Raw genomic sequence first — 57,671 nt, forward strand, 5'->3', positions numbered from 1 at the left:
TTTTGGCACAGGGCCTATGGTCGCGCTTGGCTGTAAATTCCTGCGCATTTGCCACTTAAATAACTGCGCGACTGGCGTTGCCACACAAGACGCCACACTACGCCGTGACCATTTCAACGGCTTACCGGAAATGGTGATGAACTACTTTAAGTTCATCTCCCAGGAAGTACGCGAACTGCTGGCAGAGCTTGGCGTCAGCCAACTGACTGATTTGATTGGTCGTACTGATTTACTCAGTGTCAAGCCGGGCGAAACCACCCGGCAGGCCAAACTGGATTTAACGCCCATTCTGCAGGCCAGCGGCGTCAGCTCCGACAAACCACTCTATTGCGTGCAGAACAACGACCCGTTCGACAACGGCCCGCTAAACCAGTTATTGGTCGAGCGCTGCAGCGACATGGTTAAATATAAAACCGGTGGCCGGCTTAATCTGGCTATTCGCAACACCGACCGCTCCGTTGGTGCCAAGTTGTCTGGCCTGATCGCCCGCACGCACGGCAATCAGGGGATGGCAACTGAGCCAATTGAAGTGCAGTTCAGCGGCACTGCCGGCCAAAGCTTTGGCGTCTGGAACGCTGGTGGCTTGCACCTGTCCTTGCAAGGCGATGCTAACGACTATGTTGGCAAAGGCATGACCGGTGGCCAACTGGCGGTCTATCCGCCAAAAGGCTGTAGTTTTGCCAAAGACAACGCCACTATCGTCGGCAACACCTGTTTATATGGCGCTACCGGCGGCCGGCTCTATGCAGCAGGCCGCGCCGGCGAGCGTTTCGCCGTACGTAACTCCGGTGCAATTGCAGTGATTGAAGGCACTGGCGACAACTGCTGTGAATATATGACCGGCGGCGTAGTGGTGGTGTTAGGCCAAACCGGCGTTAACTTTGGCGCGGGTATGACCGGTGGTTTTGCTTATCTCTATGACGAGCAAAATGACCTGGACCTGCGCGTCAACGGTGAACTGGTGGAAACGCTGGAGATCAGCACACCTATTCTGCAGGAACATTTACGCAGCCTTATCCATCAACATTTTGAAGCCACTGGCTCCGAACGCGCGCATCAGATTTTGTCGTCGTTCCAGAGCTGTTTAAGTAAATTTAAGCTGGTAAAACCAAAAACCAGCGACGTTAACACCCTGCTGGGCCACCGTGCCCGCTCGTCCGCCGAGCTGCGGGTTCAGGCGATGTAAGGAGGACCTATGGCTCAGAACGTTTATCAGTTTATCGATGTAAAGCGGGTGGACCCACCGAAAAAATCGCTGGATGCCCGCACTATTGAGTTCGTTGAGATTTATCAGCCGATGACAGAGACCCAGGCGGCCGGTCAGGCCGACCGTTGTCTGGATTGCGGCAACCCGTATTGCGAATGGAAATGCCCGGTGCATAACTACATTCCGCAGTGGCTGAAGCTGGCCAATGACGGTCGTATTGTCGAAGCAGCTGAACTGTCGCACAAAACCAACTCACTGCCGGAAGTTTGTGGCCGGGTGTGCCCGCAAGACCGGCTCTGTGAAGGCGCCTGCACGCTGAACGAAGGTTTTGGCGCTGTCACTATCGGTTCTATCGAGAAGTACATCACCGACAAAGCCTTTGAGATGGGCTGGCGGCCGGATTTATCCGCTGTCGTCAAAACCGACAAGAAAGTTGCAGTCATTGGCGCAGGCCCGGCTGGTTTGGCTTGTGCCGACGTGTTAATCCGTAACGGCGTATCGCCGGTGGTGTTTGATAAATATCCGGAAATCGGCGGCCTGCTGACCTTTGGTATTCCGCCGTTTAAGCTGGAAAAAGATGTACTGAAGCTGCGCCGTGAAATTTTCACTGCGATGGGTATTGAGTTCCGCCTCAACACCACAGTCGGCGTGGATGTAAGCTTTGACAGCTTGCTGGAACAGTATGATGCAGTGTTCCTGGCACTTGGTACTTACACACCGATGCAAGGTGGCCTGGCCAATGAAAACGCGCCTGGCGTCTATGAAGCGCTGCCGTATTTAATCGGTAATGTGAATAACCTGCACGGCTGGACCACCGAGCATCCTTTTGTTGATTTAAAAGGCAAAAAAGTGGTAGTGCTCGGCGGTGGTGATACCGCGATGGACTGTGTACGTACCGCGATTCGTCAGGGTGCCAGCAAAGTGATTTGTGCTTATCGCCGGGATGAGGCCAACATGCCGGGCTCCCGCCGTGAAGTGCAAAACGCGCGCGAAGAAGGCGTCGAGTTTATGTTTAACCTGCAGCCGCTGGGCATTGAAGTTAATGCACTAGGTGAAGCTGTCGGTGTCAACGTGGTCACTACTGCTTTGGGTGCACCGGACGCCAAAGGTCGTCGTTCGCCGGAAGCAGTGGCAGGATCAGAGCAGCTGCTGGACGCAGATGCGGTGATTGTCGCCTTCGGTTTCCAGCCAAGCCCGCCAAAATGGCTGGCTGATCAAGGCGTTGCATTAGACAGCAAAGGCCGGGTTGTGGCAGCGGAAGATAGTCTGTTCCCGCTGCAAACCAGCCAGCAGAAAATCTTCGCCGGTGGCGACATGGTGCGCGGTTCTGACCTGGTGGTCACAGCTATTGCTCAGGGCCGCAAAGCCGCGGAAGGTATTCTGGATTATCTGGCGGTGTAAAAAACTGTCGTCTCTATATAAAAAAATACCCCGGCAAGCCGGGGTATTTTTTTAGCTATACAAATTAAGCACGTTTACGTAAACGCAGAGCCAGTAAACCTAAGCCCAGCAGTGCAGCAGAAGCTGGCGCCGGTACGCCTGGCGTTGGTGGCAGGCTGCCTTCGTCGATCAGTGCGTATTTCACCTGACCACCTGCAACCAGGTATTCACCGTAACCGTTACCCCAGAATTGCACTTTAGAGAATGAGCCACTGTCATCGAAAGCCGCGACAAAAATCTCGTGCACTAGGTTGCCGAATTTGTTTTTGAATTGGCCGTCTGCTTCTGTAGTGGCAGAAGCAACCAGAATCGGTGCGCCATTATCAAAAGAGATAAACAGATCTGTAGTTGGGTTGTGACAGCAAGTCGCCCAGTCACCCACTTCAAAACCAAAAGAGTTAATTGGGTTGTCAAAAGTAAAAGTGATACCACTGATTTTTGAACCTAAAGTATCACGTGATGGATCGTTTGGGCTGATATCAATAGTGTTACCAGACATAGTGCCGTAACCACCAACTGACATCCAATTGCCATTTGTGCGGGAGATTGAATAGTCGCCACGGTCGATAACTGTTCCACTCATCAGGTTAGTCCAGACGTCAGTTTTAACAGTACCGCCAGCGTTGATAACAGTGGTGTTGAATTTTGCTGAACCTGTAGGGATCCCTTCAAACACAGTTGCAATAGTGGCTTGAGCAGAAGAAGCGGCTAACAGCAATGCAGCTGCGAATAACTTAGTTTTCACGATTTAAGTTCCTTGTCATTAGTTGTTAAAGCGAGGCTGCATAAGCAGAAAGTATGCCAGCACGAATTAACCATAAAATTCAGATAGATAAGCAAATATCAGCTGAACCTGTTTTAGCAACTTGTAAAAAAATCAGACGAGAAAACATACTTTGTAAATGATAAAATGCTAATAAATGCGATTTGTTGCTCAAAGCAATAATTCTGAGGAAAAGAGCGAGTCATTATGCCCGGTACAATGTAATACTTTTGTGAATTAGCTAGCGCCGTGTTAGGGTAAAGATCTGCAACAGGAGAATGATATGTCTTTGATTCGTGTCCCATTGTTCGTATTGGCATTTGCCCCTGCCCTGGCTTTGGCCGCGCAAGATCCGGCGCTGGCACGGCTATCGTTAGCCCAGGCACAACAGCTGCAGCAACAAGGCAAGCTCAGCTCAGAAACACTGGCCGGCTATTATCTGGCGCAAATCACGGCACTGGATAAACAAGGCCCGGCGCTGCACGCTGTCACTGATATAAATCCTGCAGCCCTGACACAGGCCAAAGCACTGGATGCTGAGCGGCGCGCCGGTAAAATTCGCGGTCCATTACATGGCATCCCTGTAGTGCTCAAAGCCAATATCGCCACGGCCGACCAGATGCCAACCACAGCTGGCGCATTGGTGCTGAAAGATTTTAAAACCAGCGTCGACGCACAGCTGGTCAGCCAATTGCGCGCAGCGGGCGCTGTGATCTTAGGGAAAACTAACTTATCGGAATGGGCTAATTTTCGTGGTGAAGGCTCCGCCAGTGGCTGGTCCGCGTTAGGTGGTCAGACCAAAAACCCTTATGTGCTGAGCCAAAGCCCTTGTGGCTCCAGTTCCGGCTCCGGCGTCGCTGTTGCTGCTGATCTAACCTTGTTAGCTGTCGGTACAGAAACTGACGGTTCTATTACCTGTCCTGCGGCGATTAATAACGTTGTTGGCATCAAACCTACCCATGGCGCTGTGTCCGGTCATGGCATCATCCCTATCGCCAGCTCGCAGGATATCGCCGGCCCTATGACCCGCAATGTCGCAGATGCCGCGGCGCTGTTGCAGGTTATCGCAACCCCGGAGGCGCAACAACGTTATGGCGATCTCAATGCAGCGGTTGGCCGGCAGCCAGTCAAACAAGTGGTGCCAACAGTGGTGTTAGTGCGCCATTACGACAAAGACTTTCCTGCTATCGCAAAGATGCTGGACCAGCTGAAACAGCACCTCACAGCTCTAGGCGTCAGCGTGAAAGAACGTCAGTCCTGGCAGTTGCCAGATCAAGTATATCAGGACGAATTTAATGTCTTAGTCTATGAATACAAAAGAGATTTAAACCAATGGCTGCAGGATTTCAACGCACCACCGGCGGCAAAAGATATCAACAGCATCATCAAGTTTAACCGCCAGCAAGGCAAAACTGCTCTGGCATTTTTTGGTCAGCAATATCTGGAACAGGCGCAGGCTATAGATCTGGTAAAACAACAAGCCGACTACCAACAAGCACGCCAGCGCTCAGCGCAACAGGCTGCGGCCTTACTGGATGAGGATTTGGTCGATGGCGCTTTAGTCATTGTACCGGCGACTGGCCCGGCCTGGGCTATCGACCATATCAAAGGCGACCAATATAACTTTGGTTCAGCCAGTGCCGCAGCGATTTCCGGTTATCCGTCGTTAACGCTGCCGGCGGGCTTCGACGGTCATTTGCCACTGGGTGTCAGCATCATCGGCAAGCCGTGGCAGGAAGCGCGTATTATTGGCCTGGCGCATGCGCTGGAACAACAACGTGGTCCAGTTGCCGAACCGACCTACCGCAGCAGCTTATAGGCGCCAACCAGCGAGGCTGCGGTGCGGCCTCTGTTGTCACTGATTTAGTCCCAGTGAATGCTGTGCTGCGCTTTGACAGCAGCTTTGAGCATATCCAGCAGAGGCACTGCCCGCTGTTTCAGCCCCACAGCCGGCTCTTCGCCGGGCTGCGGCGGCAAAGACATATCCACCACATCAGCTAAAGCTTCCTGCAATTGCCACAACGCCTGCGGCACGTCGTCAGCATAAAATGCCCCAGGCACTTTAGGCTGAGCGCCCATCATTTGAATCAGCTGTAACGCCGGATCACCAAACATGGTGATCGGATAATGATCTTTGCTATGAAAAGTGACGAGCATGTGTGTGCACTCCTCTGATCCAGACAACGCAGCCAACGGGCTTTCACTATACTCCGCACAGCTCCAGCCACTCAAGCCGGATAGCAGACTAAAGCTCGATTTACAGCCCTTAAAGAACGGGGTATAACCATGTAATTGAGCATTCACTCTAAAATGAACTATGCCGCAGGCTCAGCATATTGCCGACATTATCATGCGTGGATTTCGCCGCCATTTCCGGTTATTCCAGCAAATTACCGCCAATGCACAGCAAAGATTTGCCAATGCAGACTGGAGTGGTTTTTTAACTGACAATGCAGAGCGCATCTCCTATTACGACACTCGTGTCAGTGAAACCATCGAGGTGCTGCAGCATGAATTACCGGTGCATTGTCTGGACGAGGCGTTGTGGCAGCAAGTCAAACAATATTATCTGGTCTATCTGCAATTCCATCCGCAGGCAGAGCTGGCAGAAACTTTCTATAACTCAGTGTTTTGTCAGCTGTTTGACCGGCAATATTTTCACAATCAGAATATTTTCGTCGAATCGACATTAAACAAACAACAATTGCCGGCGCCGGTTGCATCTGTCTACGACAGTTATTTTCCGGCACAGGATGGCTTGCGGCATTGCTTGCGCCGCATTTTGAGCGGCTTTAGTTTGGGCGTGGCTTTTGAAAATCTGGACCGCGATATCCGTTTAATCGTCAAAACTTTTGTCGCTCAGTCCAGCCATGGCCGCCATCCGGTACACCAAATCCGTTTTGATATCCTCAAATCGGTGTTTTACCGCAACAAAGCTGCATATGTGGTCGGCCGGGTGGTGAGCCCGGACGGGCAGCAGCCATTTATTATGCCGGTGTTGCATCAGCGCAGCCGTGGTTTGTTTGTTGATAGCCTGATCACCGACAGCCAGCAGATGACCATTATTTTTGGCTTCTCGCGTGCCTATTTTATGGTGGATTTGCCGGTGCCTTCGGCCTTAGTGCATTTTCTGCGCGAATTATTGCCGCACAAAACGCTGGCCGAACTTTATGCCTCTGTCGGGTTGCATAAACAAGGGAAAACCGAGTTTTACCGTGAGCTGTTACAGCATCTGGCGCAAAGCCGGGATGCTTTTGTTGCTGCGCCCGGCATTCGCGGTATGGTGATGATGGTGTTCACTCTGCCGTCATTTCCTTATGTATTTAAAGTAATTCGCGACAAATTCGCCGACACCAAACCCTTTGGCCGCGATACCGTTAAACGCCGTTATCATCTGGTGAAAACACATGATCGGGTTGGCCGGATGGCCGACACGCTGGAATATTCCGATGTGGCGTTACCGAAAAACCGTTTTTCGCCTGAACTTCTGGCCGAGCTGCAGCAAAGCATCGCCGGTTCTTTGCAGATTGAAGATGACTTAGTGGTGATTAAACATCTGTATATTGAACGGCGCATGTTGCCGCTGAATCTGGCATTAGAGCAAGCGAGTCCCATGGAAAAACGCCGGCTGATGCAGGATTATGGCCAGGCGCTGAAAGATATGATTGCCGCCAATATTTTCCCGGGCGACATGCTGCTGAAAAACTTTGGCGTGACCCGTCACGGTCGCGTGGTGTTTTATGATTACGACGAAGTGCAATATCTGCTGGATATGAATTTTCGCTTTATTCCGCCACCGGACAACTGGGACGACATGCTGAGCGCCGAGCCTTGGTACCCAATCCATCCTGGCGATGTGTTTCCGGAGCAAATCGCCACTTTTGTTACCGCGCAGCCGGAATTACGTCAGCTATTACAGGAACTGCATCCGGAACTACTAGATGCCGGCTTCTGGCAACAAAAACAGGCCCGGATTAAAAACGGCATTGTTGAAGATGTGTTCGCTTATCCGCAGCAGCAACGTTTTATCACTCTGTACCCGCAGGAGTTTGTCCCGACCAGCTAAAGCACACTTGCGCGCAGAACTGCGCTAAAATGCCGGCCTTTTCAGCTGTGCGGAAATCATTGTGGCCAATGTAGTGCTGGAGCTGCGCCAACGCGAGCTCGCCAAAACCACCAAACCTTTTAACGCCCGTGGCAGCAAGGTGATCCGTTGCGACGGTTGTCTGTTACCTAAAGCCGATTGCCTGTGCGCCAACATTCCCGCCCCGTCAGCCCGTAGTGCGGTTTTATTGCTGATGTATACCGGCGAATGCTACAAACCCAGCAATACCGGCCGGCTGATTGCCGATGTGGCGGCAGACAGTTATGCCTTTGTCTGGGACCGCACACAGCCGGATCCGGCACTGTTGCAATTACTGCAGCGCCAAGACTTGGCGCCAGTGGTGGTGTTTCCGCACGAATACGCCAGCGCAGCGCGTTGCATCAGCACCATTGCGCCAGAGCTTCAAAGCGGCAGCAAAAAACCTTTGTTTATCATGCTGGATGGCACCTGGCGTGAAGCGAAAAAAATGTTTAGTAAAAGCCCTTATCTAGACCAATTCCCGGTGCTTGGCATCAATCCAACCGTCGCTTCCGGTTACAAATTACGCGAAGCGGCGCATTTGCATCAGCTCTGTACCGCTGAGGTTGGTATTGAGGTGTTAAAACTGGCCGGGGATGAACAGGCTGCCGCGGACTTAAGCCAATACTTTCAGGTTTTCCGCCGCCAATATATGGCGGGTAAACCGCACCTGCAGTTTGATGAGTTCCAGCTTTAACCTTGCGCTAGTTTGCACTGGTATAAAACTGCTGTAGCTGGCTGAGCAGCCACTCGGGCGCGTCTATCACCAAATCATGACCGGCTGTTGGGTGTACTAGATGAGCGACCTGCCAGTACTCCGCCAGTCGCTGGCTGCAAATGGGGTCGACCAGTTGATCTGCCGCGCCGCTTAATAACAAGATCGGGCACTGTGGCGTTGCCGGCAGACGAAAGCGGCTGGCCGCCAGCAACTGCCGCAGTACATTAAGCCGCTGCACCGGCCTGTGCTTCGCAATGTCCACGGCGTGGTGCAATTGCGGTTGCTGCCAATAATGACTGGTTAGTTGCAAAATCAGCCGTTCACGCTGCCGTAACGGCGCAACAAAGGCACCGAGCACCTTCGGATACTGCTGCCAACGTAACCGTTGATAAAAAGGCGTTAAAGCGCCGGCACTGGTGTTGATGAGCACTAAAGACGCCACCTGTTGTGGCGCCAGCACCGCCAGCTGCACGGCCAGCATAGCGCCTAACGACATCGCCACCAGATGCCAGGGGCCAGGATGGCGCCGCCGCAGCCGGGGTAACAGCAGCTCGGCTAGCGCCAGCATTTCAGCCGGGCTTTGCTCACGATGATATTGGCCCGTACCGGGTAAATCCTGGCAAAACACTGGTCTTTGTGTCTGTCGGGCCAGCTCTGCCGGAAAATCGCCCCAATGCGCCTGCTCCCGCGCCAGTCCACGCAATAACACTATCGGTTGTACCATAAGTCATTGGCCTCCATGGCGTTTCGGCTGTCCACAGTCGGCAGCCAATGGGCGTGTGCAGCACTGGCCTGCAATAAAAACTCAAACAAAATAAGGTGACTGCGCAAGACTCTTTTTATCCGGTGTGGCTTTACCGGATGAAACAACCCGTGACTGTTAAACAGCTGAAACGGATTTTTCCGCACCCAGTTCCACGAGCCCATCTCCAAGGTCAACGGCAACATCAGATGCTGCGCCAGCAACGACTGATCAAACAAATAGTCCCATAAATCGCCATGACACAGATAATGCCGGCACTGCGGTTCAAAAATGTAATTCTGATGCGGATAGGTCTGAAACAATAATTCCCGCAGCCGGTGCATTTGTGCCAGGTGCGCAATGGGCTGTGTGCTGGATTTGGCATAAGGAAACCACAAACGGTCGGTTTGGCCAAAGCCGGAATGGCAATCCAGCACCAGCGAAAATGGCGCCTGAAACAAACGCTGTCGGACAAAATCACACAGCACCCGGCTTTCGGTTTCCAGCTGCTCCGGATGACCCCGATACCAGGGTAAAAATTTGCTATAACGCTGGCCACCGACCAGGAATGCGGCGCCTTCGGTACAATCCTGTGGCGCATTACGCATCAAATCAACATGCCGAGCATTCGAGCGCCAGCCCCGCAGCATACCACTGGGATTCAGCAGCGGCAGGATATACAGTTGAACACGCTCGAACAGCTCAGCAAACTGCAGATCCCAGCGTAAACGGCTGCACAGGCTTTCCAGATAAGCCAATAGTACCTGGGTGCCTATCCGCTCCAAGCCATGTATACCGCCGGTCAGCAGTAAGACAGGCTTGCCTGCAGCCGGCTTGCCGACGGCAATGGCATACAGCGGAAATTGTTGGTCACCGGCGCTGACCATCGCCAGAACTTCGGCACTGACTGGTGCCGGAGCATGGCGCAGCAACAGTTCGAGCTGATGCAGCTCTGGCAGTGAGTCTTGCAAAGCAGTTCCTGCGGTTGGCGGCAAAAACCCAGCATAGGGCACCGCAGTCATAGTTTTATGGCAGTTTGGTGAAATTTGACTGCGGACACCGACTGCAGTGGTCTTCAGTAGCAAACTCTAGCCCTGCTGTGGCATAGTACCTGAAGAAAAAGAGGAACGGATTGGACCATGTCGAACAAAACGCTGTTAATAATCAGCCTGTTACTGCCGCTGCTCTGCGCCTGTCAGAATCCGCAGCGCGGTAGTGAAGAATATTGGTTCAACAAAATGCGCGACGAACAGCGGGCGCAGTGCCGGCTGTTGCCGTCACCGCTGTCCGAGAGTTGTCTTAAAGATGTGTCATCAAAAAAATACGAAGATTTTCAGCGCCAGCGCACTAACGTAGAAGGCTAATCAGCTGCCGAAGGTTGAAAAGGCACCTTACGCCGCTCAGGCAAGCTCAAGCAAGCTCAAGCAAGCTCAAGCAAGCTCAAGCAGATAAAAATCCACAGTCTTATCCGAACCCGGTACTAATTTTTGTCCGGCCGGCCGCATGCCAGTTTTCTCCAGAATGCGCTTAGAAGCCAGGTTATCCGGCGCCACAATGCCACAGAGTTGCTTTAAACCCAGTTCAGTGCTGGCATAAGCAACCACCGCCAGCGCAGCCTCTGAAATATACCCCTGGCCGCTAAACTCACGGAACAAGGCATAACCGACATCCGGGTGCTGCAAATAGTCACGTTGTACCAAACCGCACAAGCCCAGCGTCACCCCATCAGCCAAACGCTCGACCAGATACAGACCAAAACCGTGTTGCTGATAACTGGCGATGGCGCCATTTTGCAGATACAACTCAGCCTGCTGCAAATTCCTGACTTGCTTGTCACCGATGTTTTGCAAAAACTCCGGCTCATTCACCAGCTGCAACATGGCTGGTGCATCGCGAAGCTCGGCATGGCGCAAACGCAGTCGTTCTGTGGTCAGAATTGTTGTCATCAACTTCCCTCCGCTTAGCACTGCTAAAAACAAAGCCAGTCATCGACTGGCTTTATTCATTTATGATTCGACCCGCTTGGTGTCTTGCTCTGCCAGATTAGTCAGGCTCGAACTTAACAGTTCTTCGTCGGTTTTGCCTTCCCAATAATGCGCATTTTTAATGCCGAGCTTTTCGGGATGGAACACCGGGTCTTTGCCTGCGGCTTTTTGTGCTTCATAGTCACGCAGACATTTAAAGGCGGTTTTATGCAGCAGAATAATAGCGATGATGTTCAGCCATGCCATCAAACCAACACCGATATCGCCTAAAGCCCAGGCCAGATCGGCCGTTTTTACTGTGCCATACACCACAGCCGCCATGATGCCGATTTTCAGCAGGAAACCCAGCCATGGCCGCGATACTGTGCGGTTGATATATGCAATGTTAGTTTCAGCGATGTAGTAATAAGCGACGATAGTGGTGAAAGCGAAAAACAGCAGGGCCACAGCGACAAAAATCGAACCAAAGCCTGGCATCACGTTTTCCAGCGCAGTTTGCACATAACCCGGGCCTGCAGCGACACCAGCAACACCGGTATAAATCGCCTGACCATCAGCGGCCTGCACATTGTACTGGCCGGTGATTAACAGCATAAACGCCGTAGCGGAACAAACAAACAGCGTATCAACATACACCGAAAAGCCCTGTACCAGACCTTGCTTCGCCGGATGCGATACGGCAGCAGCAGAAGATGCATGTGGACCTGTGCCCTGACCGGCTTCGTTTGAATAAACGCCACGTTTAACGCCCCATTCAATAGCCAGACCTAAAATGGCACCGTAAGCGGCTTCAGCACCAAAAGCACTTTTCACTATCAGTTTCAGTACAACCGGCAACTGCTCAATATTCAGTGCGATCACCACACAAGCGACAATAATGTAACCCAGCGCCATAAATGGCACCACGATTTCAGCAAAAGTTGCGATGCGTTTGACGCCGCCAAAAATGATAAATCCTAACACTACTGCCAACACACCGGCCGTTACATTCGGCGAAATACCCACAGCGGTTTCCAGACTGGAAGCAATAGAATTCGCCTGTACGCCGGGTAACAGCAAGCCTGTGGCAAAAATAGTCGCGATAGCAAAAATCCAGGCATACCATTTCATGCCAAGACCTTTTTCAATGTAAAACGCCGGGCCACCGCGGTATTGGCCATTGATTTTTTCTTTATAAACCTGGCCTAAAGTTGATTCAACGAACGCTGAGCTGGCGCCTAAAAACGCCACCATCCACATCCAGAACACTGCGCCTGGGCCACCAAAAGTGATTGCAGTCGCGACACCGGCGATATTACCGGTGCCAACGCGGCCAGCCAGCGTCATGGTTAACGCCTGGAAGGATGACACACCGCTGTCTGAGCTTTTGCCATCAAACATCAGCCGGATCATTTCGCGCACATGACGTAATTGCAGGAAACGCGAGCGTATGGAGAAATACAGGCCCACCCCGAGACAAAGGGCGATCAACGCCTTGCTCCAGATGATGCCGTTCACCACAGCAACAAATTCATTCATCAGTAGATTCCTCGGATATTGTTATCGTGCGGTGCTATCGCTGCACCGTTGTCTGACAAGAGTCTGGCAAGGTTAGTAAGATGTCCCAAAGCCCACGGCAGATCAGCGTCATAAGATAACGACTAAAGTCGGATGCGCCCAGTATTATTTCGCTAATGTACGGCAGTTCTGCCGGGAAAAGCGGCAAAATGAGCAGAGGTAGGAGCTGTTTCAGTGCAGTTGACGCTGCAGGGGCCCCAGCTGCTGCATTTGTTTTAAGATCCATTGCTGGCGTTTGCGCACATAAGGCGACGGCGCCTGGACTAAAAATCGGTGTGGATTGGGTAACACGGCCGCCAGTAACGCTGCTTGCTGGCGGCTTAAACGTTGTGCCGGAATGCCAAAAAACCGCTGTGCCGCCGCTTCAGCGCCATAAATGCCGGGGCCAAATTCAACACTGTTCAGATACACTTCCAGGATGCGTTGTTTGCCCCAGGCCCCTTCAATCAACAGGGTAATGCCAGTTTCCAGCCCCTTTCGTAACCAGCTACGGCCGGTCCATAAAAACACATTTTTTGCCGTTTGCTGACTGAGAGTAGAAGCTCCGCGCACCTTACGGCCTTTACTGTTATAAACCAGCGCTTTTTCAATCGCCTGTAAATCAAAACCACTATGCTGCAGAAATTTCTGATCTTCGGCTGCTACCACTGCTTGTAACAAATGCGGGGAAATTTGTGGCAATGGCTGCCATTGGTGTCGTGCCTGATAACGAGCTTTACCTTCCAGCCAGGCATCGAGCTGACGTTCCAGCATCACGCCGGTATAAGGCACCGGCAAATAGGCAAAAAGCAACACCAGTGTTAACAGGCCAAGCACACAGTAACGCAGCACAGAGAGCAGCCTGCGCAATAAAGAAAACCAGAATGATTTCAGCACAAGATAACAAGCGTTAAATGAAAACCGGAGACCAGTCTAACGCGGTGCTCCGGCCTTGAACAGCAAGAAAAATTGCGGCTAACTGCGCTCATCCGCAGCTTTTTGCAGCAAACGCCGGCTTTCCTGCAGAAACTGGCTGGCCAGCGGGCCAAAAAACGCCTGACCTTTGGCAAATTCGGCCATTAGCCCGGCTTTGTCACGCGCCGCTAATAAATGCGACAGCTGGTTAAAGCGGTGCTGATAACGTTGCAGCAAACCGGTCACTGCAACTGAACTTAACATAATGTCGGCATAAAGCTCAGCATTTTGCGCAAACAGGCGCCCCACCATCGCCAATTCCAGCCGGTAAATCGGCGAGCTCAGCTCGAGCAACTGCGGTAAATCCGCATGCTCTTCCGCCAGATGCACACCGTACACCAGTGAGCTGAAATGGCGCATCGCCTGAATGAGCTGCATCAGTTCATCATGCTGTTGTGCGTCTTTTTCGGTGAGTACCGCGCCCCAGACTTTAAACTGCTGCAACAACCATTGATACTGCTGTGGTGCACGGCCATGGCACACCACCACTACTTGTTTGACAATGTTACTGATATCCGGACCAAACATCGGATGCAGCCCCAGCACAGGCCCGCGATGTTGTTGTAGCATTGCCGCAAGTGGTGCCGCTTTGATACTGGTGATATCCGCCAGCACACAGTCAGCTGGTAACGCTGGCAACATGGCAATGACCTGCTCCGTCACTGCGATAGGCACTGCCAGTAACACCAATACCGCATCGGCACAAATCTCTGCAGCCCTTGGCCAGTCCGCTTGCTCCAGCACTGACACGGTAAAACCAGAGCGCTGAAACAGACTGACAAACCGTTGCCCGAGCGCACCATTTCCGCCTACCACTACCACTTTGCCACCGCCGTCACGACAACAGACAAAGCCGGTTTCCTGCGTGGAATAAGACTCCCGCATCACCCGGCGCAGCACATCTTCCACCAGTTCCTGTGACACACCAGCTGCCTCTGCCTGCGCCCTTCGCGCTTCGAGCAAAGCTTTTTCCCGCTCCGGCACATACAGCGGCAAAGCATATTGTTGTTTCACCTGCCCGACCTGCGCCGTCACTTTGGCGCGCGCTGCCAGCAGTTCAACCAGCTGGGTATCAATAGCATCAATCTGACTGCGCAGCGGTGCCAGTTCAGCAGCTGATGCGGCCTGGGCCGATGTGGAAATACTCATAAAAATACCTCAGGCTGCCTGACACACACCGAGCATCTGATGATGCAGGCCGGCCAGAAGTTGTGCGGTGGTGGCCCAGTCAATACAGGCATCCGTCACCGACACGCCGTATAACTCAGCTTTACCATTCACTATATTTTGTTTACCACCACAGATATTACTTTCCAGCATCAGGCCAATAATGGCGTCGTTGCCCAGCACGCGCTGCGCCACAACAGCTTCTGCGACCAACGGCTGGCGATTATGGTCTTTGTTTGAGTTGCCGTGACTGCAATCAACCACAATGCCCCGCGGCAACTGATGTTTATCAAGCACAGCTACTGCGGCGTTGATGCTTTCCGCATCATAATTCGGCTTAGTGCCGCCACGCAGAATGATATGACCGTCCGGATTACCGGCTGTCTGCACCAGTGCAACTTCGCCGCGTTGGTTAATACCGATAAAGCTGTGCGGACTGGCTGCCGATTGCAGCGCGTTTAAGGCGATATTCAAATTGCCATCAGTACCATTTTTGAAACCGACCGGCATCGACAGGCCACTGGCCATTTCTCGGTGGGTCTGACTTTCCACTGTGCGGGCGCCGATAGCGGCCCAGGATACTAAATCCGACAAATACTGCGGGCTGATTGGATCCAGCGCTTCTGTCGCTGTCGGCAGTTCCATCTCCACCAGTTTCAATAACAGCTCACGGCCACGAGTCAGACCGGTTTCCAAATCGAAAGAATCATCCAGGTGCGGGTCATTGATATACCCTTTCCAGCCGACTGTGGTACGTGGTTTTTCGAAATACACCCGCATCACGATGTATAGACTATCGGCATACTTCAGTTGCAGCTCTTTTAAACGTTTGGCGTAATCAATAGCGGCAGCCGGGTCGTGGATAGAACATGGCCCGGTGATCACTAACAGGCGTTTATCCCGCCCGTGCACGATATCGGCAATTTCACGGCGCGCCTGCTGCACAAACAAAGCCCCTTGTTCCGAAAGCGGTAAGGCTTTTTTTAATACTAACGGCGGGCTCAGCGGTTTTTCCGCCAATATCCGTAAATCATCAACAATTTTGCTCATCGCTTTGCTCCTTTCCTCAGCGCAGGCTGGTGTCAGCATGGCGACCAGTCACTTATTTTCGCTGTATACTTATATTTACAATACGTATTTTATTAATTACAAACGACCGACATAGTAGAAATTCACAGACTCAATGTCAACAAATAAAGTCAATAGAAATGCCGCTCGACACCCAAACACCTTCAATGCAAACATCGTACAAATATCGTTACATCAAAGGCAGTATAAACTTTCACCCCAACCGGCAAACGTTTGCTCGCTCAGCCGTACAGCGTCTGCTGATTTTCGGGCGGATACTTGCCTGCTCGGCGTGGGCTGTTTACAGTAGTACTCAGAGAACTTCAAAGGTGTAGCAGCCGAGTGCAAAATTTACGAGTCTGCAGCAGCATCCTGATGTCGGGGTTGTTGTTACCGGTCATGGCTGCAGAAATCCGCGTCGTCACCGAGCATCTGCCGCCATATCAGATAGATCAGCCAGGTGCTGCCGCTGGTTTTGCCACGGATTTGGTGCGGCAAACCTTCCAGGGCGCCGGTATCAACTATCAGATTGAATTTCAGTCCTGGAGCCGGGCGTATCAGCTGGCGCTGCGTGACCCCGACACCTGTATTTATTCCATTTCAAAGAGTAAAGAACGCTTGCCGCTGTTTCAGTGGATTGGCGAGCTTTCTTATAACACCACAGCGATTTATGGCCTTGCCAGCCGCAACGATATCCAACTGCAGACGTTGGAACAGGCCAAGCAGTATGTGATAGCCGTGACCCGCGACGATGTCACGCACCACTACCTGCTGAAACACGGCTTTGAAGAAGGGAAAAATTTATATCTGCTGGAAAACGTCGCCAGTATGCTCAATGTGCTGGCTGGGCGACGTCAGGGCATTGATTTAGTGATTATTAATGAAACTATTCTGAAGTACCGGGCGCAGGAATCCGGTCTGGCATTGGCCGATTTTCGTAAGCTGCTGGTATTGCCGGACTTACCGCTGGATTTCCATCTGGCCTGTAGTCTGAAAACTTCTGCCGACACCGTAGAGCGGTTGCGTCAGAGCCTGCAGGTGATGAAATCAGACGGCCGGTTCGACAAAATTGTCGCCGGCTGGTCGGAAAAACTGCGTTAAAGCTGCTGCGTTGAAACAACAGCGTCAGAGGCTTTTCTTTGGCGGCAACGCCACATTAGCGAAAATAAAACCAGCCACCAACGACATCAGGATCAAAAATGTCTGCTGCCCCAAATGATCTGTCGCGCCCATCTGCTCGCCAGAAATTAAGCTATTGAGACCAATATAAGTTTTACTGCCAGGCACCAGTACAATCATACCCTGCAGCGACACAATACTGGCAGGCGCATTCATTAAACGGGTAAACAGGTTACCGTATACGCCTACGGCAAAAGCCCCGACAAAAGCACCAAGGGCCAAATCGAGATAAATCCCACCAAGCTGACTGGCGCCATAGGCAATAAAACCAGACATCAGGCCCCAGCTGATATGTTTTTTCCGGGCGCGAAACACAATCACCAGTGAGCCACACAAAATGGCGACGGCCAGCCAGGCAGTCCAGGCCTCTACCGCTTCGGTTGGCACATAAGGTACTTTGCCGAACAGCCGCTCACCCAAGGCCAACCCCAGAAAAGCCCCGAAATACAGTTTAAACAGGATCATCACCGCATCCATGATACGCGCGGTACCGGATACCAAATGCCGGGCGGCGGTTTCAGCAAAACCCAATGTCAGTGCAAGACCGGGGATAAACACGATAATGGCCGACAACACTACAATTGGGATATTGATCCGCGGGTCGACATAAGCGGCAAGCGCAGTCGCACCTAAAGCTGAACTCATCGCAACCAGCGGTTCCAGCATATGAGTGACACGGCGGCTTTTTTCCGCCCAAAATACAAACAGATAGACAATCAGACTAAGCGCCGTGGCGTAACCGACATCCAGCCAGCTCGCCCGCATCAGCATGGCAAAAGCGCCACCGGCGGCACCGTATGCCAGAAAAGTGGCCCAGCGCGCATAAGGATTGGGCATAGCCGCAATGGTATTTAGACGTTCTGTCGCTTCCTGTAGCGTCATCTGATGTTTTAAGACGGCGTCCACTACTTCATCAGCGCGGGATAACGAGCCTAAATCCAGATCGCCCGGCATCACGCGTGCAACATGGGTGTATTCATTATCTTCGCCCGGCACCCAAATCACAAAGGTCAGCACTGTTGGTGTAATGGCAAATGAGGCGCCGATATTTAAGTCTTTGGCGACATCCTGCAAATGCGCTTCCAGCCGGTAGGCCGGTGTCCCAAACTTATGCAGCATTTTGCCAAGCTTGACGATGAATTTTCTTTTTTCATTAAAATCAGAAGATTGCACTGGTAAGTCCTTGTGACACAGCAATAATTCAGCCGGTATATAAAGTTCATACTAACAGTGCGACGTGACAAAACAATAGGGCAAATCATGCCAGGAATTTATTTGGCGGGGAAATGTGCAGTTGCAGCAAGATTGGTCAGAGACAGTGCAGCGGGTCGGGCGAGCTTTTATCGCAACAGAGATAAAAAAAGGCTGCCCGGGGGCAGCCTTCAAGTGCTTAGTTAAGCTTTTCGCGGATACGCGCTGATTTACCTGAACGATCGCGTAAGAAGTAAAGCTTGGCACGGCGTACTGCACCACGACGTTTCAGCGTGATGCTGTCAATCATTGGGCTGTGCGTTTGGAATACACGCTCAACGCCTTCACCGTTCGAAATTTTACGAACTGTGAAAGATGAGTGTAAACCACGGTTACGTTTAGCGATTACAACGCCTTCGTAAGCCTGCAGACGAGTTTTATCGCCTTCTTTAACTTTAACTTGAACAATCACAGTGTCACCTGGACCGAAAGCTGGAACGTCTGATTTCAGCTGTTCGTTTTCAAGTTCTTTGATGATGTTTTGGCTAACTTTGCTCATAACAATCTCACTTTACCTGGATAAACTATCGTTGCTGCAACGCCTGGTGTTCCTGTTGGAACTCTTCCAGAAGTTTGCGTTGCTCCTTAGTCAGAGCCAGGGCATTTAACAATTCCGGACGCCGAAGCCATGTTCTCCCGAGAGACTGCTTCAAACGCCAGCGTCTGATGTTTTCATGGTGTCCGCTGAGTAATACCGCGGGAACCTGTTTGCCGTCTAACACTTCTGGTCTGGTATAGTGCGGACAATCCAGCAATCCGGAGGCAAACGAATCCTCAACTGCTGACATGTCATGCCCCAGTACGCCCGGTACCAGTCGCGATACCGCATCAATCAGCGTCATCGCAGGCAATTCGCCCCCACTCAGCACGTAATCGCCGATTGACCATTCTTCGTCAATTTCCGACTCTATTACGCGTTCATCAATCCCTTCGTAGCGACCTGCTACCAGCAACAGCTTCGGACGTTTCGCCAGTTCAGCGACCCCTGCCTGATCTAACTTACGGCCTTGCGGCGATAAATAGATGGTATGGACCCCATCCCCTGCGGCAGCTTTGGCGGCGCGAATTGCGTCGGTCAAAGGCTGCACCATCATCAACATACCTGGGCCGCCACCAAAGGGTCTGTCGTCCACCGTGTTATGTTTATCCGAGGTATAATCCCGCGGATTCCAACACTGTAAATCGATCAGGCCGTTTTTGACTGCCCGGCTGGTCACACCATATTTTGTGATTGCCTCGAACATTTGCGGAAATAAGGTAATTACCCCAAACCACATATTGGACTGTCCGGACATTAAAAATCTGGGTCCCAGTCGACGATGATTCGTCCTTGCGTTTTATCCACAGTTTTGATGACAGAATCAGTCAAAAACGGAATTAAACGCTCTTTTTTACCAAATGCATCGGTCCGGTTTGCTTTGACGACGAGAACGTCGTTCGAGCCCGTTTCCATGATGTCATCCACGACGCCTAAGTCATAACCGGCTTCGTTCACCACGGTCAGACCCATCAGGTCTTTCCAGTAAAACTCACCGTCATCAAGCGCGGGCAGACTGGTTTGAGTCACAGCGATTTCCGCATTCACGAAAACTTGTGCCTGGTCCCGGTCACTGACACCTTCCAGTTTGACGATTAAGCCATTGCTATGGCGTTTCCAACTGGAGATCTGCACTGGTTGCCATTTGCCCTGAGATTGGATCTGCCAGGGTGTGTAATCAAAAATCCCTTCCGGGACATCTGTGTAGGAAATTACTTTTAGCCACCCGTTGATGCCGTAAACGGCGCCAAACTTACCTAAGACAACTAAATCTTTACCCATCAAGGCTAATTCCTACCCAGTTTGCTAATTAAGCAGCAGCTTTTTTAGCAGCTTTTACCAGTGACGCAACGCGATCGCTCAGAGATGCACCTTGTGCAACCCAGTGATCAACGCGGTCCAGGTCGATGCGCGTTTTCTCTTCAGTACCGTTGGCGATTGGGTTAAAGAAACCCACGCGCTCAATGAAACGGCCATCACGAGCAAAACGGCTATCAGCGACCACAACTTGGTAAAATGGACGCTTTTTCGCGCCACCACGTTGTAAACGAATAGTTACCATACCGTCCTCTATTTCAATCGTTCAGGTTTTTGTAAATCAAAATCCCCGCGGTCAGGCCGCAGGGACGCCGAATTGTACGCGTTTTTCGTTGTAATGCAAGGATTTTCAGGCTTCGCGGCCGGTTATCAGGCCAGTCGCAGCGGTGGATGGTTCTGTGGATAAGCTCTTGAAAAGCTGTTGGGATAAGTGCTGAAGCCAATATCAGGATCCGGCGGATCCTCACCACGATCTGATCAAATATGCGTCTTTCATGCGATTGGTTTGTGCATCAGCATTCGCCCGGGTAAAAACAACAAGGCCATTGCACAGCAATGGCCTTGAAAGTTTAAAGCGGCTACGACCTTAGCGGCCACCACCTAAGCCAGGTGGTAATTTGCCACCCATGGCGCGCATCATTTTCATCATGCCGCCTTTACCGCTCATTTGTTTCATCATCTTCTGCATCTGAGTAAACTGCTTCAGCAGTTGATTGACGTCCTGCACCTGAGTGCCTGAACCCGCAGCGATGCGTTTTTTACGCGAACCTTTAATCAAATCAGGGAATTGTCGCTCTTTCGGCGTCATCGAATTAATAATAGCTTCCATTTTGTTGAAGCTTTTATTGTTAATCTGATCTTTGGCACCAGCCGGCAGATTTTTCATGCCAGGCAGTTTATCCAGCATCGACATCATGCCGCCCATGCCGCGCATCTGCACCAGCTGGTCGCGGAAATCTTCCAGACTAAAGCCCTGGCCTTTCATCACCTTGGCGGCAACCTTGGCAGCCTGCTCGCGATCGACTTTTTGCTCCAGCTCTTCAATCAGACTGAGCACATCGCCCATGCCCAGAATACGCGATGCGATCCGGTCCGGATGGAAAGGCTCCAGCGCATCGGTTTTCTCACCCATACCGATAAACTTAATCGGCTTGCCAGTGATATGGCGGATAGATAAGGCCGCACCACCGCGCGCATCACCGTCGGCTTTGGTCAGGATCACGCCGGTCAGCGGCAGCGCTTCGTTAAAGGCTTTCGCCGTGTTGGCAGCATCCTGACCTGTCATCGCATCGACGACAAACAGCGTCTCTATAGGCTTAATCGCCGCGTGTAACGCTTTGATTTCATCCATCATTTCGCTGTCAACATGCAGACGACCAGCGGTATCGACTAACAGGATGTCATAGAAACCTAACTTCGCTGCGCTGATAGCCGCATTGGCGATATCGACCGGATTTTGTGAAATGTCGCTTGGGAAAAACTCAACGCCAACATCTTTGGCCAACGTTTCCAGCTGTTTAATCGCCGCCGGACGATAGACGTCGGCCGACACCACCATGACTTTTTTCTTTTTGCGCTCTTTTAAGAACTTCGCCAGTTTACCGACGGAAGTGGTTTTACCAGCGCCCTGCAAACCGGCCATCAGCACCACAGCCGGCGGCTGCGTATTGAGGGTCAGCTCTTCGTTGGCTTCCCCCATCGCCTCTTCCAGCGCTTTTTTGACGATTTTGAGGAATTCCTGGCCCGGCGTCAGGCTTTTGCTGACTTCGAGGCCAACCGAACGCTCTTTAACCTGATTGACGAAATCACGCACGACGGGCAATGCCACGTCAGCTTCCAGCAGTGCCATGCGCACTTCACGCAGGGTTTCTTTGATGTTGTCTTCGGTCAGGCGGCCACGGCCACTGATGTTTTTCAGCGTTCGGGTCAGGCGATCCGACAAATTCTCAAACATGGTCAAATCCGGTTCTGTCAAAAATGGCGGCGATTATAACAAAGCGCCGGCAAAGCGTCAGCCTCAGGCTCTGTCAATCTGTCGCCTCTTCCCATACAATGAGCAAAAAGATGCATTCAAATTGGAATTATTTGCATGTCGGCTGTTTTTTTGCCTGTTCTCGCTCTGGTTTGTTACCTGGTTTCCAGCTTTATAGTCGCACAGCGGCTCTATCACGCTGAAGGGCCACGCCTGAAGTTGTTGTTCACCGTCGCCATTGGCGGCGTGGTGCTGCATATGCTGGGGCTCAGTCAGAGTTTATTTACCGCCGAAGGCCAGAATTTCAGTCTGCTCAATGTCAGTTCTTTAGTGTGCTGGCTTATCACAGCTGCTTTCACTGTCACCGCGTTACGCACGCCGATTTTGTTATTACTGCCGATAGTCTATGGCTTTGCTGCACTGGTGCAGTTGGCCGTCATCCTGCTGCCCGATAGCGTTCAGTTGCAACACTTTGAACACAGCCCTTGGTTATTGATGCATATCATGGTGGCGTTTATCGCCTATGTGATCCTGATTATGGCAACGCTGTATTCTTTCCAGGTGAGTCTCATCAGCCAGCGACTAAAACAGAAAACGCCGCTGCCGACCGGCACTGTGCTGCCGCCATTGATGCAAGCCGAACAACTTTTATTCCGACTGATTTTATTAGGCACAGTGCTGCTTGGCATAACAGTATTCAGTGGTGCAGTTTTTGGTCAGGACTGGTTTGCCCGTCACAATTTGCACAAAAACGTATTGAGCACACTTGGATTTGCGGTTTTTGTCGTGTTGTTAGCCGGACACCGATTAGCCGGCTGGCGCGGCCGCGTCGCTAATGGCCTGACGATGACCGGTAGTCTGTTATTAACGCTGGCCTATTTTGGCAGCCGTTTTGTACGGGAAGTATTGCTGTAGTCTGGCTTGACGCTGTGGCTGATTTCGCATATTAATTGGGACTGAACGGCAACACAGGCAACTCCCGCTTTGGACGCAATATCAACCGGTACGCTGCTACTTATTCTGGCGTTTCTGGTACTCTGTTCGGCTTATTTCTCCGCAACTGAAACTGCGATGATGTCGGTAAACCCCTACCGGCTCAAGCATTTATTAAACGAAAATCATCCCGGCGCGCAGCGCACTCATGGCTTACTGCAGCGCCGTGATCGCCTGATCGGCCTCATTCTGGTCGGCAACAATCTGGTAAATATTGCCGCATCCGCCATCGGAACTGTGATTGGCATGCGGCTGTATGGCGACTTCGGCATTGCGATAGCAACGGCAGCACTGACCTTAATTATCCTGATTTTTGGCGAAGTCACACCAAAAACGCTGGGGGCGCTGCATCCCGAGCGCGTGGCCTTTCCCAGCAGTCTCGTCCTGAAGCCAATGATGAAACTGCTGTATCCGGTCGTATGGCTGATGAACCGGATTTGTAACGGTATCTTGGGCTGGTTTGGCGTCAGCGCCGAGCAACATCAGGGCCATAGCCTGAGCAGCGAAGAGCTCAGAACCGTCGTGCATGAAGCCAGTGCCATTTTACCGGGCCAGCACCAGAGCATGCTGGTCGGCGTACTGGACCTGGAAAAAGCCACAGTCGAAGACATCATGGTGCCCCGCAACGAACTGGTTGGCATCGATATCAACGACGAGTGGAAAGATATCCTGCACCAGTTGTCTATCACACAGCACAGCCGAATTTTGTTATATCGCGACAGTGTCGACGACGCCCTAGGCTTTTTGCATACCCGCGACATTATGCGGCTGGTGCTGAAAGATCAGCTGAATAAAGCCAGTCTGCTGCGCGCTGTCCACGACATTTATTTTATTCCGGAAGGCACCAGCCTTAATACTCAGCTGGTCAAATTCCAGCACTCAAAAGAGCGGATTGGACTGGTGGTTGATGAGTTTGGTGACATTCAAGGTCTGGTGACGCTGGAAGATATTCTGGAAGAAGTGGTTGGTGAATTCACCACGGATACCGCAGAAGAAAACAGTGAAGAAATCAAGGCGCAGCCAGATGGTTCTTATCTGGTCGAAGGCAGCATTAACCTGCGCGACTTAAACCGCGAATTGCAGCTGAATTTCCCGACCGACGGGCCTAAAACCCTTAATGGTTTAATCCTTGAATATCTGGAAGATATTCCACAATCAAATCTGAGTCTGAAGCTGTTGGGATATCCGCTGGAAATTATCGCGGTACAAGACAATATGATTAGTCTGGTGCGCTTACACCCGCATTCACACCAGGAATAACTCTTTAAAAGCAAAGACTTGAAAATTAAATTAAAAAAATACAAATTTTTCTGAACTTTCCGCAGACAGCCCCGTCTGACTATTTGAAAGGATTCTGCCAAGTTTTTGTTTTCATCCCTGGATTCTCCCTATCCTTAGTTTTACGGCCACTGATGTGGCCGTTTTTTTGTCTGCGATTCTGCCTCGGGGAAAACAAAACCCGCCGGTTGGCGGGTTTGTGTTCACTGCCATAACTGTCGCTATCAGCAAGGTTTTTCGGCGAAATATTGCTGCAGGTATTCGGCAAAACCGACGGTATCTGCCGCTTCAATTTGTTGCTGCTCTGCCAGCGAATCCGCCGCCATCCGGCTGAAATCTTCCGGCTGGTAATACTGATAGTCGCCAGAGAGCAACTGCTGACGATATAAATCCGCCAGCTGCAGATCAACAGCGCCGCAATCCTGCTGATTAGCCTGCAGCAGCCCCAGCATTTTGCCGGACAAAGTACGGGTCGGGTCGAGCAGTGCCAAATAATGCTGTTTCAGTATGGCCTGATATGAGCGCTCTTCATCATCTGCAGTTTGATAGGCTTCATCAAGCCAGGCAGCGATTGGCGACAGTTCGGCGAAAATCTCTTCTGCCCAGTCCTGCATCAGTCTCGGCTGACCATCCTGATCTAACTCAAGATTGAGCCGCCGGCCATCAGTAACTACTTTTTTCAGATTCTGTTCTGTCACAGCCTGAGCTGCAGCGTCCAGTTCCGGGCTATCTTCCAGCAAGCAATACAGCAGGAATAAATCTAAAAAGCGCATCTGCGCCGCAGTGATCCCAACAGCACAAAACGGATTCACGTCTAAAGCCCGCACTTCAATATATTCGACCCCACGTTTGGCCAGTGCACAAGTCGGCCGCTCACCGCTTTTAATGGTGCGTTTGGGTCTGATGGTCGAATAAAACTCGTTTTCAATCTGCAGGATATTGCCGTTGAGTTGCTGATACTGACCGTCTTTTTCAAACCCGATGGCATCATATTCCGCCGAAGGCGTTGTAATGGCCTGATGCAGACCGCGAATATAATCCGGCAAGCTATTGTATGTAATAGCGAGGCTCGACTGAGCACTGTTGGTATAGCCCAAATCACTCATCCGCAATGAAGTGGCATAAGGCAGGTAAAGTGTACCTTTACCCAATGTCTGAAAATTGTATTTACTCTGCCGTCCCTGTAAAAACGACTGGCACATCGCCGGCGATGCACCAAACAGATACACAATCAGCCAAACATATCTTTTGTAATTGCGGATTAAATGCAAATACTGTGCAGATATAAATTCCTGCAGCGGCTGGGTGTCGCCCAGCAGTTGCTGGTAACTGGCCCAGAAACTTTCCGGAATGGAGAAGTTAAAATGCACGCCGCTGATGGCCTGCATCATACTACCGTAGCGGTTTTTCAGGCCCTGACGGTATAAGGTTTTCATTTTGCCGACATTGGACTCGCCATAATAAGCCAGCCGGATCTCGTCCTGATGAGCGATAAAACCAGGCATACTGCCGGCACCGAGCCGCTCGTCACCAAGCTGACGCATGGAAAAACGGTGAATATCGGTCAGCTGCGCGACAGTGGTTTCAATGCTGCTGGTGGCCGGCGTGATAAATTCCAATAAGGCTTCAGAAAAATCAGTAGTGATGAGTGGATGTGTCAAAGCCGAACCCAACGCCAGCGGGTGGTCCTGCTGCGACAAAGTCCCATCCGGCTTTAGCCGCAGTGTTTCACGCTCAATCCCCCGGCGAATACCAATAATGTTCTGGCGCCATGGCGCAGCACGCACAGCGGCGATACGGGAAGTAAACAGCTGACTCAATTGCAGTCCTTATCGGGTCTTTTTAACAGCCCTGAAAAAATAACGGCGGCAGCAATGCTGCTAAGGTGTTCCATATCATTGGGGAGGCGGAAATAAAAAACAAGGGGCGCTTTTTTATTCCTCTTCTTCCTGTTGCCGGCGTTTTAATTGTTGCCGCTGCACAATAAGCCGCATAATGTCTTTCCAGGAAACAATGCCTAATAACTTCTGTTGCGGGTTTGTCACCAGCAAACAGCTGATATTGCGCTCGACCAACAAAGCTGCAGCGGCTATCACTGCGCTGTCCGGGCTGATACAGACCACCGGACTGGTCATGATTGACCGCACTTTGCGGCCATTTTCAAAAAGTTGCGCTGTGTGTTCTGAAGCTGAATCGGCCACCGGGCTGATTGCTTTGTAAAAGTCTTTCACGGAAACAATACCGATCACCCGCTGCATGCTGTCCACGACAGGTACATGCTGAAAGTGTGCTTCGGTAAACACTGTACGCAAACTGGCCAAAGAGGCATCCGCAGTTGTGACTACGACTTTTTTGGACATAATGGCTTCAATTGACATTTGAACCTCCGGCCAATTTCACTTAATAATCATTACTCTAGCACTGACAGTCAGCAAACGGCAAAAGCCTGGCTCTTCGCTGACGAGCACGACCTTGCTGGCTAGCATGGACAAATAATTCAGGTACACTGAGAATAGCGGTACTGCCTGTGGAGAGATTTAAATGCCAAAAACCTTGCTGTGTTGTTTGTTGTCCGGCGCTTTAGCCGTCTTCACTGTTAGTGCACAGGAATATTACCGCTGGCAGGATAAATCCGGTCAGCTGCATGTCAGTCAAATCCCGCCTCCTGCCGGTGTGGATTATCAGATAGTGTCAATGCAGGCCAAAGGCGCAGTCACCGAAGTCAAAGCACCTGTAGTGAGTACACCAAAAGAATCCACTCCTGCCGTGCAAAATCCGGTAGCGGAACTGAACAAACAAGTCGAAGCCATGAATGCACAAGTGAGGCAGCACAACTGTAAACAAGCGCAAATCAACCAACAACGGCTGACTGAAGAAGCTGTATTAATGGTGACTGGCGATGACGGGAAATCAGTGGAACTGACTGCGGAAATGCGCGCTGAGCAACTTGAAGTGGCCGAAAAACAAATCAAAGAATTTTGCCAGCAATAAAACCATGACAACAACCGGAATATCCCGGTTGTTGTCATCTGGGTCGGCCTGACAGCTTTCCCCGGTGTTATGCTCACTTCATCGGTTGGCTGCTGATCACCATTTGGCCATCCGCAACATCAACCCGAATCAAACTGTTCGGTGCAATATTACCGCGGAGCAAGCTTTGCGCCAGCGCGTTTTCGACATATTGCTGCACGGCGCGTTTTAACGGCCGGGCGCCAAACACCGGGTCAAAGCCGACTGCCGCAATTTGATCCAGCGCTGCTTCTGTCACCTCCAGGCCATATTGCCGTTCTGCCAGCCGCTGCCGTAAGCGGTTCAGTTGAATGCCCGCGATGTTTTTAATCTGGGCATGATCCAGTGGGTGGAACACCACGGTCTCATCAACGCGGTTTAAAAATTCCGGTCTGAACTGCTGCGTCAGCACCTGCATCAGCATGCTTTTCATCTGGTCATAACTTTGTTCAGCATAATGCTCCTGAATAAGATCAGAGCCTAAGTTCGACGTCATGATGATCACGGTATTTTTAAAATCGACAGTGCGGCCCTGCCCGTCGGTCAGCCGGCCATCATCGAGCACCTGCAGCAGAATGTTAAACACGTCCGGATGGGCCTTCTCCACTTCATCCAGCAATACCACTGAATAAGGCCGGCGGCGCACTGCCTCAGTCAGATAACCGCCCTCTTCGTACCCGACATAACCCGGAGGAGCACCGACTAAACGTGACACTGCATGTTTTTCCATAAATTCAGACATGTCGATACGCACCAGCGCGTCTTCACTGTCGAACAGGAAATGCGCCAAAGCTTTGGTCAGTTCCGTTTTCCCGACGCCGGTCGGGCCTAAAAACAGGAAGGAACCAATAGGTTTATTCGGGTCCGACAATCCGGCACGGGAGCGGCGGATGGCGTTAGACACAGCGCCCACGGCTTCGACCTGGCCGATGACACGGCGTCCCAACGCCTCTTCCATTCTGAGCAATTTGTCGCGCTCGCCTTCGAGCATTTTGCTGACCGGAATACCAGTGGCTTTAGACAGCACTTCGGCGATTTCCTGCTCAGTCACTTTGTTTCTGAGCAACGTCATTTCATGCATTTCGGCCTGTGCGGCTAAATCCAGCCGTTTTTCCAGCGCCGGAATACGCTCATATTTCAGCTGCGACATCCGGTTTAAATCACCGGCACGGCGCGCCACTTCCATATCCAGCCGGGCCTGTTCCAGATCTGCTTTGATACTTTGGGTGCCCTGCAAGGCGGCTTTTTCCGAACTCCAGACTTCGTCCAGCTCATTGTATTTCTGGTCTAACTCGCGGATTTGCTCGAGGATAAAATCCCGGCGTTTTTTACTGGCATCGTCGGTTTCTTTGGCAAGCGCATTGTCTTCCAGTTTTAACTGAATAATGCGCCGCTCCAGCCGGTCCAGCTCTTCGGGCTTCGAGTCCATCTGCATGCGGATGCTGGACGCCGCTTCATCAATTAAATCAATGGCTTTATCTGGCAACTGGCGGTCTGCGACATACCGGTGCGACAACATCGCAGCAGCCACAATCGCCGGATCTGTAATGTCGACGCCATGGTGCAACTCGTAGCGCTCTTTCAGGCCACGCAAAATCGCAATGGTATCTTCAACAGAAGGCTCTTCGACTAACACCTTCTGGAAACGCCGCTCCAGCGCAGCGTCTTTTTCAATGTATTTACGATATTCATCAAGCGTGGTCGCACCCAAACAATGCAGTTCACCGCGCGCAAGCGCTGGCTTTAACATATTGCCGGCGTCCATCGCGCCGTCAGCTTTACCGGCGCCGACCATGGTATGAATTTCATCGATAAACAGGATGACCCGGCCTTCTTCTTTGGCGAGTTCATTCAGCACAGCTTTTAAGCGCTCTTCAAACTCGCCACGATATTTGGCGCCGGCGAGCAAAGCACCTAAATCCAGTGACAACACACGTTTATCTTTTAAACCTTCCGGCACTTCTTTATTGATGATGCGAAGTGCTAAGCCTTCGACGATGGCGGTTTTACCAACGCCAGGCTCACCAATCAGTACCGGATTGTTTTTGGTACGGCGTTGCAACACTTGAATACAACGGCGGATCTCCTCGTCGCGGCCAATCACCGGGTCTAGCTTGCCGGCTTCAGCCCGGGCTGTCAGGTCGATGGTGTATTTGTTCAGCGCCTGACGGGTGTCTTCAGCGTTCGGGTCATCGACGTTCTGGCCGGCGCGCAGCTGGTCGATAGCTTTTTCTACTGCGTCTTTGCTGACGCCCAGACTTTTTAGCAAAGCGCCTAACTCAGCTTTATCGTCGCAGGCTGCCAGGACAAAGAGTTCGCTGGAGATAAACTGATCTTTGCGTTTTTGCGCCAGTTTATCGCATAAATTCAGCAAGTTAATCATGCTGGTTGATAGCTGCAGATTACCTTCGGTACCTTCCACTTTGGGCAGCCGTTCAATCGATTGCGAGATTTTCGAGCGCAGGTCATGCAAATTTACGCCGACCTTATTCAAAAGGTCGCGGACAGTGCCGCCTTCTTGATTCAGCAAGGCATGCATCAAATGCACAGGTTCAATAAATTGATGGTCGCGGCCGAGCGCCAGTGACTGTGCAGTGGCGATGGCCTCCTGAAACTTGCTGGTAAAGCGGTCTAAACGCATGGTGAACTCCCATCTGAAAACATTGTTATGGCATAGATGGGGAAGCGCTGCTGTTTTTTCAAGCGTAAGCCGTCAAAAATTTGACTTATGTCAAAAAACTGTGGTGGTTTGTCTCAGAATTCTGGTTTCAGTATTGTGGGCTCAGTCTGAGCTGCTTAACCAGATTAAACTGGCCTGCCGGCCGGTCTGGCCGTCCCGGCGATAGGAAAAAAACCGCTCTGGGTCAGCTACAGTGCAATACTCGCCGCCGTAAATAGCAGTGACACCGGCTGCCTGCAAGCGCAGCCGCGCCAACAGATAAATGTCAGCCAGATATTTGCCTGGATTGGACGACGGTGAAAAAGCTTCAGCAGCCTGCGCAGAGTGCGCGATAAAAGCGGCACGCACTTCGCCGCCAACTTCAAAATTCAATGGACCAATCGCCGGGCCTAACCAGGCCATCACTGCCGAAGGCTCAGGGAAATGCTGCAAAGTGGCTTCCAGCACTCCGCCACACAACCCGCGCCAGCCGGCATGTGCTGCGGCAACCCGGCTGCCGGCTTTATCACAGAACAGCACCGGCAGACAGTCTGCCGTCATCACCACTGCGGCCAAACCTTTTGTGGTGCTCACACTGGCATCGGCATCAGTCAGTTCACCTTGCCAGCTATCCAAATTCAGTACTGTGGTGCCATGAATTTGATTCAGCCAGGCCGGCTCGCGCTTAAAGCCACAATATTGTTGTAACAGCTGTCGGTTTGCCGCGACTACTGCTGCTTCGTCGCCGACATGGGTGCCGAGATTTAAACCAGCATAAACCCCGGCAGAACTGCCAAAAGGCGGTTGCTGCGCCAGACCACGGCTGGTGGACAGCGCCCGGACATTGGCCGGTGCCGGCCAGTCTGGTTGCAGGAAATCGACAGCTGCGGCGCCTTGCATCAGCTGTTGTCCATACCATGCAGCTGAGTGTCGTGACGCAGTGCCAGCGTCAGTGCAACCATATCGTCCGGCACCGGCGCATGCCATTCCATTAATTCCAGTGTGATGGGATGAGCAAAGCGCAGCATGGCCGCGTGCAGCGCCTGGCGACGGAAGCCACGTAATACTTCCAATAAAGCTTCGTCGGCTTTACGCGGTGGCCGTGGCCGGCCGGCATAGACCGGATCACCCACCAGCGGGTAGTTGATATAAGTCATATGCACGCGGATTTGGTGGGTCCGGCCGGTTTCCAGCCGCAGCCGTAAGCGCGTGTGATTACGGAATTTTTCCATCACCCGGTAGTGCGTCACCGCAGGTTTGCCGCTGGACGTCACCGCCATATGGGTGCGTTTGGTCGGGTGACGGCCAATCGGTTCATCGACCATACCGCCAGCAGTCATAGCGCCATGGACTATGGCTTCATATTCCCGCGTGATTTCGCGGTTTTGCATCATCTCGACCAGATGGGTCTGCGCCGGAATGGTTTTCGCCACCACCATCAGACCTGTGGTGTCTTTGTCGAGGCGGTGAATAATGCCGGCGCGCGGCACTTCGGCAATGCCGGGGCAATGGTGCAACAAGGCGTTGAGCAAAGTACCATCGTGATTGCCGGCACCCGGGTGCACCACTAAGCCGGCCGGTTTATTGATCACCAGAATATGTTCGTCTTCGTAAACGATATTCAATTCAATAGGTTCAGCTTCAAAACGCTCGTCTTCTTCAATCTCGGCATTGATGTCGATATGTTCGCCACCAAGCAGTTTTTCCCGTGGCGTGTCACACAGGCGGTTATTGACGTTGACCCAGCCGGCCAAAATCCACTCTTTTATCCGCGAACGCGAATAATCAGGGAACATTTCGGCCAGAACCTGATCCAAGCGTTTACCGTAAAGATGATCAGGTACTGTTTCTGTAAGTTTTATCTGTTTTGTCATGTCGGAACCGGTTATCCTCTGTGCATCGCTGCACGCTCTTTGGTAGAATCGAAAATATTCTGCCTATTTTAACGATTTTATGCAGGACTAGACAGCTAAAGGCTGCAGTCTGAGTGGGTTTTTTAATGAAAGTGAAATTTTTCTCAGTTTTAGCAGTCGCTGCACTGCTTGCCGGCTGTGCCGGTAACAAGCCAGCCGAAGAACTGGTTAACACCAATCAAACCGCCCAACAATCCTATAACGAAGCCAAAGCTGTATTAGATTCAGGCCTTTATAGCCGCGCAATCGATCTGCTGAAAGGTATGGAAAGCCGCTATCCGTTTGGTCCTATGGCCCGGCAAGTGCAGCTGGATCTGATTTTTGCTTATAACCAGTCTGGCGACATTAAGCAGTCGCTGGCCAGCATTGACCGTTTTATCCGGCTCAATCCTAATCATCCGGATCTGGACTACGTCTATTACATGCGTGGCGTCAGCAATCTGCAGTCAGATGAAAACTCCTTTCAGGAGTTTTTTGGTGTCGACCGGGCCGATCGTGATATCGCCAGCACTAAACAGGCTTTTGATGATTTCAAAATCCTGACCAACAATTATCCAAACAGCAAATATGCCGCTGCTGCCAAAACTCAGATGATCATTATCAAAGAGAAGCTGGTACGTCATGAGCTGTTAATCGCTGATTATTACAGCCGCCGTGGTGCCCATCTGGCCGCTGCCAACCGCGCCCGCTTTGTGTTGGAAACCTACCGCGATTCGCCATTAGTGCCACAAGCCTTAGCGCTGATGGTGAAAAGTTATGACGAGCTGGGCCTGACCAAGCTGCGCGACGATGCCAAAGCTGTGCTGCAACTGAACTTCCCTGATCAGCAAAGTTAAGTAAAACTCCGATGAAAAAGGCCACTCAAGTGGCCTTTTTACTATCCCGCTGCCGCAAACAACGCCTCAGAGCGCTTCCAGCGCCTCACTCAGTTTACTGACGCCAATCACCTGCATGCCTTCCGGCATTTCCTTCGGTACATTACTGTGCGGCACTATGGCACGGCGAAAACCGTGTTTCGCCGCCTCGCGCAGCCGTTCCTGGCCGCTGGGCACAGGCCGGATCTCGCCGGATAAGCCCACTTCACCAAACACTACTAAATCCATCGGCAAAGCTTTATTGCGAAAGCTCGATACCAGCGCCAGTAAAGTGGCTAAATCGGCGCCGGTTTCGCCGACCCGCACGCCACCGACCACGTTCACAAACACATCCTGGTCGGCCATCTGAATTCCGGCGTGGCGGTGCATCACCGCCAATAACATCGATAGCCGGTTTTGCTCCATGCCCACGGCGACCCGGCGTGGATTGTTCAGCGGCGAATAATCCACCAGCCCCTGAATTTCTACCAGTAGCGGCCGGGTGCCTTCCCACAACACCATCACCAGCGAACCAGGCGCTTCTTCTTTGCCGCGGTTTAAAAATATCGCTGACGGATTTTTTACTTCTTTCATACCCTGACCGGTCATGGCAAACACGCCCAGTTCATTGACGGCGCCAAAGCGGTTTTTGTTACCGCGTAAAGTGCGGTAACGGCTGTCGCTGTCGCCATCAAACATCACCGAACAGTCGATGCAATGTTCAAGCACCTTAGGGCCAGCCAGCGAGCCGTCTTTGGTGACATGGCCAACCATAATGACTGCAATATTCTGCTGTTTGGCAAAACGGGTCAGATAAGCGGCACTTTCGCGCACCTGCGACACACTACCAGGCGCTGACTGGATGTCCGCCATCTGCATGACCTGGATGGAGTCGATGACCATAATGCGCGGCTTGACGGTTAAAGCCAGATCGCAGATGGTTTCCACCTGGGTTTCAGCCAGCATTTGCAACTGATGCATCGGTAAAGCTAAACGATTGGCGCGCATCGCCACCTGCTGTAGCGATTCCTCGCCGGTAACATAAAGCGCCGGCCCCTGCCCGGCCAAATAACACATGATTTGCAACAACAAAGTGCTTTTACCAGCCCCCGGATGCCCGCCAATCAGAATGGCCGAGCCAGGCACAATACCACCGCCCAGCACCCGGTCAAATTCGGCAAAACCGGAGCTGAAGCGCGGCACTTCCTGTAAATCTACCTGATCGAGCCGGATGACTTTCGCGACTGTGGCACCGGCATAACCGCCGGCCAAACTGCGGTTATTTTTTGACGGCGCCGACATGCGGACTTCACTGATGGTATTCCAGGCACCACATTCTGTACATTGTCCTTGCCAGCGCACAAAGTCGGCGCCGCAGTCACTACAAACGTAGGCGGTTTTGGTTTTTGCCATTTTTGGCCTCAAAATTATTGATAGGCATAATAATTGCTTTTATTGTATCGATATTATCATATGCCGCTGCAGTGAAGTGGCTACACAGGACAGAATGACAACACCGGATCTCCTCCCGTATCTGGGCATCATAGAGCGGTTAAAACCCTTACTGAACAGCAATGAATTCAGTGAGGTTTTTACTATTTTGACTCAGGAGATCCCTAAACCCAAACAGTTCCTGCTGAAGATGGAATTGAAGCGCCTCGGCCAACCCTGTAATTACTACATCGATTTGCGCGGCCGCGTCGATGGCGAAGTACGGCCTTTTGAGCACGGCGGCAAAACCCATTATATGGATGACACCGCCGTCAAAGCGTTTGAGCGTGGCCTGAAGCGCTACGGCCAATACACGCTGGGCCTGTACGAAGAAGTGATGAATACCGATAACAATTATCGGGTGCGGCACAAACAGGAAACCGAACAACGCTTGCAAGCCGTGATCGCCGGCGACCCACTGGTGAATAAAGACGCCACGCCGGATGCCGAGCCGGAAGCGGACAAAGCCGGTCCGCGCATCGTGCAATTCGCCAGTTATTGCAGCCGCGGCGAAGAGCGGATGAATTTCACGATCGACATCTCGGTGGAACTGGATAACGGCGAAACCTTCCAGGCCAGCACTGTTGATTTATCAGTATCCGGCAGTAAGCTCAAAGTGCCGGGCAGCAGAAGATTACAGAGCGGGCAAAAAATTGCCCTGCATTTCACCGGTTTAGAGCAAGAGTTTGCCTTAGGGCTGTCGCAAGGTATTCCTTATCAGGTCATCGACAGTGAAGTGGTTGACCGCTCGCAGTATGTGCGGGTGAAACGCTTGCCGCTGGCTGACGAACGTGGTTTTACTGACTTTCTGAAGCAATTTATCCACGGCAATAAACGCCGCTATAAGGTCAACCTGGATAACACCCTTGATGCGGTCATAGTCAAAGGTTATGAGCAGTTTTATCTGCCACGAATCGCCTCGTTACCGGTTTTTCTGGCGGTGCGCGACGGACTGCCGGTGCCGGTCTGTGCCCTGACTACCGAAAATAACCGCCAACATGTGCAGTATTTTCAGGATGAACGACAACAATCGGTCCTGATGCAGATTTTATCCGGCAAACGGTTAAAAGCCTGCCTGCAAAAAGCACCGGCCGAGCGCGCCACCATCCTGTATTGTTTTACTCACGCCGCCAAAGGCAAACTGTATTTTTACTCAGCTACCGCTGACGAACTGGCACAGCAGCCACAGCTGCAAAGTGTGTTTTTTGGCTTTGGTGCGCAAAAGCCCAGCTGGCGGGTGTTTCATCTGGTGGTGCATCGCACCCATCCGCAGGATTCACATATTCTGCTGTCACTGCCGGATACGGCGGATCAGGAGATCCAAAAACTCAATCAGCCACCTTCCCCTATTGTGCAGCAGTTTATTCAGGAGTTTCGTTACGTCGCAGCCCTGACCGAAATCAACCACAACGAAAGTAACTTACTGTATCAGCAAATCAATTTCGATGAGTCCTTACTCGGTCAGCTGAAAATCTTTGGCCATCCCAAAGTCGACGACCTGCCGCCACTTGAAGCAGTAGCCGTACAATATGTGAACTTAAGGGCCGAAGGGCGGTTTTTATATAAAACCCGTGTCTTGCTGAAAATCAACAACCAGCAATATATCGAAGCCCATACCCGGGATTTTTCTTCGCGGGGCCTGCAGATAGAAAGCCATGAACAGGTTGCTTATCAAAAAGGTGACAAAGTGCAGTTGGCGCTGCCGGATATGCAGAAAATCTCCAGCAAATATGGCTTGCAGGAGCTTGAATACGAAGTGATGGCGGTCAGCAAAAATCAGCTGATCATGAATCTGCGGATTTTGGAGCAGAATGTGCCGCACCAGGGGCGGTTATTTTTCGAACAACTTATTAAAAACAACAGAGCCAAGCTCACCATGGCGGAAGAAACGCCGAAATTCGCCGGTCTTGGTCAGGCGCTACGTAATATGTATGTCAAAGCGCTGAACAGTTTCCCGTTTTTTATGCACCGCCACGGCATCCGTTACGATTTAAACGTGCTGGGGCAAGGTGCAGAGCCAAACAACCTGCATCGCCTGCTCGGCGTGCTGGCAGAAGATAAAACCAAACCGAATTTACAGCCACTATTAAAAAACAGTGCCACCAACCTGCATTTTGCCAATCAGCTCAAAGGTATGAAACGGCAAGATCCGCCGCGGACCTATGAAGTGTTTATCCGCTACCGGCAAAATCAGCTGAAAATGGAACAGAGTTTTGTCACTGAGTTCGATTTTGATTTAAAAACGACACAGGCCAAACACTTTTTCATTCAGGACGCTTTAGCCAATGATTTGTTATTTGCCTTTCGCATCCATTTGTCACGCACCGGCCGGCCCGACACTGAACATATCAATAAAGAGCTGAGTTACATCAGCGTCTACGCCATTCATAAAGCCAAAGTACTGGAAGAAGAGTTATGGAGTGTGGTGGGCGTTGGTGATGTCATTGATATCAGCGACGAGATTTTGTTGCGTTTTAGTATTCCAACCGAGCAAATCCAGTTGCAACAACAAAAACGCCGCAGCTTTATTCAGCAACTGGAACAAAGCGGCGGGGTTTAACCCAGCGTTTTTAGCCAGTCTGCCAGATCACGAAAATGCCCGTTTTTGGCCTGCGCCGCCGTCAGCATCGAGATATGGTCATAATCCAGCGCATCGCCCTGCGCTTTCCCTAACAAGCGAAATTGCGCGCCGGCAAGGCCGCTTTCCTGCATCAGCAGTTTGACATCCGTGGCATGTCCCAACACCTTGTCATTGACCGCAGCAAAAAACCAGGCCGGCGGCCACTGCAGCTGCTGCGCCGCCGCGCTGTAATCAAAGCCGTCGGTCGGGTCGACAAAATGGTGATGGTTTATCCAATGGATGGTATCGCGCAAGAACTGTTGTGGTTCATCGTCAGCACCCAGTTTCCACTGCTTCGCCGGCAGATAACCCCGCTTTTGAACTAACCAGGGACAAAGTTTGTTCCAGACCCAATCGACCTGTAATGTTTTTTGCCAGGAGCGTACGCTAATCCGCCTTTTGCTGCCAAAACAGATAATGGCCCGCACTTTACTGAGCAGTGCAGGCTGCCGCGCTAACGCAGCCAGCGCCACCACTCCGCCCCAGCTGTGGCAAACCAGACTGACTTTTTGCTGATGCCGCTGATAGACGTCTTCAAGCAAAGCCGGAATATCCTGACAAATCAATTGATGCTGGCTTTGGTCAAACCCAGTGCTGACATGGGGTTTGGACAGGCCGCGGCCGGCAAAATCGGCGCTGTACACCAAAAAACCCTGATCGGCGAGATAACAGCCAAGCCCTTTGCCGGAGCTGCTATAAAAAATCCGGCCATTTTCAATAGCGCCATGCAGCATCAGTACTGGCGTCGCGCTGACATGATGCGGCACCAGCGCCTTCAGATGCAGCTGATAGACGCCTTGGTCGACATAAACCGAATGCTGCTGATGCTTCATGCGGCGCTGTCAGTACAGTCGAATAAATATAATAACTGCAGTAAAGAGCCCTGCCGGATGGCATATTGCGCTTTAGCCTGCACTAACGGCTTGGCATGAAACGCCACACCAAGCCCGGCCACGGCCAGCATCGGCAGATCATTGGCGCCATCGCCGATAGCGACTGTCTGGCTGTGCGGAATATCACGCGCGCCGGCAAGCTGCTGCACCACTTGCGCTTTGACCTGCGCATCGACGATATCACCCAGCACCTGGCCGGTCAGTTTGCCATGCTGAATTTCCAGCACATTGGCAAAAGTCGCAGTTAAACCCAGCCGCTGCTGCAGTGCCTCAGTAAAATAGGTAAAACCACCGGAAGCAATCGCCACAGTCCAGTTGTACTGCAGCAGCGTCGCCACCAGCGCTTCGAGCCCAGGCATCAGCGGTAATCGTTCCAGCACTGTCGCTAACACCTGTTCAGGCGCATCTTTTAATGTCGCCACCCGCTGGCGCAGGCTTTGGGCAAAATCCAGCTCGCCGCGCATCGCGGCAGCCGTGACGGCAGCCACTTCAGGACCGACACCGGCCAATAACGCGATTTCATCAATACATTCAATCTGGATGGCGGTGCTGTCCATATCCATCACCAGCACGCCGGGTGTGGCCAGTTTTGGCTGCGACGTCTGATAGTTCAGCTCCAGCTTCAGTGTGGCGGCCTGCTCCCGCAGTTGCATCACAGTATCTGCCGTCAGTTCAGACTGCAGACGCAGCTCCAGTACCGGCGCTAAATCCGCATGCGGCTGATACAACAAAGCCAGAACCGGCTGGGCCACAATCTGCAGCAATTGGCGCAGGGCGGCCTTCGTCAGCAGGTCTGACTGCTGCGCCCAAATCCGGATCACAGCGGCGGCCGGCGTCGCGATTGACGCCGGGTTCAGTTGCAGGCCTTCAGCAGTTTCCTGCAGAAGCACCAATGGATGCTGTTGAAATAACTCAGAAAATAACTGCGTTGTTGATGGAACTGTAAGATCAGACGTCACACGACTCACGGGCGTACCTGTACTTTAAGTGGGCTGCGTGGCATTCTACCGGCATTTTTCCGGCCTTGTCAGCGGATCATCAGGACAAATGTCAGTAAAAAAACCAAAAAAATCAGCGAAAATCTGGCGCAGCGCCCAATTTATCCTGGCTGTCTGTGGATTTATCCTGTTGTTGCAGTGGTGGCAGCAGAGCAATAAACATGGCGAGCAGCTGTTTGCCGAGCAAAGCGCCGTGCTGATGCGCGAAACCCTCAAAGCCTTGGCGCAAACCTGTGCTTATTTGATTGAAAACGATCAGCTTGAAGGGCTCAAAGCGCTGACCCAGCAAATGGCATCCAATCCTTATCTGCACGACGTGGTGGTGTATGACGCCAACGGCGTGCGCCTCAGTGAATCCGCCGGCAGTGAACCGGCGCGGTTGTTATATGCGCCACAAACCCCGGACCATTTATTACCGATGGTGCAGGAAATTTACCAGGGCAATCAGCTGCTGGGTTATATCAAAATCAGCCTGAAGCAATACAGCAGCTTTGATGCAGTGAGTAAAAGCTGGCATCAGCTGATGGAACAAGTGCTGTGGATGCTGGCTTTTACCGCGTTGCTGGCGTTGATGCTGCGTGGCTCTTTGCAGGCGCTGTCGCACAAATTAGCGTCGAACAAAGCCTTACATCATGCGGCAATGGATAGCCCGGAACATCAGACCCATCAAGTCCCGCCACAAAGCTGATATAAAGCGCTAAGCCGGCAGCTGCAAAGCGCTGAGGCTGTTTTGCCACAGCGCCTCAGCCAGTACAACCGGCGATTCTGGTCGCAGTGCACAAAGCTGCTGAAACACCAATGCCAGCTGTGCGGGTGTGTTGACCTGGCCCTGGAAACCAGCCAGTGGCATCGCCGGCGCATCCGTTTCCAGCACCAATGCCGACAACGGTAGTTTTTTCACCGTGTCGCGGGTTTTCTGCGCCCGTTCATAGCTGATAGTGCCACCAATACCGAGTTTAAAACCGAGGTCTAAAAAGGCATGTGCCTGCGCCTGGCTGCCTGAAAACGCATGCAAAATACCGCCCTGGCTAAATTGCTGGCGTTTTAATTCGGCGAGTAGCGCCGGCTGGGATTTGCGGTGATGCAACACCACGGGTTTGCGCGCTTGCGCGGCAACGGCTAACTGGGCACTGAATAATGTCTGTTGCCATTGATGTAGCTGCTGAGTTGCAATCTCATCCGCTTTGACCAGCGCAAAATCCAGCCCGATCTCACCAACAGCACAAACGCTGGCTTCGGTTTGCAGCAGCTGCGCTAACAGATCAAGCTGCTCCTCTGAAGCACTTTCTGCCCACCAGGGATGAATACCCAGCGCAACGTCCAGCTGCAGCGCTGTAGTTTGTTGTAGCTGCAATAAACCATTCCAGCGCGCGGCTTCAACGGCAGGCACTAAAATACGCCGAATACCTGCGTCCATTGCAACTGCCAGAAATGCCGGCAAATCAGCGGCAAGCTCAGGTAAATCAAGATGGCAGTGGGTGTCAAAAAGTAGCATCATCAGAACCAGCAATGTTTTACTGAGTCTGCCAGATCGGCCGCGTTAAAAAAACCTGAAATGTGGAGGGGGGATCTGTACCAACCAGCTGTTTGTCGGCTGAATGTTCGCTTAAAAGGGCCAGCGTTGCCTGAAAACCAACCCAAGCTGACCCTGTCACTGATAGTCACCCCGCAATCGGTGACGCCCGCTTATGCACCACCAGTTTTAGGCTCAGGTGGGTTGGGTTTTTTGATGCGTGTGGTGTGAATGCTCACCTCAATCAGCACTTCACCGCCAGAGCCATTGAGTTGGTAAGTACGAGTCATGGTTATCACGACAATTTCACTCAAAGTAACTTCTGTCGTCACTATAGCTTCACTGCGATAGCGTCCCTCCTCAGCATTAGGCGCTGTGATTTCCATATTGCTTTGCGTTTCACCATCAGGTTGCAGTGCTGGAGCCGCCAAATCCACAGTGAACACTTTTTTAACCTGTCCCTGTGGGTCCAGCCACCGGTATATAATGGTCTGTCCTTCGCGAGACTCCGAGACACAATTTGCTGTACACAATTGATCTTCAGCATACGCAGGTTGAATAACTGTAGAACTCAGCAGTAACGCGCTGGCATACATCCACATTTTTGTCGTCTTCAATGGTCAATTCCTTATAAAAATCAAAACTGGATCACGCCCAGCCGGCGCTCTTCTCTGCGCCGCCGCCAACATAACTAAAAATCACAAAAAAAATAAACAACAATATAAAAATAATTAAACATTTTGCAATATATATAGGAAGTTCAGTACTCAACCACAGCAATGCAGGGCCAACATCGTCAGCCCTGCAGAAATAGCAGCCATCAGTGCTGGCTGCTCTCCAAAGTACTTTTTGCTTCAAGTTGCTGCTTGCGCCGCTCTTTCTGGCTTTCCAAATCCTGCCGCTGTTGCTGCACCGCGGAAGCCGGTGTTGGCATCGGTTTACGTGGCAGCTTTTTGTCGGCCATCGCCGCTTCGTACAGGAAACCGGCCATGATCACCGACGCCTGCTTCAGGTCATCTTCAATCACATGGTCAATCGAATCGATGTGAGTGTGATGCAGCCGGGTGCTGTAATCGAGCGGGTCCTGAATAAACTGGAAGCCCGGTAAACCGACGTCATCAAAGGATTCATGGTCAGTGCCGCCGGTCGAACGTGGTGATACGGTGCCATTGCTTAAATCCATGTATGGGCCAAACCAGTCGGTAAAAATAGGTTTCACCGCCACGTTGCCTTCAGTGTAAATGCCACGGAAGCGGCCACTGCCGTTATCCATGTTCAGGTAAACCGACAGCTTGTCGTAGCCGGCTTTTGGCGCAATAGGCCAGCCCGGGCTTGACCACAAATAACGTGGTAATGCTTTTTCCGCCGGATCAGTTGGTGCCGGGCGACTGGCCAGGAAGTCGTTCACATAAGCACGCGAGCCATACAGGCCCTGCTCTTCACCGGACCAGAGCGCAATACGGATAGTGCGTTTTGGCTTGATGTTCAGTTTGGACAGAATACGCACCGCTTCCATCGCCACCGCCACGCCAGCGCCGTTATCGACGGCACCGTCACTGGCGTGCCAGGAATCCAGATGCGCACCAACCATTACCACTTCGCCGTTTTTATCGGTGCCCGGAATTTCGGCAATAGTGTTGTAGGCGTTTTTGTCGTCATCGTGGAACTGCGCTTTGATATCCAGCGTCAGCTGCGGCTGCTCTTTGCGGTCCAGCATCCGTAACAGCTGACCATAGTCTTCCTGCTCGATGATGATCGCCGGCACGCCAAAGGTTTCGCCGATTTTGTGTGATTTACCAAACACCCGTACCAGACCGCCCTGTCGGCTGGAGCGGTAGATGACACCAGCCGCCTGTTCTTTAACTAAAAAGGCACTGAGCGCTTTATTAAACTGATACGCTTGTTTGCGACTGGCACGCAGCGCTTTGGTCATGGCCGATTCGTAGCTTGGTCGCGCCCCGACGTCCGCATCTTTTAAGGTATTGAGTTTGTCGCTGCCAAGCCGTTCAAAAATGATGGTATTTGGCGGTTCAATTTTCAGATCCTCGCCCATCATCAGATATTTACCGCGTAATTTGCCGGCATACTGGGCAAGTTCTGCTTCGGTGTTGACGTCAAACATCATCACTTCGCCAGCCACCGGCCCATTGGTGCCCGGTGTCCAGGCCACCGGAATACCGTGCAGCGACACAGTCCGTGGTGCCGTCAGCGCAATGCTCGATGCCGAAGAGCTCCAGCCGCGACCAAATTCAAAGGCGTGTAATTGCGCATTTTTCAGGCCCCAGCTTTGCAGCTGCTCTTGAGTCCAGTGATTGGCCGCCGTCATTTGCGGCGACGCGGTCAGGCGCGGCCCAATGTTGTCGGTCAGATATTCCAGCGTGTGCAGCACTTCACTTTGATACAGGCCTTCATGACGGATTTTATTCGCCACATCCAAATCGGCAGCCAGCACTTGTGATACCGCCAGAGCCAGTACCGATACGGCAGCCTTATTTAACATTCGTTGCATAACCATGTTCCCGCATATTTTTTGTTGTTGCGATTCAGCCTTGTATTGCGACAAGGTGTTCCGTGACGCTGCACCTGCTAGTTGATGATTTTTTCGGAACAGCTTTAGCAGACTCAGCCAGCGAGACCAGTAAGGCAACGGCTTTGCGGTCAACACAGTATTTACAACGATAATCCGCCGACAGATTGCCGGCGGAGTTCATCAATCCAGTCGCTTGCGAAATTGCAATGTCGCCAGGGTCATGCCAACCAGAATAAAAGCCGCTAACACCATGATATCGCTAAGTAGCGCCGTCCAGTGCGCATCCCGCAGCACCACGGCCCGCACCAGCCGGACATAGTGGGTGGCCGGCAATAATTCGGCGATATATTGCGCCGGTTTTGGCATCGCCACATAAGGAAACATAAAACCAGACAATAAAATCGACGGCAGCAGAATAAACACTGTCAGTTGCATCGCCTGCAGCTGAGTTTGTGCTTTGGTTGAAATCAATAATCCCAGGGTCAGACTGGCCAGAATAAATAACAGAGTCACCAGCCATAACGACGGCCACTGCTCAGGTAACGGCACGGCAAAAAGGCCGTGGCCAAGGCCCAAAATAATCGCCACCTGCAATAAACCAATGGCGATGTAAGGCAGAATTTTCCCCAGCATCAGCTCGAGCGGCCGGATAGGCGTATTGATCAAAAACTCCATATTGCCCTGCTCGCGCTCGCGCACTATGGCGGCCGAGGTAAACAGGATCATCGTCATGGTCAGGATCACCGCAATTAAGCCTGGCACTATGTTGACCGCAGTACGCCGCTCCGGATTGTAAAAATTCACCACCTCAAATAACGCACTTGGCGGTACCGACGCTTCGCGATGTGTGGGCGAAAGCTGCGGCAGCGGCATCTGGCGCAAAGCGTTCACGGCATTGCCAAGCATCGGATCTGAGCCGTCGGTGATCCACTGCGCAACAGCTCTGCCACCGCCGCGCCGGCGTTCGTCCAGCCGGCGATTAAAGTCGGCCGGGATCACTAAAATCGCATGAACCTGCCCGGCCGTCAGTGCTGCTTTAGCTTTGCTGATATTGGTAAAACCCGGTACAAAACGCACTGCCTGCGACGCCTGAACATCGGCGACGAACTGTCGGGCCGCACTGCTGCCGCTTTGCTCAACCAGCGCAGCCGGCACCTGGCGCACGTCAGTGTTGATGGCATAACCAAATAACATCAGTTGCACCAGCGGGATCATCACTATCATGGCAAAGGTGATGCGATCGCGCGCTAACTGCCAGATCTCTTTACGAAAAATCGCGTGAATGCGAGACAGACTCAGCATATGCAGCTCCGGTATTGGCAACAAAAACATCTTCCAGCGAAGGGCGGACTGGCTCGCATTGATAAACAAGGCTGAGTTGCTGGCGCAAGGTCGCGACCGTCCAGCCGGCAGATTTGTAGACTAATAGCCGCAGTGACTGGCCTATCTGCGCCGCCGACATGATTTGCGGCCAGCGCAGCACTTGTTGGCGCAACTGCCGTAAGTCGGGCCCGCAGACTTCATAAACGTCCGCCGGCATCTGCGCCATTAAATCGGCCGGACTGCCGTCGGCGCGTTTTTCGCCGCGCTCCAGGATCGCCAGGCGGTGACAACGTTCGGCCTCGTCCATGTAATGGGTCGAGACTAAAATCGTCGTGCCGGCGTCACTTAAATCAAACAACCGCTCCCAGAATTCGCGGCGGTTTTCCGGGTCGACCGCCGACGTCGGTTCATCGAGAAATAACAATGCCGGCTGATGCATCGTCGCCGCAGCCAAAGCCAGCCGCTGTTTCTGGCCACCACTTAAACTGCCAGCCCTCACCTGCTGCTTATCTTCCAGCTGATATAAATCCAATAATTGCCGGATGCGCAGCGGCCGCTCGCGTCGCGGTAACTGATAAATGCCAGCGACAAACTGCAGGTTTTCCAGCACCGTTAAATTGTCGTATAACGAAAACTTCTGCGTCATGTAACCAATGCGCTGGCGCAACACATCGGCCTGCCGCGGCAGTTCCAGCCCCAACACTTGAATAGAGCCGCTGCTTGGCGTTAACAACCCGGTCAGCATGCGGATCGACGTTGATTTGCCACAGCCATTGGGGCCGAGAAAACCATAAATACAACCGGTGGGGATTTGTAGGTCCAGCTGATTGACCGCCAGATAATCACCAAAACGCCGGCTCATCCCCTGCACATCAATGGCCAGCATCATTGACCTCCTGCAGTGGCAGTTGTACCGGCACACCAGTGGGCAGTGTGACATCTGTGTTTAAGCTGATTTCAGTGACATACATCAGCTGGGCCCGCTCGGCCTGATGCAGGGCAAAATAAGGTGTAAAGCTGGCTTCAGTCGCAATTTTGCGTACAGTGCCGGCCATAGCCTGTGGCTGCCCGTCCGCATAAATCTGCACCTGCTGACCAGGTTTAAATTGCGCCAGCGCCGTTTCCGGTAAATACACTCTGGCATAAGGCGCGCTGTCGGCAGCGATCACCGCGAGCACTGCACCTTGTGGCACCCGCTCACCAATATGGTACGGCAGGTCTTCCAATACACCATCACGACTGGCGACCAGAGTTAAATCCGCCAGCAGCTTCAGTTCAACATTCAGTGACTGCTGCGCGCTTTGAAGCGCAAACCGGGCCTGACTGACTTGTTCTGGCCGGCTGCCGGCCTGCAGCTCCTGTAACTGCTGCGCCGCATCGGCATACTGCGCGCGGGCGACTTGGCTGCTGAGTTCTGCGGCATCGAGTTCAGCCTGCGCAATGAGGCGCTGCTGACGTAACTGGCTGGCCCTGTTGCGCTGACGTTCACTGTCAGCAAGTCTGAGCTTCGCCTGTTCCAGCCGCGCCGCCGCGGCAGCGATTTGCTCAGCTCTATTACCCTGTAGCAGCAAGTCCAGCGCGGCCTGCGCGCGGTGCACTTCAGCGCTGGCTTTATCAACTTTCAGTTGTTGTAACCGCGGGTCCAGCTGCAACAGCACCTGACCAGCTTTGACGGTGCTGCCTTCCTGCGCAGACTGCGTCAGGATCAATTCTGTTGCCGGTGCCGTGAGCAGCACCCGCTCTCGCTCCAGGGTGCCAAAAGCCGACGGGGGCTCTTGCGGCTGGCAGGCCGTCAGCACAGCACAAAAACTTAATAAAATCAGGTTACGCATCAGTGTCTCCGGTGAGGATGTCTTCGCAAGGGGTGTTATCGTGAGCTGGGGTTGGCAACAAGCCATGACGCAGCACATGGCGCTGGTGGTCTGCCAGTTGTTGCAGGAATTCCGGCGTCAGTTCCAGCCCTAGTGCCTGTTTCATAAAAGGTGGAATGACAAAAGGGAAAATCGCCAGACTAAAACAGCTCAGCAATGCATTAAACGGCAACATACCTGGTTGCAGCTGGCCGGGTGCGCTCAGCACTTGCGCCAGATTACTGAGCATCTGCTGGACAAAACCAGCAAATACCCGGCTGACAATCTGATATTCCGCCGAATCCACATTATGCAGCGCGCGGAAGATTAACGTCGGTAACAACGGATGCGGCGCCATCACGGCATAATAAGCGGCGACTATGGCCGCCGGGTCGCGCAGCTCAGCCAGCCGCGCCTGCTGCTGGGCTAATTGCAGCAAAGGCGCGATGGTTTCGCGCAGCATCGCCTCAAACAAACCGGCTTTGTCGACAAAGTAATAGCGGATCATGCCGGCATTGACGCCTGCGGCCTGTGCAATCATCCGCGTGGTGACACGCTCATAGCCCAGCTCAGAAAATAACAGCCGGGCCTGCACCAGCAGATCGTGCCTGGTGTTGCTCTGCTGCGTCGCAGCGGCCGGCCGTCCGGCTTTGATATTCATCAGCAAGTCTCCAAATTATCCAGCTGATGAATATGCTAGTCGCAGGTGACATTTTAAGCGATGAGATTAATTCTCCGGCGGGGCCGGTTTTGGATAAGGAGCGGCTTTTGAATGACCACCGGCGGGCGTTAAACCGCCGTTCTTTCAATCGATGGGCGCGTAAGCCAAACGGCTTTATCCAACCGGTAAAACACTGTGGCGCGCGCCGCACCTGTTGGTGCAGTGGTTTCGGTATGGCTATAAACCGCGCCTAATTTTTCCACGGCGCGGCGAGATCGCAGATTGTGTGCACCGACATGGAACCAGACCCCATCTGCAAAACTAAAGGCATGATCCAACATCAGCTGTTTCAGTTCAGTATTGGTCGAGCCGCCCCAGCGCGAACGCACTAAAAAGGTGTAGCCTATCGCCACCTCGCGTTTTGCTGCATCAAACTCGTAATAGCGGCTGGTGCCGAGCACTTCGCCGCTTCGTTTGTCGCAAATCAGATAAGCGCCGCCGCTGGCCAGGCCGCCGTCAAATACCGGCTTGAATACCTCAGGTTTGTAGCGTTCAGGTTCCGGGTGCAAAGTCCAAATCTGCGGGTCGCTGGCGGCCTGCATCAGCGCCGGCCAATGTTCAGTTTGTAACGGAATTAAACGCAGGGTCGGGCCCGTTAAGACTTGTTGCAGAAGGTTCACAATGTAAATCCGGTGCTGAAAACTGCACCGAGCTTAAGGCGAAAACGGCGCGGCTATCAAGAGCGGCGCCGTAAACTATGCGTTGACTGAAAGGTACAACTAGTCAGATGGCAGCATCAAGGGCAAAGCCGCTCGATGCTCCAGTGACCATCGGCTTGTTTGCTATACATAAAACGGTCGTGCAGCCGGTGTTCACCGCCCTGCCAGAATTCGATTTTATGTGGTTTGACTAAAAACCCGCCCCAGAAACTCGGCACCGGAATTTCGCCGTGCTCAAATTTATGTTTAATCTCAGCGAATTTTTGCATCAGCGCCAGACGCGTCGACACCGGCCGGCTTTGCTCAGAAGCCCAGGCCGCCAGCTGACTTTCTTTCGGTCTTGAGGTGAAATAATGCAACACCTGCGACGTTGGTACGCGCTCGGCCGTGCCATAGACAATGACCTGCCGCTCCAGCGGATGCCAGGGAAAATGCAGACAGACTTTCGGATTGCCAGCGAGCTCCTGTGCTTTGCGGCTACCCAGATTGGTATAAAACACAAAACCATTGCTGTTGACATCTTTCAATAGCACCAGCCGCTGTGATGGTTGACCGTCAGCATCCACGCTGGCGACACACATGGCCGTCGGATCCGGCAGTTCGGCGGCGATGGCGTCTTTCAGCCAGGCTTCAAACTGCACAAAAGGATCGGCGTTTAACTTATCCAGATCCAATTTATCTTTGACATAACTACGGCGGATATCCGCGACATTAACGCTCATACAGATTTCCTCAGAATAAAAAGACAAAGGGCCGGTATCGACCGAATACCAGCCAGCTCAGCTGACTGGTACTATTTTTTGCTTTCAATGAACTTTCAAAGGCGAGCTGTGCTGGCAAAAAAAGCAGACCGTCAGCCGCAGGGACAGCGGATGACGAGCCTACAAGGATGTATTCACGGCGTGTCTGCGTTTTGCTGGCACAGCCGCTGGGGACTTCCTATTCACCGTTTTGAACCAATTTGCTTAAATGACCGGTAATACCGGTATCGACCGCCCTTTTACTGTTACATCCGCTCCATCACATCGATGCCAAGCAGGTCCAGGCCTTTGGCCAGCAATTTCGCCACCAGAATGCTCAGCATTAAACGGCTGTCGCGCAGCGCTGGTTCAATGCCGTCTTTTAAAATCGGACAAGCTTCATAGAAGCTCATGTACTGGCTCGCCAGTTCGTACAGGTAATTACACAGCAGGTTTGGCTGGGCGTCTTTCATCACCTGCTGCAGCGTTTCTTCAAACTGCAGCACTTTGAGCGCCAGTTGTTTTTCCTGTTGCTCGGCCAGAATTAATGGCGCACTGAAGCTGTCGCTGATGCCGGCGCGGCGCACAATACTGCTGACGCGGGTATAAGCATATTGCAGGTAAGGTGCCGTGGCACCTTCAAAGCTCAGCATCGCATCCCAGCTGAAGATGTAGTCTGAAGTACGGTTTTTCGACAAATCGGCGAATTTCACCGCGCCAATCCCAACTTTACGCGCCACTTCAGCAATTTCTTCTGCTGTCAGTTCAGTCGATTTGCCTTTTACTACGGCTTCAGCACGCACCACGGCTTCTTCCAGCAATTCGGCTAGTTTGACAGTGCCACCGGTGCGGGTTTTAAACGGTTTGCCGTCTTCACCCATCATAGTACCGAACGGGCAATGCTCATAAGCAGTTTCCGCCCGCAGCAAACCGGCTTTACGTGCCACCAGCTCCACTTGCTTAAAGTGCAGCGCCTGACGGGCGTCGGTGAAAATAATGATGCGGTCGACGTTTAACTCATGGCTGCGATACTGGCAGGCTGCCAGATCCGTGGTGGCATACAAAAAGCCACCGCCGGTTTTCTGGATAATAAAAGGCGACGGATTACCTTCTTTGTCGGCCAGTTCCTGCAGGAACACCACTAAAGCGCCTTGATCTTCCACCGCAATACCACGGGCTTTTAAATCATCAACAATCGGCTGCAACATCGGGTTATAGGCCGACTCCGGCTTAATGTGGTCATGACCTAAAGTGACATTTAAGGTGCGGTAGACTTCTTCGCTGTGTTTGACTGAAGTGTCGATAAACAGCTGCCACAGTTTTTGACAATGCGCGTCGCCGCCTTGCAGTTTCACCACGTAATCGCGCGATTTGTCAGCAAAACCAGCTTCATCGTCAAAACGTTTTTTCGCTTCGCGGTAGAAATCCTCTAAATCTGCCAGCGCGACAGTTTCTAAATCCACACCGGCGGCCAGTTTGTCTTCCAGATGCGCGATCAACATGCCAAATTGCGTGCCCCAATCGCCCATGTGGTTTTGCCGGATGACGTTGTCACCCCAGAATTCCAGCGCGCGCACCACTGCGTCACCAATAATGGTCGAACGCAGGTGACCGACATGCATTTCTTTGGCGAGGTTTGGTGCTGAGTAATCAACGACCACTGTTTGCGGCGCTGTGTTGGCGCTGACGCCCAAACGTGGGTCAGCAACTGCCTGCTGCAGCTGAGTCGCCAGCCAGTCTGGTTTTAACGTCACGTTGATAAAACCCGGGCCGGCGATTTCGACTTTATCAGCGATATCATGAAGTTCCAGCACATCCACCAACTGCTGCGCCAAAGCGCGTGGGTTGGTTTTTAATAACTTGGCAGCGGCCATGGCGCCGTTAATCTGGTAATCGCCAAATTCCACTTTCGTGCTTTGTGTCACCGCGGTATTGGTGTCCGCCGGCAAACCGACTTTGATCATCGCGGCCTGCGTTTTTGCGGCCAATAACTGTTTGATATTCATCTTAAATCCTGTGTAAAACCTTGTAATTAACCGGCGTGCGCGTGTTCACGGGTTTTATGGAAGCGAATTTTCGGGTGCCGCTCCATCGATAAATTCAGGTTCACCATAGTCGGGGCCAGGTAACTTAAGTTATCCCCGCCATCCAGCGCCAGGTTGATGCTGGCTTTGTTTTTAAATTCTTCCAGCGCTTTAGCATCGTCAGAGTACACCCAACGCGCCGTGCTGACGTTGACGCTCTCGTAAATCGCATCCACGTTATATTCAGATTTTAACCGGTGTACGACGACGTCAAACTGCAGCACACCAACGGCGCCAACAATCAAGTCGTTATTATCGAGCGGGCGGAACACCTGCACCGCGCCTTCTTCAGATAATTGCACCAGGCCTTTTAACAATTGCTTTTGTTTCAGCGGGTCACGCAGGCGGATACGGCGGAACAGCTCAGGCGCGAAGTTTGGAATCCCGGTAAAAGTAAATTTTTCGCCGGCGGTAAAAGTGTCACCAATCTGAATAGTGCCGTGGTTGTGTAAACCGATGATATCGCCTGGGAACGCTTCTTCGACGTGCGCGCGATCGCCCGCGAGGAACGTCAGTGCATGCGGCACCAGCACATCTTTACCGATGCGCACATGGTGCATTTTCATGCCTTTTTCGTACTTGCCGGAACAGATACGTAAAAACGCCACGCGGTCGCGGTGTTTCGGGTCCATATTGGCCTGAATTTTAAACACGAAGCCGGAAAAGCCTGCTTCAGTTGGTTCAACAGTGCGGCCCGTCGTCGCGCGGTGCTGCGGCGCCGGCGCCCATTCTGTCAGGCCATCCAGCATATGGTCGACACCGAAGTTACCCAGTGCAGTACCGAAAAACACCGGCGTTAATTCGCCTTTTAAAAACGCCTCGCGGTCAAATTCATGGCTGGCGCCTTGCACCAGTTCCATTTGCTCGCGCAGGTCCGCGGCAAAATAACCAATCCGGGCATCGAGTTCCGGATTGTTGATGTCTTTGATGATGTCAACTTCCTGGATGGTGTGACCGAGACCGGATTTATAAAAAATCACTTCATCGCGCAGGATGTGGTACACGCCCTTAAATTCTTTGCCAGAGCCAATAGGCCAGGTGATAGGGGCGCAGGCGATTTTAAGGACGCTTTCCACTTCATCAAGTAAATCAATCGGATCGCGGATATCACGGTCCATTTTGTTCATAAAAGTGATAATTGGTGTGTCGCGTAAGCGGGTGACTTCCATCAATTTGATGGTGCGCTCTTCAACACCCTTAGCACCATCGATCACCATCAGACAGCTGTCGACTGCGGTCAGCGTGCGGTAGGTATCTTCAGAGAAGTCTTCGTGACCCGGCGTATCGAGCAGGTTAACCAGACAATCGGCATACGGGAACTGCATCACAGAAGTGGTCACCGAAATACCGCGCTCTTTCTCCATTTCCATCCAGTCAGACGTGGCGTACTGACCAGATTTTTTGCCTTTGACGGTACCGGCTTTTTGAATTAACTGCCCGAATAACAACACTTTTTCGGTGATAGTCGTTTTACCGGCGTCGGGGTGAGAGATGATCGCAAAGGTTCTGCGTGTACTGACTTCCTGAAGAAATTCTGCGCTGGCCATGCCTGAGTGAGTTCCGAAGTTAAGCTAAATGGGCGGCCGGTTCTGGCACAGTGCGAGACTGGGTACCGGGTCCGGCGAAAAATGGCGCAGATTATAGCAGGAACAGCGGCTTTGGCGAAATTGCTTTGCCAGTTAATTCACAGGGTTTGGCGACCAGAACACAGAAAGGCTAAAGGGAAGGCATCGCCAGCGACAACGCCATCAGCACGGCATCTTCGTTACCGCCCGGCGCCGGGTAATAGCCGGGCCGCACGCCAACCTGATGAAAGCCAAGCTGCTGGTACAGCGCTATCGCAGTTTGATTGGACGCCCGCACTTCCAGCCAGCAATCGGTCGCCTTGCGCGCTTCTGCTTCATCGAGAAAATGGCTGAGCAAGGCTTTGCCAATGCCTTTGCTTTGCTGCTTTGGATGCACCGCAATATCAAACAAACTGGCTTCACCGGCAACCAGCTCACCGATATAAAAGCCGGCGACCTCACCATCGCAAAGCGCAACCGCATTAAAATAACGCTCGGAGAAACTGCTGCGAAAGGATGATTCTGCCCAGGGATACGCCGTAGCGGCTCGCTCTGTTGCCAGCATGGCTGGAATATCGGCGCTGGTCGCGATGCGGATTTGGATCATGTCGGGTCCGTGGTGACTGTGTGTTCTGCCGGTACATCAGCCGGTAATAGCTGACTGAGGCGCTGCCAGAGTTGTTTTTTTCGCGCCGGCGGCAGAAAACTCTGAGGTGCGGCGCTATAAAGGCCAGTACTGGTCAGTTGGATATCTGCAGTGTCGGCCTGATAAAACCATTGGGCCGCCACACCTGCTTGTTGCAAACAACACAACAAATCCTGCACCAGCGGCACGCTGACGTCTGCTGTCAGCCACTGCTGCGGGATTTCTTCAGCTGGAGTGAATTCTGGTTGCGGCGTCGTACAGGCAACTGGTGCCACAGGCTGATAAACCGGTGCGGTTAAATGCGACTGCAACGGTTGAATTTTTAAATGCTGTAAGAACTGCAGTTGCAGTTCTGACATGGAAGAAGTGATGTTGTTTGTCACGTCTGGATTCATCTCAGTACCTCGTTGGGTCTTGCCTGAGAGAATTGGCAGGGGCAGAGGGATTCGAACCCCCAACCATCGGTTTTGGAGACCGCTGTTCTACCAATTGGAACTATGCCCCTGTGATTGAGGCGCCATTATACAAAAGGAGTTTTAAAGGTAAAGCAAAAATCTCAGGCAAAGCAATCAATTGCGCATAAATCAGCCAGAACGCTGTCAAAGCAGGCAATCGCAACCGGCAAAAATGCCCTACTTCGGCAGCGCTGTGTAAAAAAGATGCAATTGCGAAACTACTTTGCTAGCATGTCGCGCCGCTGCCAATGGCAGGTTGCAGACTTTGGCAACAAAGGCTACAACTTAGGTGCAGGATGTTGGATTACCAAGGATGTTTGCATGAAAATGACCGACTTTTCCGTATTGATCATCGATGATGTACCCTCCGTCAGAGAATACTTACGCCAGACCCTGATGCTGCTCGGCATTACTCATGTCAGCGAAGCTTCCAATGGCAGCCTGGGCATCAGCAGTTACACCAAACAACATCAGGATGTGGTATTCCTCGATATTGAACTGCCGGACTGCGATGGTAAATCCTTGTTACGCCAGCTAAAAGAAATCAATCCCAACGCCAATGTGGTCATCATGACGGCGCACAGCACCGTCGAGAATGTGCAGCAAAGCATTCTGGCCGGCGCCTGCGGTTTTATCGCCAAGCCATTTTCCGCCAAGAAAATTGAGTCTGTGCTGGTTAAATGCCAGAAAAAAAGCCTGACCGCCTGACCAGCATAAGTTGATGAACTCAATCGAGCCTGAGCGATTTGCTTCAGGCTTTGCCAGTCAGCGGTTTGCCGTGAAAATCGACGCCATCCCAGCCTGTGCGCATAAAATTGCGGATATTGGCGTGATTGCTGCCTTTAATATCCGGCAACACTTCCAACCGGTAAAAATCACCAAATAACTGTAAAGTCTGCGGCTCCGACAGCTGATGTAGCAAGGCAAACGCCAGAATTTTACAGGAACCGTTGTTCTCCCCGGCGCCGTTAAACTGCTCGCCATTCTGAAAGGCTGTCGGCGTAAAATCATACAAAGCATCAATCAATGCGATGGTCTGCTGGAAGCTGATGCTGTCCGGCTCAGTACTTAACTGACGAAAAAATGTTTCCAACATAAAATTGCCTAAAGTTTGACCAGATTGTGCCGATAGTGCGTTCAATCATCCATCAATTCTGATGGGAGGAACCCATGAACATCATCAGCGCCACACAGGCATTCAGTGCCCGCGAACAGCAGTTATTTCAGCAAAGCCGGCTCGAAGTTCAGTCTTCACCGGTTACCCGCCCCTCCCCCGCGACATCGCCAACAGCACAAGCCGTTGATCCACAGAGCGAAACCGAGTCTAAGTCATCCGACGAACAAAATGAAGATGGTCAGCAATTCAGCGCCAAAGAAAGTATTGGTACTGTGAAACGGATTTTAGAACAGCTGAGCACTGGCAAATTACTCAGCTGGCTTGATGGTTCCGCCTTTGACAAAATTCAGGCACAACAACAGCAAATTGAAGCGGAGGCCACCACACCCACAGCACCCACTGAGCGCACTGTGATGGAGTTTAACTACCGCTATCAGGCCGTTGAAGCGAGCTTCGCTGGCGCCGTGCAGTTGGAAGACGGCAGCAGTCAGAGTTTTGCGTTTAGTTTCAGCCTGCAGGAGAGTTACGCCAGTTTTAGCATTCGTCAGGAAGCTGTGCTGAAAGACCCATTAATTGTAAGTACCACCGGCCAGAGCTTTCAGTGGACTGGTGCCAGTCAGGCTTTTGATTTTTTCAGTGATGGCCGAAACGCTGACTTGCCAACTCTGGCAAATGGTCAGTATTACCTGAGCTACGACCGGAACCAGGACGGCCAGATCACAGAAGGCAAAGAACTATTTGGGCCCTCCACTGGCCAGGGTTTTGCTGAACTTGCCGCGCTGGATGAAGATAAAGACGGCTTTGTCGACAGCAGCGACAGCGCCTGGCAACAACTGAGCCTGTGGCGGCCGGGTGAAACGCCAAGCAGCCTGACCGAGGCCGGCATCGGCGCACTTTCAGCACAATCTGTAGCGACTTCATTTGGCTTGTATGATGGCGATGCACTACTGGCCCGTATTGCGCGCAGCGGCATCTTTTTGTCAGAACAAGGCAAAGTTGGTCTGCTGCAGCAGGTTGATTTGAATATCTGACAGTGAGTGCCGGATCTGGCTGATCCGCCACAGAACTTCGCGGTACACTGCGCTCAGCTGAATTTGCCGGAGCACCGTCTGTGTCCACCGAAGTTATCCCTGCCGCTGAAACTTGCCAGCAAGCGCGTTTAAGCCGTGACGCGCGCTTTGATGGTCTGTTTTATATTGCGGTCAACAGCACCGGCATTTATTGCCGGCCCATCTGTCCGGCGCGGGCGCCGGCGGAACATCAGGTGCAATATTTTGCTTCCGCCGCTTCGGCAGCTGCCGCCGGTTTTCGGCCTTGCCTGCGTTGCCGGCCGGACAGTGCGCCCGGCTCACCAGCCTGGCAAGGCAATCAGACCAGCTTGCGCCGTGCGATGAAGCTGATTGATCAGGGCGCCTTGCAGGACGGCGACCAAACATCCTTATGTGCACGCCTCGGCATCAGCGAGCGTTATCTGCGTAAGCTGTTTGCTCAGCATCTGGGAGTTTCTCCCAAACAATATGCTTTGTATCAGCAAATTCTGTTTGCCAAACAGCTGCTGCACCAAACCAAAATGCCGGTCACGGATATCGCCGCGATGGCCGGCTTTCACAGCCTGCGCCGCTTTCACGATGCCTTTAAACAACAATTACAACTGACACCAACACAAATACGGGGACAACGTATGGCGCAGCAATCTGCCATCATTGAACTGGAACTGAGTTATCGCCCGCCACTGGCCTGGCATTTATTACTGGAGTTCTGGCAACAACGCACTTTAACCGGTCTGGAATGGCTGGACGGCGAGCATTACGGCCGGCTGATTGACTGGCCACCGGGCCAGGGCCAGCAACACGGCTGGTTTGACGTCGCCCCTATCGCCGGCAAAAACGCGCTGAAACTGACACTGCATTGGCCGGACCATGAAACCCTGTTACCGGTGGTGAAACAGATCCGCCGGTTGCTGGATTTAGACGCCGATTTACAAGTGATTGAACAACATCTACAGAGCCAGCTTGGCAGCACAGTAAAAACCGGCCTGCGTATTCCTGGGGTCTGGTCGGCTTGGGAAGCCGGCATCCGCGCCATTTTGGGCCAGCAAGTCAGTATCGCCGGCGCGCGGGCCCAGCTAAACAGGTTGCTGGTGTTAGGCACTGAACACCCCAGACCCTCTGCGGTGCCTGCCCATACGCCAGAAACCGTCTGGCTACAATTTCCCACGCCGGCACAAGTGGGCGCTGATGAATTATTGATGCTGAAAGTGCCGGGTGCCCGGCGCCAGACCATTCTGGCACTGGCCGATCAGATGTGGGCCGCGCCAGAGCAGCATCCATCGCAGTGGTTGCCAATCAAAGGCATTGGCCCCTGGACTGTCGCTTATGCCTGCCTGCGTGGTTTATCGGAAACTGATGTGTGGCTTGGCGGCGATTTGGGCATTCAAAAAGCGCTGGCGCGTCAACACGCCGGTTTTGATGCACAAACACTGTCACCGTGGCGCAGTTATGCCACCTTACAACTTTGGTTTGGTCTGGCCGACGCACCGGCCGGGTCCACAGAACAAGGAGAATAACATGCAGCAGTCACCCCAAGTTGCCTATTGCTTGTCCCCGCTCGGCGCGCTGGAAATTTATGCCAATGCCAAAGGTATTGCTGCAGTACATTTCCCTGATGTACAAAAAGATCGCAGTCTGGCCGGATTAAGGCATCAGGACGTCACTGCAGCAGCGTCACAAAGTGATGATTTTCAGCTGCTGTCGGTGCAGGCAGACCGTGCAGTTGGATTGTTGCTGCAACAAGCGGCAGCGCAACTGGCAGAGTATTTTGCCGGTACACGGCAGCACTTTGACCTGCCACTCGCCGCCAGCGGCACCGCTTTTCAGCAGCAAGTCTGGCAGCAACTGTGCCGGGTCCCCTATGGCCAAACCCAAAGTTATGGCGAGCTGGCGTTGCTGCTTGGCAATAAAAATGCGATGCGTGCCGTTGGTGCCGCCAATGGCCGCAATCCTATCGCCATTATCGTACCCTGCCACCGGGTCATTGGTGCGGACGGCAAACTGACCGGTTATGCCGGCGGCCTGGACCGCAAAGTCTGGTTGTTGCAACATGAACAACGGGTAGCCAACCCCGTTCATTCGAATATTTAGAATAAATGGCGGGATTCATTGCAATATTAATTCGATAAGTTTTAAGGTTTACTAGGCAGGTAAACCTAAAATTCTGGAGCCCGCTGATGAAACTACGTACTCTCGCCCAACTCTGGCCGGCCAAACAGGTGTCGGATGGTGCCGGTGTCAAAATCCGCCGCAGTATTGGCTTACAGCCGCAGTGGCGGCTGGACCCTTTTCTGATGCTGGACTGTTTTGGTTCTGATGAGGCCGCCGACTATATTGCCGGCTTCCCGCCGCATCCGCATCGTGGTTTTGAGACTGTGACTTATATGCTCGATGGCCATATGCTGCATCAGGATCACCTGGGGAATCAGGGCCACCTGAAAAGCGGCGGCGTGCAGTGGATGACTGCCGGTCGTGGCATTATTCACTCTGAAATGCCGCAACAGGAATCTGGTCTGATGCGTGGCTTTCAGCTGTGGCTGAATCTGCCGGCGGCGGAAAAAATGCAGGAGCCGGCTTATCTGGATTTAGATCCGGCGCAAATTCCGGCGGTGGTTATTCCACAAGGCCAAATCAAAGTCATCGCCGGCACCTTGCAAAGCCCGGCGGATAGTGAATCCGTGCTGCCGCTGACCACAGGGCCAATCCGCGCCGTGTCAACGCAGCCGTTAT

55 protein-coding genes and 1 tRNA gene (2 of these 56 running past the window's edge) are annotated in these 57,671 nt (G+C 52.4%); 18 read left to right on the forward strand and 38 right to left on the reverse strand.

Annotated features, from left to right (window positions below; translation table 11 throughout):
* Positions 1-1,186 carry the 3' portion of a glutamate synthase large subunit gene (gene gltB, locus ABNT34_RS15640; protein WP_348733262.1) on the forward strand. 3,290 nt of this gene lie to the left of the window's left edge, so 1,186 of the gene's 4,476 nt are visible here — the last part of the coding sequence; its start codon lies beyond the left edge, outside the window; the stop codon is at positions 1,184-1,186.
* 9 nt (positions 1,187-1,195) lie between these two features.
* Entirely contained in the window at positions 1,196-2,608 is a 1,413-nt protein-coding gene (locus ABNT34_RS15645) for an FAD-dependent oxidoreductase (RefSeq protein WP_348733264.1), read from the forward strand.
* Positions 2,609-2,672: 64 nt separating this feature from the next.
* Here ABNT34_RS15645 and ABNT34_RS15650 read toward each other — a convergent pair whose 3' ends face one another.
* Positions 2,673-3,392, reverse strand: a complete 720-nt coding sequence (locus ABNT34_RS15650) for a PEP-CTERM sorting domain-containing protein (protein ID WP_348733266.1) — start codon at positions 3,390-3,392, stop codon at positions 2,673-2,675.
* Positions 3,393-3,693: 301 nt separating this feature from the next.
* Between ABNT34_RS15650 and ABNT34_RS15655 the strand changes: the two genes are divergently transcribed.
* The gene (locus ABNT34_RS15655) at positions 3,694-5,229 is read left to right on the forward strand and encodes an amidase (protein WP_348733268.1); all 1,536 of its coding nucleotides are present in this window, start codon (positions 3,694-3,696) and stop codon (positions 5,227-5,229) included.
* 44 nt (positions 5,230-5,273) lie between these two features.
* Here ABNT34_RS15655 and ABNT34_RS15660 read toward each other — a convergent pair whose 3' ends face one another.
* Positions 5,274-5,567, reverse strand: a complete 294-nt coding sequence (locus tag ABNT34_RS15660) for a DUF1840 domain-containing protein (RefSeq protein WP_348733270.1) — start codon at positions 5,565-5,567, stop codon at positions 5,274-5,276.
* A gap of 160 nt (positions 5,568-5,727) precedes the next feature.
* Here ABNT34_RS15660 and aceK point away from each other — a divergent pair, with 160 nt between their 5' ends.
* The gene (gene aceK, locus ABNT34_RS15665; protein ID WP_348733272.1) at positions 5,728-7,476 is read left to right on the forward strand and encodes a bifunctional isocitrate dehydrogenase kinase/phosphatase; all 1,749 of its coding nucleotides are present in this window, start codon (positions 5,728-5,730) and stop codon (positions 7,474-7,476) included.
* A gap of 61 nt (positions 7,477-7,537) precedes the next feature.
* Positions 7,538-8,230: a tRNA-uridine aminocarboxypropyltransferase gene (locus ABNT34_RS15670; RefSeq protein WP_348733274.1), complete on the forward strand. Its 693-nt coding sequence runs from the start codon at positions 7,538-7,540 to the stop codon at positions 8,228-8,230.
* 7 nt (positions 8,231-8,237) lie between these two features.
* On the opposite strand, the gene ABNT34_RS15675 is transcribed toward ABNT34_RS15670, so the two are convergent.
* Together ABNT34_RS15675 and ABNT34_RS15680 are read right to left on the reverse strand one after the other, a co-directional pair.
* Positions 8,238-8,975 carry an alpha/beta hydrolase gene (locus ABNT34_RS15675; RefSeq protein ID WP_348733276.1) on the reverse strand — a complete coding sequence of 246 codons (738 nt, stop codon included), beginning with the start codon at positions 8,973-8,975 and terminating at the stop codon, positions 8,238-8,240.
* Entirely contained in the window at positions 8,960-9,964 is a 1,005-nt protein-coding gene (locus ABNT34_RS15680) for a M14 family zinc carboxypeptidase (RefSeq protein WP_348733278.1), read from the reverse strand. The genes ABNT34_RS15675 and ABNT34_RS15680 overlap by 16 nt, the downstream gene beginning before the upstream one ends.
* 168 nt (positions 9,965-10,132) lie before the next feature.
* On the opposite strand from ABNT34_RS15680, the gene ABNT34_RS15685 reads away from it, so the two are divergent.
* On the forward strand, positions 10,133-10,357 hold the full coding sequence (locus ABNT34_RS15685) for a hypothetical protein (RefSeq protein WP_348733279.1): 225 nt from the start codon (positions 10,133-10,135) through the stop codon (positions 10,355-10,357).
* Between the two features lie 66 nt (positions 10,358-10,423).
* Here the strand turns inward: ABNT34_RS15685 and ABNT34_RS15690 are convergent, their stop codons facing one another.
* The 5 genes from ABNT34_RS15690 to ABNT34_RS15710 form a co-directional block, all read right to left on the reverse strand.
* The gene (locus ABNT34_RS15690; RefSeq protein ID WP_348733281.1) at positions 10,424-10,939 is read right to left on the reverse strand and encodes a GNAT family N-acetyltransferase; all 516 of its coding nucleotides are present in this window, start codon (positions 10,937-10,939) and stop codon (positions 10,424-10,426) included.
* Positions 10,940-10,999: 60 nt separating this feature from the next.
* Positions 11,000-12,499, reverse strand: coding sequence for an alanine/glycine:cation symporter family protein (locus ABNT34_RS15695; RefSeq protein ID WP_348733726.1), 1,500 nt, complete (start codon positions 12,497-12,499; stop codon positions 11,000-11,002).
* 207 nt (positions 12,500-12,706) lie between these two features.
* Positions 12,707-13,411, reverse strand: coding sequence for a monofunctional biosynthetic peptidoglycan transglycosylase (gene mtgA, locus ABNT34_RS15700; protein ID WP_348733283.1), 705 nt, complete (start codon positions 13,409-13,411; stop codon positions 12,707-12,709).
* 78 nt (positions 13,412-13,489) lie between these two features.
* A complete protein-coding gene (gene tyrA, locus ABNT34_RS15705; RefSeq protein ID WP_348733285.1) occupies positions 13,490-14,638 on the reverse strand; it encodes a bifunctional chorismate mutase/prephenate dehydrogenase in 1,149 nt (382 codons plus the stop codon).
* A 9-nt stretch (positions 14,639-14,647) separates the two neighbouring features.
* The gene (locus ABNT34_RS15710; RefSeq protein ID WP_348733287.1) at positions 14,648-15,706 is read right to left on the reverse strand and encodes a 3-deoxy-7-phosphoheptulonate synthase; all 1,059 of its coding nucleotides are present in this window, start codon (positions 15,704-15,706) and stop codon (positions 14,648-14,650) included.
* Positions 15,707-16,099: 393 nt separating this feature from the next.
* Between ABNT34_RS15710 and ABNT34_RS15715 the strand changes: the two genes are divergently transcribed.
* A complete protein-coding gene (locus tag ABNT34_RS15715; RefSeq protein WP_348733288.1) occupies positions 16,100-16,825 on the forward strand; it encodes a transporter substrate-binding domain-containing protein in 726 nt (241 codons plus the stop codon).
* A gap of 24 nt (positions 16,826-16,849) precedes the next feature.
* Here the strand turns inward: ABNT34_RS15715 and ABNT34_RS15720 are convergent, their stop codons facing one another.
* From ABNT34_RS15720 to ffh, 6 genes are all read right to left on the reverse strand, one after another.
* On the reverse strand, positions 16,850-18,076 hold the full coding sequence (locus tag ABNT34_RS15720) for a threonine/serine exporter family protein (protein ID WP_348733290.1): 1,227 nt from the start codon (positions 18,074-18,076) through the stop codon (positions 16,850-16,852).
* Positions 18,077-18,293: 217 nt separating this feature from the next.
* Positions 18,294-18,653 (reverse strand): 50S ribosomal protein L19, encoded by a 360-nt coding sequence (gene rplS / locus ABNT34_RS15725; RefSeq protein WP_031566140.1) that lies wholly within the window; start codon positions 18,651-18,653, stop codon positions 18,294-18,296.
* Positions 18,654-18,678: 25 nt separating this feature from the next.
* Complete coding sequence (trmD, locus tag ABNT34_RS15730) at positions 18,679-19,431, reverse strand: tRNA (guanosine(37)-N1)-methyltransferase TrmD (protein ID WP_348733292.1); 753 nt, start codon at positions 19,429-19,431, stop codon at positions 18,679-18,681.
* A gap of 17 nt (positions 19,432-19,448) precedes the next feature.
* Positions 19,449-19,973: a ribosome maturation factor RimM gene (rimM, locus tag ABNT34_RS15735; RefSeq protein ID WP_348733294.1), complete on the reverse strand. Its 525-nt coding sequence runs from the start codon at positions 19,971-19,973 to the stop codon at positions 19,449-19,451.
* Between the two features lie 28 nt (positions 19,974-20,001).
* Positions 20,002-20,253, reverse strand: a complete 252-nt coding sequence (gene rpsP / locus ABNT34_RS15740) for a 30S ribosomal protein S16 (protein WP_348733296.1) — start codon at positions 20,251-20,253, stop codon at positions 20,002-20,004.
* Positions 20,254-20,595: 342 nt separating this feature from the next.
* Positions 20,596-21,963 carry a signal recognition particle protein gene (gene ffh / locus ABNT34_RS15745; RefSeq protein WP_348733297.1) on the reverse strand — a complete coding sequence of 456 codons (1,368 nt, stop codon included), beginning with the start codon at positions 21,961-21,963 and terminating at the stop codon, positions 20,596-20,598.
* A 135-nt stretch (positions 21,964-22,098) separates the two neighbouring features.
* On the opposite strand from ffh, the gene ccsA reads away from it, so the two are divergent.
* Positions 22,099-22,896: a cytochrome c biogenesis protein CcsA gene (ccsA, locus tag ABNT34_RS15750; protein WP_348733299.1), complete on the forward strand. Its 798-nt coding sequence runs from the start codon at positions 22,099-22,101 to the stop codon at positions 22,894-22,896.
* A 69-nt stretch (positions 22,897-22,965) separates the two neighbouring features.
* Positions 22,966-24,234, forward strand: a complete 1,269-nt coding sequence (locus tag ABNT34_RS15755; RefSeq protein WP_348733301.1) for a CNNM domain-containing protein — start codon at positions 22,966-22,968, stop codon at positions 24,232-24,234.
* A gap of 242 nt (positions 24,235-24,476) precedes the next feature.
* Here ABNT34_RS15755 and gshA read toward each other — a convergent pair whose 3' ends face one another.
* Together gshA and ABNT34_RS15765 are read right to left on the reverse strand one after the other, a co-directional pair.
* On the reverse strand, positions 24,477-26,072 hold the full coding sequence (gshA, locus tag ABNT34_RS15760; RefSeq protein WP_348733303.1) for a glutamate--cysteine ligase: 1,596 nt from the start codon (positions 26,070-26,072) through the stop codon (positions 24,477-24,479).
* Positions 26,073-26,186: 114 nt separating this feature from the next.
* Positions 26,187-26,630: a CBS domain-containing protein gene (locus tag ABNT34_RS15765; RefSeq protein WP_348733305.1), complete on the reverse strand. Its 444-nt coding sequence runs from the start codon at positions 26,628-26,630 to the stop codon at positions 26,187-26,189.
* A 163-nt stretch (positions 26,631-26,793) separates the two neighbouring features.
* Between ABNT34_RS15765 and ABNT34_RS15770 the strand changes: the two genes are divergently transcribed.
* Positions 26,794-27,243 carry a DUF4124 domain-containing protein gene (locus tag ABNT34_RS15770; RefSeq protein WP_348733307.1) on the forward strand — a complete coding sequence of 150 codons (450 nt, stop codon included), beginning with the start codon at positions 26,794-26,796 and terminating at the stop codon, positions 27,241-27,243.
* A 73-nt stretch (positions 27,244-27,316) separates the two neighbouring features.
* On the opposite strand, the gene clpB is transcribed toward ABNT34_RS15770, so the two are convergent.
* The 3 genes from clpB to rluD all read right to left on the reverse strand — a co-directional run bounded on the left by clpB (position 27,317) and on the right by rluD (position 31,794).
* On the reverse strand, positions 27,317-29,902 hold the full coding sequence (gene clpB, locus ABNT34_RS15775) for an ATP-dependent chaperone ClpB (protein ID WP_348733309.1): 2,586 nt from the start codon (positions 29,900-29,902) through the stop codon (positions 27,317-27,319).
* A gap of 141 nt (positions 29,903-30,043) precedes the next feature.
* Positions 30,044-30,820 (reverse strand): peptidoglycan editing factor PgeF, encoded by a 777-nt coding sequence (gene pgeF, locus ABNT34_RS15780; protein WP_348733311.1) that lies wholly within the window; start codon positions 30,818-30,820, stop codon positions 30,044-30,046.
* Entirely contained in the window at positions 30,820-31,794 is a 975-nt protein-coding gene (gene rluD, locus ABNT34_RS15785; protein ID WP_348733313.1) for a 23S rRNA pseudouridine(1911/1915/1917) synthase RluD, read from the reverse strand. Before rluD ends, pgeF begins: the two co-directional genes overlap by 1 nt.
* Before the next feature lie 125 nt (positions 31,795-31,919).
* Between rluD and ABNT34_RS15790 the strand changes: the two genes are divergently transcribed.
* Positions 31,920-32,669 carry an outer membrane protein assembly factor BamD gene (locus ABNT34_RS15790; protein WP_348733315.1) on the forward strand — a complete coding sequence of 250 codons (750 nt, stop codon included), beginning with the start codon at positions 31,920-31,922 and terminating at the stop codon, positions 32,667-32,669.
* 66 nt (positions 32,670-32,735) lie between these two features.
* On the opposite strand, the gene radA is transcribed toward ABNT34_RS15790, so the two are convergent.
* Positions 32,736-34,100, reverse strand: a complete 1,365-nt coding sequence (radA, locus tag ABNT34_RS15795; protein WP_348733317.1) for a DNA repair protein RadA — start codon at positions 34,098-34,100, stop codon at positions 32,736-32,738.
* A 94-nt stretch (positions 34,101-34,194) separates the two neighbouring features.
* Here radA and ABNT34_RS15800 point away from each other — a divergent pair, with 94 nt between their 5' ends.
* A complete protein-coding gene (locus ABNT34_RS15800) occupies positions 34,195-36,738 on the forward strand; it encodes a PilZ domain-containing protein (RefSeq protein ID WP_348733319.1) in 2,544 nt (847 codons plus the stop codon).
* On the opposite strand, the gene ABNT34_RS15805 is transcribed toward ABNT34_RS15800, so the two are convergent.
* The gene (locus ABNT34_RS15805; protein WP_348733321.1) at positions 36,735-37,631 is read right to left on the reverse strand and encodes an alpha/beta fold hydrolase; all 897 of its coding nucleotides are present in this window, start codon (positions 37,629-37,631) and stop codon (positions 36,735-36,737) included. The two genes, ABNT34_RS15800 and ABNT34_RS15805, sit on opposite strands and share 4 nt — an antisense overlap.
* On the reverse strand, positions 37,628-38,581 hold the full coding sequence (gene serB / locus ABNT34_RS15810) for a phosphoserine phosphatase SerB (RefSeq protein ID WP_348733323.1): 954 nt from the start codon (positions 38,579-38,581) through the stop codon (positions 37,628-37,630). Before serB ends, ABNT34_RS15805 begins: the two co-directional genes overlap by 4 nt.
* 157 nt (positions 38,582-38,738) lie before the next feature.
* On the opposite strand from serB, the gene ABNT34_RS15815 reads away from it, so the two are divergent.
* On the forward strand, positions 38,739-39,377 hold the full coding sequence (locus ABNT34_RS15815) for an AhpA/YtjB family protein (RefSeq protein ID WP_348733325.1): 639 nt from the start codon (positions 38,739-38,741) through the stop codon (positions 39,375-39,377).
* Positions 39,378-39,386: 9 nt separating this feature from the next.
* Here ABNT34_RS15815 and ABNT34_RS15820 read toward each other — a convergent pair whose 3' ends face one another.
* From ABNT34_RS15820 to ABNT34_RS15885, 14 genes are all read right to left on the reverse strand, one after another.
* Entirely contained in the window at positions 39,387-40,184 is a 798-nt protein-coding gene (locus ABNT34_RS15820) for a TatD family hydrolase (RefSeq protein WP_348733327.1), read from the reverse strand.
* 191 nt (positions 40,185-40,375) lie between these two features.
* On the reverse strand, positions 40,376-40,819 hold the full coding sequence (locus ABNT34_RS15825) for a hypothetical protein (RefSeq protein ID WP_348733329.1): 444 nt from the start codon (positions 40,817-40,819) through the stop codon (positions 40,376-40,378).
* 203 nt (positions 40,820-41,022) lie between these two features.
* Complete coding sequence (locus ABNT34_RS15830; protein ID WP_348733331.1) at positions 41,023-42,711, reverse strand: M20/M25/M40 family metallo-hydrolase; 1,689 nt, start codon at positions 42,709-42,711, stop codon at positions 41,023-41,025.
* 201 nt (positions 42,712-42,912) lie between these two features.
* On the reverse strand, positions 42,913-44,034 hold the full coding sequence (locus tag ABNT34_RS15835; protein WP_348733333.1) for an ABC transporter permease: 1,122 nt from the start codon (positions 44,032-44,034) through the stop codon (positions 42,913-42,915).
* Entirely contained in the window at positions 43,997-44,941 is a 945-nt protein-coding gene (locus tag ABNT34_RS15840; protein WP_348733335.1) for an ABC transporter ATP-binding protein, read from the reverse strand. Before ABNT34_RS15840 ends, ABNT34_RS15835 begins: the two co-directional genes overlap by 38 nt.
* A complete protein-coding gene (locus ABNT34_RS15845; protein WP_348733337.1) occupies positions 44,928-45,887 on the reverse strand; it encodes an HlyD family efflux transporter periplasmic adaptor subunit in 960 nt (319 codons plus the stop codon). The genes ABNT34_RS15840 and ABNT34_RS15845 overlap by 14 nt, the downstream gene beginning before the upstream one ends.
* Positions 45,880-46,566: a TetR/AcrR family transcriptional regulator gene (locus tag ABNT34_RS15850; protein WP_348733339.1), complete on the reverse strand. Its 687-nt coding sequence runs from the start codon at positions 46,564-46,566 to the stop codon at positions 45,880-45,882. The genes ABNT34_RS15845 and ABNT34_RS15850 overlap by 8 nt, the downstream gene beginning before the upstream one ends.
* Before the next feature lie 128 nt (positions 46,567-46,694).
* Positions 46,695-47,246 carry a GNAT family N-acetyltransferase gene (locus tag ABNT34_RS15855; protein ID WP_348733340.1) on the reverse strand — a complete coding sequence of 184 codons (552 nt, stop codon included), beginning with the start codon at positions 47,244-47,246 and terminating at the stop codon, positions 46,695-46,697.
* A 116-nt stretch (positions 47,247-47,362) separates the two neighbouring features.
* Complete coding sequence (gene pdxH / locus ABNT34_RS15860; protein WP_348733342.1) at positions 47,363-48,007, reverse strand: pyridoxamine 5'-phosphate oxidase; 645 nt, start codon at positions 48,005-48,007, stop codon at positions 47,363-47,365.
* Positions 48,008-48,291: 284 nt separating this feature from the next.
* On the reverse strand, positions 48,292-50,031 hold the full coding sequence (gene argS / locus ABNT34_RS15865; protein WP_348733344.1) for an arginine--tRNA ligase: 1,740 nt from the start codon (positions 50,029-50,031) through the stop codon (positions 48,292-48,294).
* Positions 50,032-50,057: 26 nt separating this feature from the next.
* The gene (prfC, locus tag ABNT34_RS15870) at positions 50,058-51,656 is read right to left on the reverse strand and encodes a peptide chain release factor 3 (RefSeq protein ID WP_348733346.1); all 1,599 of its coding nucleotides are present in this window, start codon (positions 51,654-51,656) and stop codon (positions 50,058-50,060) included.
* A gap of 169 nt (positions 51,657-51,825) precedes the next feature.
* Positions 51,826-52,281, reverse strand: coding sequence for a ribosomal protein S18-alanine N-acetyltransferase (gene rimI, locus ABNT34_RS15875; protein ID WP_348733348.1), 456 nt, complete (start codon positions 52,279-52,281; stop codon positions 51,826-51,828).
* Positions 52,278-52,715: a hypothetical protein gene (locus tag ABNT34_RS15880; protein ID WP_348733350.1), complete on the reverse strand. Its 438-nt coding sequence runs from the start codon at positions 52,713-52,715 to the stop codon at positions 52,278-52,280. The genes rimI and ABNT34_RS15880 overlap by 4 nt, the downstream gene beginning before the upstream one ends.
* A gap of 33 nt (positions 52,716-52,748) precedes the next feature.
* Positions 52,749-52,825: transfer RNA gene (locus ABNT34_RS15885), tRNA-Trp, on the reverse strand.
* 271 nt (positions 52,826-53,096) lie between these two features.
* On the opposite strand from ABNT34_RS15885, the gene ABNT34_RS15890 reads away from it, so the two are divergent.
* Positions 53,097-53,483: a response regulator gene (locus ABNT34_RS15890; protein WP_348733352.1), complete on the forward strand. Its 387-nt coding sequence runs from the start codon at positions 53,097-53,099 to the stop codon at positions 53,481-53,483.
* Positions 53,484-53,526: 43 nt separating this feature from the next.
* Here ABNT34_RS15890 and ABNT34_RS15895 read toward each other — a convergent pair whose 3' ends face one another.
* Complete coding sequence (locus tag ABNT34_RS15895; RefSeq protein ID WP_348733354.1) at positions 53,527-53,871, reverse strand: HopJ type III effector protein; 345 nt, start codon at positions 53,869-53,871, stop codon at positions 53,527-53,529.
* A 74-nt stretch (positions 53,872-53,945) separates the two neighbouring features.
* Between ABNT34_RS15895 and ABNT34_RS15900 the strand changes: the two genes are divergently transcribed.
* The 4 genes from ABNT34_RS15900 to ABNT34_RS15915 all read left to right on the forward strand — a co-directional run.
* Complete coding sequence (locus ABNT34_RS15900) at positions 53,946-54,923, forward strand: hypothetical protein (RefSeq protein ID WP_348733355.1); 978 nt, start codon at positions 53,946-53,948, stop codon at positions 54,921-54,923.
* An 80-nt stretch (positions 54,924-55,003) separates the two neighbouring features.
* Positions 55,004-56,458 carry an AlkA N-terminal domain-containing protein gene (locus ABNT34_RS15905; RefSeq protein ID WP_348733357.1) on the forward strand — a complete coding sequence of 485 codons (1,455 nt, stop codon included), beginning with the start codon at positions 55,004-55,006 and terminating at the stop codon, positions 56,456-56,458.
* A gap of 1 nt (position 56,459) precedes the next feature.
* Positions 56,460-57,032 (forward strand): methylated-DNA--[protein]-cysteine S-methyltransferase, encoded by a 573-nt coding sequence (locus ABNT34_RS15910; protein ID WP_348733359.1) that lies wholly within the window; start codon positions 56,460-56,462, stop codon positions 57,030-57,032.
* An 86-nt stretch (positions 57,033-57,118) separates the two neighbouring features.
* Positions 57,119-57,671 carry the 5' portion of a pirin family protein gene (locus ABNT34_RS15915; RefSeq protein ID WP_348733361.1) on the forward strand. Its footprint extends 332 nt past the window's final position, so only the first 553 of its 885 coding nucleotides appear in the window; its start codon is at positions 57,119-57,121; its stop codon lies beyond the right edge, outside the window.

It is taken from the genome of Rheinheimera texasensis (assembly GCF_964031785.1).
Lineage (GTDB): Bacteria > Pseudomonadota > Gammaproteobacteria > Enterobacterales > Alteromonadaceae > Pararheinheimera > Pararheinheimera texasensis_A.

Bases quoted from the DNA above. Each gene is read 5' to 3' on its own strand.
- ABNT34_RS15645 (WP_348733264.1), top strand. From the start codon at position 1,196: ATGGCTCAGAACGTTTATCAGTTTATCGATGTAAAGCGGGTGGACCCA.
- ABNT34_RS15655 (WP_348733268.1), top strand. From the start codon at position 3,694: ATGTCTTTGATTCGTGTCCCATTGTTCGTATTGGCATTTGCCCCTGCC.
- ABNT34_RS15660 (WP_348733270.1), bottom strand. From the start codon at position 5,567: ATGCTCGTCACTTTTCATAGCAAAGATCATTATCCGATCACCATGTTT.
- aceK (WP_348733272.1), top strand. From the start codon at position 5,728: ATGCCGCAGGCTCAGCATATTGCCGACATTATCATGCGTGGATTTCGC.
- ABNT34_RS15675 (WP_348733276.1), bottom strand. From the start codon at position 8,975: ATGGTACAACCGATAGTGTTATTGCGTGGACTGGCGCGGGAGCAGGCG.
- ABNT34_RS15685 (WP_348733279.1), top strand. From the start codon at position 10,133: ATGTCGAACAAAACGCTGTTAATAATCAGCCTGTTACTGCCGCTGCTC.
- ABNT34_RS15690 (WP_348733281.1), bottom strand. From the start codon at position 10,939: ATGACAACAATTCTGACCACAGAACGACTGCGTTTGCGCCATGCCGAG.
- tyrA (WP_348733285.1), bottom strand. From the start codon at position 14,638: ATGAGTATTTCCACATCGGCCCAGGCCGCATCAGCTGCTGAACTGGCA.
- ABNT34_RS15710 (WP_348733287.1), bottom strand. From the start codon at position 15,706: ATGAGCAAAATTGTTGATGATTTACGGATATTGGCGGAAAAACCGCTG.
- ABNT34_RS15715 (WP_348733288.1), top strand. From the start codon at position 16,100: ATGTCGGGGTTGTTGTTACCGGTCATGGCTGCAGAAATCCGCGTCGTC.
- rplS (WP_031566140.1), bottom strand. From the start codon at position 18,653: ATGAGCAAAGTTAGCCAAAACATCATCAAAGAACTTGAAAACGAACAG.
- trmD (WP_348733292.1), bottom strand. From the start codon at position 19,431: ATGTGGTTTGGGGTAATTACCTTATTTCCGCAAATGTTCGAGGCAATC.
- rimM (WP_348733294.1), bottom strand. From the start codon at position 19,973: ATGGGTAAAGATTTAGTTGTCTTAGGTAAGTTTGGCGCCGTTTACGGC.
- rpsP (WP_348733296.1), bottom strand. From the start codon at position 20,253: ATGGTAACTATTCGTTTACAACGTGGTGGCGCGAAAAAGCGTCCATTT.
- ffh (WP_348733297.1), bottom strand. From the start codon at position 21,963: ATGTTTGAGAATTTGTCGGATCGCCTGACCCGAACGCTGAAAAACATC.
- ccsA (WP_348733299.1), top strand. From the start codon at position 22,099: ATGTCGGCTGTTTTTTTGCCTGTTCTCGCTCTGGTTTGTTACCTGGTT.
- ABNT34_RS15765 (WP_348733305.1), bottom strand. From the start codon at position 26,630: ATGTCAATTGAAGCCATTATGTCCAAAAAAGTCGTAGTCACAACTGCG.
- ABNT34_RS15770 (WP_348733307.1), top strand. From the start codon at position 26,794: ATGCCAAAAACCTTGCTGTGTTGTTTGTTGTCCGGCGCTTTAGCCGTC.
- clpB (WP_348733309.1), bottom strand. From the start codon at position 29,902: ATGCGTTTAGACCGCTTTACCAGCAAGTTTCAGGAGGCCATCGCCACT.
- pgeF (WP_348733311.1), bottom strand. From the start codon at position 30,820: ATGCAAGGCGCCGCAGCTGTCGATTTCCTGCAACCAGACTGGCCGGCA.
- rluD (WP_348733313.1), bottom strand. From the start codon at position 31,794: ATGACAAAACAGATAAAACTTACAGAAACAGTACCTGATCATCTTTAC.
- ABNT34_RS15790 (WP_348733315.1), top strand. From the start codon at position 31,920: ATGAAAGTGAAATTTTTCTCAGTTTTAGCAGTCGCTGCACTGCTTGCC.
- radA (WP_348733317.1), bottom strand. From the start codon at position 34,100: ATGGCAAAAACCAAAACCGCCTACGTTTGTAGTGACTGCGGCGCCGAC.
- ABNT34_RS15800 (WP_348733319.1), top strand. From the start codon at position 34,195: ATGACAACACCGGATCTCCTCCCGTATCTGGGCATCATAGAGCGGTTA.
- ABNT34_RS15805 (WP_348733321.1), bottom strand. From the start codon at position 37,631: ATGAAGCATCAGCAGCATTCGGTTTATGTCGACCAAGGCGTCTATCAG.
- ABNT34_RS15815 (WP_348733325.1), top strand. From the start codon at position 38,739: ATGTCAGTAAAAAAACCAAAAAAATCAGCGAAAATCTGGCGCAGCGCC.
- ABNT34_RS15820 (WP_348733327.1), bottom strand. From the start codon at position 40,184: ATGCTACTTTTTGACACCCACTGCCATCTTGATTTACCTGAGCTTGCC.
- ABNT34_RS15830 (WP_348733331.1), bottom strand. From the start codon at position 42,711: ATGCAACGAATGTTAAATAAGGCTGCCGTATCGGTACTGGCTCTGGCG.
- ABNT34_RS15835 (WP_348733333.1), bottom strand. From the start codon at position 44,034: ATGCTGAGTCTGTCTCGCATTCACGCGATTTTTCGTAAAGAGATCTGG.
- ABNT34_RS15840 (WP_348733335.1), bottom strand. From the start codon at position 44,941: ATGCTGGCCATTGATGTGCAGGGGATGAGCCGGCGTTTTGGTGATTAT.
- ABNT34_RS15845 (WP_348733337.1), bottom strand. From the start codon at position 45,887: ATGCGTAACCTGATTTTATTAAGTTTTTGTGCTGTGCTGACGGCCTGC.
- ABNT34_RS15850 (WP_348733339.1), bottom strand. From the start codon at position 46,566: ATGAATATCAAAGCCGGACGGCCGGCCGCTGCGACGCAGCAGAGCAAC.
- pdxH (WP_348733342.1), bottom strand. From the start codon at position 48,007: ATGAGCGTTAATGTCGCGGATATCCGCCGTAGTTATGTCAAAGATAAA.
- argS (WP_348733344.1), bottom strand. From the start codon at position 50,031: ATGAATATCAAACAGTTATTGGCCGCAAAAACGCAGGCCGCGATGATC.
- prfC (WP_348733346.1), bottom strand. From the start codon at position 51,656: ATGGCCAGCGCAGAATTTCTTCAGGAAGTCAGTACACGCAGAACCTTT.
- rimI (WP_348733348.1), bottom strand. From the start codon at position 52,281: ATGATCCAAATCCGCATCGCGACCAGCGCCGATATTCCAGCCATGCTG.
- ABNT34_RS15880 (WP_348733350.1), bottom strand. From the start codon at position 52,715: ATGAATCCAGACGTGACAAACAACATCACTTCTTCCATGTCAGAACTG.
- ABNT34_RS15890 (WP_348733352.1), top strand. From the start codon at position 53,097: ATGAAAATGACCGACTTTTCCGTATTGATCATCGATGATGTACCCTCC.
- ABNT34_RS15895 (WP_348733354.1), bottom strand. From the start codon at position 53,871: ATGTTGGAAACATTTTTTCGTCAGTTAAGTACTGAGCCGGACAGCATC.
- ABNT34_RS15900 (WP_348733355.1), top strand. From the start codon at position 53,946: ATGAACATCATCAGCGCCACACAGGCATTCAGTGCCCGCGAACAGCAG.
- ABNT34_RS15910 (WP_348733359.1), top strand. From the start codon at position 56,460: ATGCAGCAGTCACCCCAAGTTGCCTATTGCTTGTCCCCGCTCGGCGCG.